This is a genomic window from Anaerophaga thermohalophila DSM 12881 (assembly GCF_000191885.1).
GTDB classification, from domain to species: domain Bacteria; phylum Bacteroidota; class Bacteroidia; order Bacteroidales; family Marinilabiliaceae; genus Anaerophaga; species Anaerophaga thermohalophila.
In genome coordinates this window covers 1-57,671 of sequence record NZ_AEWI01000014.1, presented here as the reverse complement: position 1 = coordinate 57,671, position 57,671 = coordinate 1, and the positions used below count along the sequence as shown (strand labels likewise).

Genomic DNA, 57,671 nt, shown 5'->3' with positions numbered 1-57,671 from the left:
TAACCTTTTATAAAACCCTCTTTGATTAAATAAGGCAATAACAGCAGGAAAAATAGATTAAAAAAAATGTTAACACTGATATTTACAAGCTTAACAGTGCCAAATTTAACAGCTCTGTTTTGTAAACGAAGTCGGGCAAAAGGCAATGCACAAAAAGAATCAAAACCTAAAATAAAAAAAACCAAAAGTATAGAAAGGCTATGCTCACCCTCATAAAAAATATCGCTAAGGCGTCCATGCAGAAACAAGCCAATTAAAACAAAAATACCGCTCGTTAATCCCAGTAAAGTAAGAAGCGTCTTAAAAACAGAATTTTCATTATAGGATTTACCTGAAAACCTGAAAAAACCGGTTTCCAAACCATAGGTAAGAACAACCAATAAAACAGCAATAATTCCATAAAAATTAACAACAACACCGTATTCATAAGTACTTAAAGTTCGTATATAAAACGGCATCAAAAGCCAGTTCAAGAGACGCCCGATCATGGTAGAAGCACCGTAAATAACGGTCTCCCCTGCTAACTTTTTTAAGCTTAATGACATTAACTAAATATCAAAATTTCTTAAATCAAAATAATGAAGATTGCGAAGCACCAGGTTGCCGTCCAAAGTGCCGATAAGCTAAGGGTGTTACAACTCTTCCGCGCGGGGTACGTTTTAGGAAACCCTCCTTAATAAGAAAAGGCTCATAAACCTCCTCTATAGTACCGCTATCTTCTCCAATCGCAGTGGCAATAGTAGAGATACCCACCGGGCCGCCCTCAAATTTTTCAATAAGCGTTAATAAAATCTTATGGTCCATCTGATCCAGCCCATGCTGGTCAATATTAAGAGCCTCGAGACTAATTTTAGTAATTTCCATATCAATTTTACCAAACCCCTTAACCAGCGCAAAATCTCTCACCCTCCTCAGCAAAGAATTGGCAATTCGTGGGGTACCTCTGCTTCGGCGTGATATTTCAGCAGCCGCATCATCCAAAATAGGAACATTCAATATTCGTGCAGATCTTTTTACAATTTTCATTAATACATCAGCATCGTAATACTCAAGATGACAATTAATTCCAAATCTTGCACGCAGTGGACCGGTAAGCAACCCACTTCTGGTAGTAGCCCCTATTAAAGTAAAAGGATTCAATTCAATCTGTATGCTTTTCGCCCCAGGTCCTTTGTCAATAACAATATCAATTCTGAAATCCTCCATCGCAGAATACAAATATTCCTCAACAATAGGACTTAATCGGTGAATTTCGTCAATAAACAAAACATCATTAGGTTCTAAAGAAGTAAGGATACCAGCCAAATCACCCGGCTTATCCAAAACAGGACCGCTGGTAAGCTTAAAACCGACACCAAGCTCGTGAGAAATAATATTGGAAAGAGTAGTTTTCCCAAGTCCCGGAGGACCATGAAGCAGGACGTGATCAAGCGAATCTCCACGCATCAAAGCGGCCTTAACAAAAATCTCAAGATTCTCAACAACCTTAAACTGACCACGAAAATCGGAAAAGGTTAACGGTCTGAGGTTCTTCTCTATATCAGGTTCTCTGGTCTGCTCTTCTCCTGTATTGCGTATATCAAAATCCATCCCGAATATTAAACAGTACTCATCTCGAAACCAAAATTATTAATAATTTCTCCAAAACGTTCAACATCGAAAGGCTTCGCCATATATTCATCCATACCCTCCTTAATGCATCTGTCCCGGTCAGAATCATAAGTATTAGCCGTTAAACCAATAATGATATTCCGATTGACACTCCCCGATTTCTTTTCATTCTTTCTGATCTGTCTTGTAGTCTCCAAACCATCCATTACAGGCATCATCAAATCCATTAAAATAATATCGTATTTTTTGTCCTCCAGTAATTTCAAAGCTTCCCGTCCATTGTTGGCAATATCAATTTTAAATCCGTACTTTGACAAGGTCAAATATATCAATTTCTGATTCAAAACATTATCCTCAACAAGTAATAACTTAATGCCCGCCATGGAAAAAGCTTTTCAAAAAGAAAACATCAATGGATTTTGTGAACCTAAAGTTAAAAATTTAAGCTGATTTTTTCATCTCTATAAAAATTATTTATTAAGGACAAATGGAACTTGTCGCGATTACGCGGTTTCCGTTTCATAAGCTTTCGTGATGTAATGTTTGAATATCAGGAAATACGCGAAACCGAAGATATTGCAATAGCCTTCATTTATTTATAAGTCCTTCAGACAATTCAAACATTCTCTCAATGGGTTTAATGGCTTTGCGCCGTACCGATTCGTCAACCTGAACCTCCGGAAACCCGTATTTTAAAGTTAAATAAATCTTCTGAAGCGAATTTAGACGCATATATTCACAATCGTTACATCCGCATGTGGAATCACTGGGCGGGGCAGCTATAAATGTTTTCTCAGGAGAAGCCTTCTGCATTTGATGCAATATTCCCCATTCAGTGGCAACAATAAACTTATTAGCATCCGACGCCTGTGTAAATTTCAATAAGCTGGCGGTACTACCTATAAAATCAGAAATTGTTAAAACAGGCTTCTTGCATTCGGGATGTGCAATAATTAAAGCATCCTCGTTCTGCTTTTTTAAATCAACAATCTTTTCAACAGAAAATCTTTCATGCACATGACAGGCACCATCCCATAATACCATTTCACGCCCTGAAATACTCTGCAGATAATGACCAAGATTCTTATCCGGACCGAAAATAATTTTCTGGTCTACGGGTATACTGTTAATGATCTTAACGGCATTGGTAGATGTAACGACAATATCTGATAATGCCTTAACGGCTGCCGTTGTATTAACGTACGTAACCACAAGATGTCCGGGATGTTGTTGAATAAATTCGCCAAAAGCATCTGCCGGACAGCTGTCAGCCAGAGAACATCCCGCATTTAAATCGGGAACCAGAACTTTTTTATCAGGAGATAATATTTTAGCCGTTTCTCCCATAAACAGAACGCCCGACAATAAAATTATATCAGCATTGGTTTTTGAAGCTTCCCATGCAAGCGCAAGACTATCTCCGACAAAATCAGCAATATCCTGAATTTCATTCTTCTGATAATAATGCGCCATTAACAGGGCATTCTTCTCTTTTTTCAGAGCTTTAATCTCCTCTACCAAATCCAAATCCTCCGGAATTGTTTCATCAACAAATCCCTTTTTCAACCAATCATTATACATACTTATAAATGTTTTATAAAATTATAGTGATGATATAACCCTGTTGAAAGTGTTTAAAAAATTTATGTCTTTTTGTTGGAATATATCGAAATAAACAAAATACCATCCCTTATCAACCAGTTATAACATTCCCTAAAAATATAAAGTTCAATTCTTTATTTAGTGTTTTCAACACCTGTTAATATGACACAAATTTAAGAAATAAATAGTGGCTACCGGTTAATTATGGCGGTTAAAACTGTCAATAATTAATTTGTAAAATGATGTTTTATTTTTTTGATATCAAAAGGTTGTATTGCTAATACATAAAATATTAAAATTGTCAAGATTTTTTTTTAAGAAGATGTTGCCAAAAAGGAACAACTTTTCAACAGGATATTAAAAGGGAAAAAAAAGCCCGAATATTTATTATATTTGAAAATAAAAAATATGCTATTCAAAAAGATAGGTATAGGAAGTGATCATGCAGGTTTCAGTCTTAAAACTTTCATTAAGGGAGAGCTTTTGAAAAGAGGCCTGGATGTTGTTGATTTTGGTACCGATTCGGATGACAGTACCGATTATCCCGATTATGCACATCCCCTGGCCGAAGCTGTTGAAAAAGGTGAATGTGAGATAGGTATTGCCATCTGTGGTAGTGGTAACGGCATGAGTATGACCCTTAACAAGCATCAGGGAATTCGTTCTGCAGTATGCTGGAATACGGAAATTGCTTATCTCGCAAGGCTTCATAACGATGCCAATATTTGTGCTCTGCCGGGCAGATTTATTAAGCAACAGGAAGCCATTAAGATAGTTAATGCTTTTTTAACTACCGGTTTCGAGGGGGGGCGTCATAAACGCAGAATTGATAAAATACCATATAAGAAACAGTGATTTATGCCTGGAAGAGCGGAAAAACAATTTTTGAAAGATGCTAAGCGGGTTGCTTTCGATTACAAGCACAGAGCTACCATAAGGTTCAATATTTCAAGGTATGATGCTGCCGTGGAAAAAGGGAAGAATCGGTATAAAGACCTTGAACTGGCCAAACAAAAGGCAGCTGTTTTGAAACGTAAGGTGTTGAAATATCTTCCCGATTATCTTGAAATGTTTGAAAAAAATGCCACTGCCAATGGTTGTGAGGTTAAATGGGCAGCCGACAGTGCCGAAGCTGTCGATATTATATCTTCTATTGTAAAAGAATGTGACACCCGGATGCTGGTGAAAAGTAAATCGATGACTACCGAAGAGGTAGATATCAATCATCACATGGAAAAAATGGGTGTTCAATCCATTGAAACCGATCTTGGCGAGTTTATTGTGCAGGTGGCGGGGGAAAAACCTTACCATATAGTAACGCCTGCTATGCACAAATCAAAAAATGATATTGCATCTCTTTTCCATGAGAAATTCAATATTCCAAAAGACTCTACACCAGAAGAAATAACACGGTTTGTCCGGAAAAAGCTAAGAGATGCATTTAAAAGTGCTAAGGTTGGTATCACCGGAGCCAATTTTCTTTTGGCAGAAGAAGGAGGCATTGCACTTACCGAAAATGAAGGAAACGGAATGCTTTCTTTTTCTTTTCCAAAGGTTCATATTGTTTTGGCCGGAATTGAAAAAGTGTTACCCTCCTTTAAAGATTTGGATGTGATGTGGCCTTTACTTGCTGTTCACGGAACCGGTCAAAAGGTTACTGTGTACAATTCGGTGGTTTTTGGACCGGCAAAGCAAGATGAAAACGACGGACCGGAGAGGATGATCGTTATATTGCTTGATAACGGAAGGACTAACCTGTATAATACACCTGAACAATCGGAAGCTTTGTCGTGTATTCGCTGCGGAGCCTGCCTCAATGCCTGTCCTATTTACAAAAATGTAGGCGGGTATACCTATAATTCTGTTTACAGTGGTCCCATAGGTTCTGTTATTACGCCACATTTGAAAGGCCTTAAAGAATATCAGCATCTTAGTTTTGCCAGCTCACTATGCGGAAAGTGTGGTGAAGTATGCCCGGTAAAAATACCATTGCCCGAATTGCTGTTGAAAAACCGGCGCGATGCAGTAAATAAGGGATTGAGGCCAATTTTTGAAAGTATAGTAATGAAGGGTATGGAAAGAGGATTGCAATCACGCAGTTTAATGGATATGGTAAACGGGCCTGTTAAAAATTTCTTTATCAGATTTACAGGTGCAGATTCCCTGGTAGGGAAGGAGCGTGCTTTCCCTGATTTTGCTAATTCGTCATTCAGTCGCCAGTGGAAGAAGAACAAAAAACACTAATTTATTTTAAAAGTTATGCTGTCAACAACTTGTAAATATGCTGTCAGAGCAATCATTTTCATAGGGATGAAAGGGAGTGAAGAAAACCGGGCCAACGCACGAATTATTGCATCTGAGCTGGGAATTCCCATGCAGTTTTTAAGTAAAATATTGCAAATATTCGTGCGAAAAGGTCTGCTGAAAAGTTTTAAAGGTCCCACAGGGGGGTTTTATCTGGCTAAAGATTCAAATGATATTACCATGTTCGATATTGTTGAAATTATAGACGGACCTGGTTTTTTTGAGACTTGCCTTATTGGTACCGGCCCGTGCCAGAGTTCAACACACAAAAAAGAACGTTGTCCCGTTCACGACCGGTACAGTGCTGTCAGAAGCGAAGTGGTGAAATATTTTAAAAGTGAAACCATAGGAGGAATTATTGAACGTATGGACAACGATGAAAATATTTTACTGAAGCTGTAGATTATAGAGCATAGGGCATGATGTTTAACCTTTCCAGTGGTACTTAATGTACCGTCGAATTAGCAAAAACACCAGGTAAGCAGTAATAATCCCTGCGGTATTAGCCAGAAAGTCCCATATATCTTTCTGCCGTTCGGCCAGTAAAGGTTGCAGCAATTCTATAATGCCTCCGGTAATAAATATCCAGAGAACAAAGTACCATCGGGTTTGTTTGGTTTTGATTTTTATTCTTAAAAACCGGGTACGTTCCATTAAATAGATGAGGGTAAGAAAGCCATACATACCAAAATGAACGAGCTTGTCGGAATTTTCAAATTTCAAAAACCAGGGTTTGTTAATATTTTCTCCCGATGAAACACTTAAAAACAAAATAGTAAGTAAAGTGATTATTGTAAACTTATAATTTACAATGTGTTTCAATGTTTTGTGCATGTTAATAAAGTTGTTGACAACCGGTTAATAATTGTTGATAACTTACTGTTTCAAAATGTTTCACGTGGAACATTTTAAGAGTTGAAGGGGCTTTCGCTATTTTTTATTAGTAATTTCGTTTTCAATCATGTCCGGAATTTATATTCATATTCCATTTTGTAAAACCCGTTGTTATTATTGTGATTTTTTCAAAAGTACAAAGCTTATTTTTAGGGAACAATACCTTGAAAAGCTTTTGGAAGAATTAATAGACAGAAGGCATTTTTTAGGGAATAGAAAGAATGATTTGCAAACCATCTATTTTGGCGGTGGAACACCAAGTCTTTTTTCAGAAAAAAGCATTGATGATATCTTAAATACCATATCGAAATATTATCGTGTAGACGATGATGCCGAGATTACTTTAGAGGTTAATCCCGATGATTTGAGTCCGGAATACCTGGAAGCTCTTCGTAAAACAGGTATAAACCGGCTGAGTATCGGTGTTCAGAGTTTTTACGATGTTGATCTGCAGAAAATGGGGCGAAGACATGATGCAATGCAAAGCCGCCGTTCGCTTGAATGGGCTTTTCAGAGCGGTTTTGAAAATGTAGGCGTTGATTTAATTTATGGTCTTCCCTGGTCGGATGGCCCGACATTTTTATCTAACCTGGATGTTTTGAACAACTATCCGGTTCAACATCTTTCGGCTTATCATCTTACCATTGAGCCAGGAACACAATTTGGTAAACTTAAGCGTCAAAACAGACTTACGGAACCCGACGATTCGGAAAGTGAAAATATATTCTGGTCTCTTCATGACAAGGCTGCGGAAATGGGATTCGAGCACTATGAAATTTCCAATTTTTGCAGAAACGGACTTTACTCAAGACACAATACTGCCTATTGGGATAATGTACCTTACCTTGGAGTCGGTCCGGCAGCTCATTCGTTTGACGGCACAAAAAGATACTGGAACAAATCTGATTTACATCAGTATATAAAGCAAGGCTTTTCGGCAGGAATATCTGGCGAAACTTTAAACCTTAAAGACCGTTTTAATGAATACCTGATGCTGCGCCTGAGAACCAGTAAAGGAATCAATGTTGATGAAGCTAAAAGAAATTTTGAAAGCTACTGGAACAAAATTGAACCCTATATTAATAATTGGATTCAAAAGGAATTTCTTAAAAAAAGCAACGGATATATTTACGGAACCCGTAAAGGTTGGTTTGTTATTGATGGAATAATTGAAGACCTTTTTATTTTGGAGTGATGAAACGAGCTTTGTTTTTGATATTGTTGATTCGTATCGGTTGTGTACCTTTGTTTTCTCAACAAAACGTATCATCCGGCGAATTTTTTTCCATACTGGATACGTGCAGCAATGCTGTTGTGCTGGATGTGAGAATTTATGAAGAGTTTGTTAAAGACCGGATTCCGGGAGCTGTTTATGCCGGCGAAAAAGAAGTGCTTCTTGATTTGGTTAAAGATTTTGAGAAAGATATTCCGCTACTGATATATTGCGGGTATGGTGAACGTTCCGAAACGGTCATGAAAATTCTTAAAAAGAGAGGCTTTACTAATTTATTTCATTTAAAGAATGGGTATGAAGAGTGGAGGAAAGAAGGTTTTCCTGTTGATTACAGTCCGATAGAAGATGAGAGTAATTAGTGACTGCCCGGAAAGTGCTATTTACTGTGTTATGCCTGTTATAATGGAATAAGAAATGAGCCAGGTATAAAAAGCATCTTTGTTACCAAACTCGTTGTTGTTTTAAATTTTTGCATACTCATTAACAACAAGTTAACTCCGATACAAAAATTTAAAACGCCTTGATTTTGACAAAAATATGCTTTTTATACTACACTCATAAATGTATAAATTGTTGTACGGCGGTTCTTCCTGTCAGTCCGGCTGTTTTGGGAAGGATCGGGAACCAATAATTTTGATATATTTTTAAAATGATGAAGAGTAAGATAGGGATCATTGCTACCTGGACATCCATTTTTTTAAATATTGCTTTGTTTGCCTTGAAATACTGGGCAGGTGTTGTTTCTAACTCTGTTGCACTATTGGCCGATGCCTGGCATACGCTTTTCGATTCTGTTTCTTCGCTGGCAGTTCTTCTGGGTTTAAAGGTTTCCAACATACCGGCCGACAAAAAGCATCCTTTTGGTCATGGCCGTGCCGAACTTATCGCATCTCTTGTTGTCGGCATTTTATTGGTGGTTGTAGGGTTTAATTTTTTGTCCGAATCGGTGATGAAATTCAAGGAACGGGCTGTTTTTAATTACGGGCCGATAGCCATTTGGGTAACTGTTGCTTCGGTGGTGATAAAAGAAATAATGGCCCGTTATTCGATAATCATCGGGAAGAAATTAAAGTCCAATTCGCTTAAAGCCGATGGCTGGCATCACAGATCGGATGCTATATCCAGTATCGTAATATTGACAGGGATATTCCTGGGCGGCAAGTTTTGGTGGGTGGACAGTGTCTTAGGTATTTTCGTTTCATTAATGATTTTTTATACCACCTATAGGATAATGAAAGAGACGATAAGTGTTTTGTTGGGAGAAAATATTGAACCGGATATGAGGCATGAAATTGAATCCATTGGTCACGATATTAATGGCAATTTATTCCTCGACCCGCACGATTTTAAGATGCATCACTACGGGAACCATTCCGAGCTGGTTTTTCATATTCGTTTGCCCGGTAATTACAGTTTGTCAAAAGCGCACAATATTGCGAGCAAATATGAAGCACGTGTGGAGGAAAAATATGCGATTGGCGTAACCATCCACGTGGATGCTATCGACGGCGGTGAAGTCGAGTAATAATGATATTAAATTCATTGCTTCAACGGGATTTTTATAGCAGACTCATTTTTTTAAGGCTTTCCGTATTTCAGGAACAACTTTGGTTCCAAATAATTCTATTGCTTTCATCAGTTGTTTATGAGTCGGCCCGCCCACATCGATATGAGCTATAAACCTTGTGAGGCCAAACATTTCAATGGTTTTGAGAATTTTATCGGTAACTTCAGTCGCATCGCCCATGTATAATGCACCCTCAGGACTGAGTCCGTCAATAAACTGACGTTTGGTATACGGCATCCAGCCGCGGGAACTGCCGATGCGGGTCATTTGCGCGGCATAACCGGGGAAATAATTATCCAGTAAATCGTCCAGGGAGTCTGCAACAAAAGTGTGGGAATGAACTCCAACCTGCATCTTTTCAGGATCGTGCCCGTGTTTTTTGTATTCATCTTTGTAGAATTCAATAAGACGCTTGAATTGCACAGGTCTGCCCCCGATAATGGCAAACATTATGGGCAGTCCCAAACGTGCGGCTCTTAATACCGACTCTGGAGTACCACCAACGGCAATCCATACGGGCAGCTGTCTTTCGGGTCTTGGGTAAACGGTTTGCTGTTCGAGTGAAGGTCTGAATTTACCTTTCCATGATACGGTTTCTTCCCGGTTCAATTTGAGCAGCAAATCCAGTTTTTCTTCAAACAGTTCATTATAGTCTTGTAAATTATATCCAAAGAGAGGAAATGATTCCGTAAAACTGCCACGGCCGGCCATGATTTCTGCCCGGCCGTCAGAAAGCAAATCGAGCGTAACATAATCCTGGAAAACTTTAACCGGATCGGCAGAGCTTAGCACCGTCACACCACTGGTAAGCTTAATTTTTTTAGTCACGGAAGATAAGGCCGATAAAACTAATTCGGTTGAAGATACCGCATAATCGGGACGATGATGCTCTCCCAGAACAAAACTGTCGAGACCCGCTTCGTCGGCCAGCTTTACCTGTTCCACCATCTCTTTCAGGCGTTTTCCGGCCGGTTGAAATTTTTTTTGCTTTTCGTTGTAGGTGAGATCACCAAACATTCCGATACCTAATTCCATATTTTTCCCTTTTTATCAGGTTGTTTTCTCTTTTAACCTGAAATGAAGGGTAAATGTTTAATAAATGTATGTTCCTAACGTGCTTTATGACGTAGTGAGATTGCTTCTTAAACAGAGACTGCTGAAAAAGTCTGCAGTCCTGGTTTTTCACCTGTTTCTCCATCCTCTTCTCTGACCTCTTTTCCCCCGGCCTTGTCCCGGGCCATTTCCGAAGCCCCGTCCCCGGCGGTAACGATCAAGGTCGGAGATGATCTGCATGAACCGTTTCTGTTGCTCAGGTGTGCATAAATCTCTGACTTGAAGAAAATGTTCGCCGGTAGCTTTTTTCAGGGCATATTGTATTTCACCGGCGCGGGCAGCCAGAGAATCGAGTTTTTTCCTGTCGGGTTTTTCTTTTTTCACTTCTTCAAGAATGGCAAGATCAATACTGTCAATTTGAGCCATATATTCTGCCATTTGTTGGCGATACAGGGCTTCAATCCGGGAAAAAGTGCGTGCTTGTTCTTCCGAAAAGTCCAGAATATTTACCATTTGCCGAAATCCGGGGCCAGGCGTTATATTGTTTACAGAAGAAGTATCGGTATAAGTTACATCCTGCGCGGAAATAGTTTCTTCCTGCCCGGATATCGGGTTGACCCATTTGTAAATACCCCATCCGGCAGCAAAAGCTGTAACAAGAATGAGAAAGGTTGCTATGGTTGTTTTTTTACTCATACACGTACGAATTAAGCCATATTTCTTCTAATTGAGAACCCGGATTATCAGAAAAATAATATTCCGAAGCAATAATCTCAGTCGAATCGGATACTACCTGATTTTGGTTGGTGAAAATTCCGGCGGTGAAAAAGCCTAAAACCATAATCATTACTGACATTACCGGCACAATTACCGGTCTTGCCTGCCATACTTTTTTCTCCTGTTTTTCAATTTGTGCTAAAATGCGGGTATTGATAAACGGAGATGCTTTTCCGGCTTTTTCTTCAGCTATAACATCAAACAGAGACTGCACCCTGACGTACATCTCGCGACATGAAGAACAGGTCTCCATGTGTTGTATCATTTCCGGGGCAGGTTGGCTAATATCCCCCATTGATGCCAGTTGGTTATGGAATTCGTTGCACTTCATTATCTTTTTTTATTTTTAACTAAGTAGTACCCGTCTATAAAGTCGGGAAAGTTTCTTACTTATGTATGTGTCTGTTCAGAAAGTGTCAGTTGTAATAATTGCGAAGCTGGCAAAACGTTGACGGCAAGCGTAACACTGTAAATGGCACTTTGAGGACAGACACTAAAAGTAGTCTGTTATATTTATGTCTAACCATCTAAAAATCTAACTTCTAACGATCTGCTTCTAACGATCTGCTTTTGACAATGCTTTTTGTAAATTTTTTCTGGCCCTGAAAACGAGGCTCTCGGTTGCTTTCTGAGACAAGTCCATTACTTCGGCTACTTCTTTTATACTTAACTCCTGATAATAGAACAGAACAAATGCCTTTTTTTGATTGCTCTTCAATTTGTCAATGGCCTGCCATATCTGTTTTTTTTGTTCCTTTCTTTCCAGGGTTTCTTCAGCATTGTCGTCGCTATATTGCGACTCGTGAATCTCGCTGTTGATTCCGACAAACGATCTTAATTTGTTTTTTCTTACCCGGTTGATGGCCTGATTAACAGCAATTCGGTAAAGCCATGTGCTGAATGTGGAACGGCCATCGAATGATTTCAATGAGTACCAGACTTTAACAAAAATATCCTGGGTCAGGTCTTCGGCATCATCTGCATTATGCAAAAAGCCCATGCTGGTTTGAAATACCTTTTGACGGTATTTCTCTACCAACCGGGAAAAGGCTTCGGTTTGACCCTCTTTCGCCTGATTTACCAATTCGTTTTCATTGGACGATAGCTGCTGCATGCAGATTACTAAAGGATTTTGAATTTAAGTATTGAGCCCGGTCTAAAAAGCATCTTTGTTGCCAAACTCGTTGTTGTTTTAAATTTTTGCTTCCTCATTAACAACAAGTTAACTCCGGCACAAAAATTTAAAACGCCTTGATTTTGACTAAAATATGCTTTTTATACTGCACTCAGTATTAATTGTGGAAACGTTCTTTCTGTGAACGTTTCCACAAATTTAGAACAGTATAACAATAGTCCGTTAAATTTTTTCAAACACTTTACAATAAACTGTTTACAAGGCAAATAGCAAAGCCTCCAAGTCAGACATAATAAACACTTTTCGTCATAGCGTCTCTGCGTTTAAGCTGTTTCAACGAACTGCTGTTACAATAAAATTACATTAATTTTTGTTTCGGCCTGTTCCGCCGCCACTGCCATCACGCAGACGCTGCCGTGCTGTACCGTTTTCGAGGTTGTCGCAGGTACCATTGTTGTTGGTGTCAACATATCCTGCACCGCCGCCTTGTCCGTTGCGAATTGCCCCTGGTCCGGAACCATCTCTGCGGCCATTGCCACGTCCATCTCTGTTTCCGTTAACACGTCCCTGTCCGTTTCCATTGCCCGGTCCTAATCCTTTACCCGGCCGGTTACCGTTGTAGTTGTCGCAGACACCGTCGCCATTATTGTCAACAAATCCCGGACGTACATTCCGGGTGGTTTCTTGCTTTTGATCGTTATCGACATTGTTTTGTGCCTGAACGTTGTTGGCTGCAAATGCAAATCCTGCAACCATTGCCAATGTTAATACTAACTTTTTCATAACGCTTTATTTTTTATTGTTTTGATCCTTTTGACAATGGCCGTGATAAAATCATTCGGGTAATGGTGAAAAAATTTTTTAAAAAAATATTTGTATTTTGGATAAAGTTATCCATATTTGCAAACAGATAATACAAAGAATGAAGAATAACGCTTCACATATTATCCATCCGGTTGCCGCAACAAACAATATTTGCGGAACTTCCTTCACTACCACAACAGGTATGATGATGGGACGAATGTTTATGGCATAAGTCTCGTTGACGCATCATATCTGTATCTTAGCAACAAAATTCCGATAAATTTTAATTTCAAATTGAATCAGATACCGGTGCGTCAGCGCAACCGGGAAGAATTGATTTTTTAGTAATTAACCTATAAATTTTAAAACTATGTCTGATTTTAAATTTGAAACGCTACAACTTCATGCCGGACAGGAAGTTGACCCCGTAACCAATTCGAGGGCCGTTCCCATTTACCAAACCACGTCTTATGTTTTTAACGATTCGGAACATGCTGCCAATCTTTTTGGGTTAAAAGAATTCGGTAACATCTATACCCGTATGATGAATCCCACTACCGATGTGTTCGAAAAGCGCATTGCGGCACTCGAAGGGGGAGTGGCTGCTGTGGCAGTCGGTTCGGGGTTGGCTGCTCAGTTTATTGCCATCAACAATTTTCTGCAAGCGGGGGATAATTTTATCTCCACATCCAATCTTTACGGGGGCACATTCAATCAGTTCAAAGTTCAGTTTAAACGACTCGGGATTCAGGTAAAATTTGTTGAAACCGATGATCCGGCCGATTACGAAGCAAGAATTGACGAAAATACCAGGGCCATTTATGTTGAAACTATTGGTAATCCCCGATTCAACATTCCGGATTTTGAGAAACTGGGACAGATTGCTGCCAAACACGGTATTCCGCTGATTGTTGACAACACATTTGGTGCCGGAGGATACTTGTTCAGGCCGCTGGAGCATGGTGCCAATGTTGTTGTGGAATCTGCCACCAAATGGATTGGGGGTCATGGAACATCCATTGGCGGCGTTATTGTAGATGGTGGTAACTTTAACTGGGGCAATGGTAAATTTCCTGCCTTTACAGAACCTTCCGAAAGTTATCACGGACTTAAATTCTGGGAGGTTTTTGGTGCTGATAGTCCTTTTGGCAATATCGCTTTCGCCATTCGTGCCCGCGTGGAAGGACTTCGTGATTTCGGGCCTGCCTTGAGCCCCTTCAATGCATTTTTGCTTTTACAAGGGCTGGAGACTCTCTCTTTGAGGGTTGAGCGGACGGTTCAGAATGCTCTGGAACTGGCAAAGTGGCTCGAAAAACAACCACAGGTTGAGTATGTTAATTATCCGGGACTGCCGTCGAGCCCGTACCACGAACTGGCTAAGAAATATCTGAAACGCGGTTTCGGAGGTGTTTTTAGTTTCAAAATTAAAGGGCCGCAAGGAACAGGTGATAAGTTTATCAACAACTTGTCGCTGGTTAGTCATCTGGCCAACGTGGGCGATGCCAAAACGTTGATTATTCATCCCAGTTCGACTACGCACGAACAGCTTTCTCCTGAAGAACAGAAAGCCGCGGGCGTGGAACCCGGATTGTTGCGCGTTTCGGTAGGTATTGAACACATTGACGACCTCAAAGCCGATTTTTCGGCAGCTTTTGAAAAGGCAGGAAAGTAAACCGCCTTTGTTGTTTATATTTGTGCCTCCTGAATTTCCGGCTTCCCGGAACTTCAGGGGGCACTCGTTCACTTCCGCTAAACTTAAAGAAATGTCACGACAAAAATTAAACATAGGACTATTTGGATTTGGTGTTGTGGGACAGGGGCTTTACGACGTTTTGGAAAAAAGTCCGGCACTTGATTCCAGGGTAAGCAAAATTTGCGTGAAGAGAAGAATTAACCGGTCGCTGCCCGATGATATGTTTTGTTACGACCCCGATGAAATTCTTGAAGATGAAAGCATCAACACCATCGTTGAGGTGATCGACAATGCGGAGGATGCTTGTTTTATTGTGAAAAAGGCGCTGCAAAAGGGGAAAAACGTGGTTTCGGCCAATAAAAAAATGCTGGCTGAGCATCTCTCGGAAATGGTAGCTCTGGCAAAAGAGAAAAATGTTTCGTTACTCTATGAAGCCTCGGCTTGCGGCAGCATCCCGGTCATACGAAATCTCGAGGAGTACTATGACAACGATCTGTTGCTATCGGTTACAGGAATTCTTAACGGCTCATCAAACTATATTCTCTCTAAGATTTTTGACAACCATGAAAGCTATTCCGTTGCTTTGAAAGAGGCTCAGGAATTGGGCTTTGCCGAATCTAACCCCTCTTTCGACGTGGATGGATTCGATTCTCTATACAAGCTGATAATTTTGACATTGCACAGCTTTGGTGTTATTGTTTCTCCGGGTGAGGTTCTCAATTACGGGATTTCCAATATTACGGAATTTGATATCAATTACGCCCGCGAAAAGGGTTACAAAATAAAACTGGTAGCTCAGGTAGAACGCCTGCGCGACAAGAAGATCGCGCTTTTTGTTCTGCCCCGGTTCGTAACCCGCGATAAGTACATCTACAGTGTGGAAGATGAATTTAACGGTGTGGTCATCAAAGGGGTCGCCTACGATAAACAATTCATGTTTGGTAAAGGCGCCGGCGGACACCCTACCGGGTCGGCCGTGCTTTCGGATATTACCGCTCTGGGACACCATTATCGCTACGAATATAAAAAAGCCAGCTACTTTGGCGGTTTCAAGTACTTTAAGGAAGCGGCGATTGAGCTATATCTCCGATACAGCAACCCGCAAGTGCTGAGAAATTTTGAATTCAAATCGGTCTCGGAAGAATATCACGGACCTAAATATCACTATAAGATCGGTTTCATCAGGCTGGATAAACTGATTGCCATTAAAGATAAGCTGCGCGACCTGGATATATTCCTGGCTGCTACGGGAAAAGCATTGAATTACTGAGTCCTATCCGGCGGCATACCCTATGGTTAATACCGACATTTTGCTGCCTGCAACTTCCTCCAGTGCATGGGAAAAGGCTTCAAGGGTAGAACCCGTGGTGACAACATCGTCGAGAACAAGAATGTGTTTGTCAATGAGCGGTTGAGGATCTATAACTTTGAAGATGCCTTCCACATTTTGCCATCTTTCGAATCGTCCGCGTCGTGTCTGGCTTTGAGAATGTACGGTACGAATAACAGCCTGGCTGACAACAGGAATTTTAGTGACTTCATGAATACCCTGTGCCAGAAGTTCTGACTGGTTATAGCCCCGTATCTTTTGTTTGCGATAATGCAGGGGTACGGGAACCAAAACATCGGCCTGCCGGAGTATGTTGGTTTCAGCTAATAATTTGCCCGCAATATTGCCGAGGTAAATCCCTGTTTCTTTTCCACCTTTGTACTTAAGCTGATGGATGAGTTTTTGCAATAGTTCTCCTTTTCGGTAGTAAAAAACAGAGGTGGCATTTTCCACCGCAGCCCGGCCCCAAAATATCTGTGCCACCGGATTGTCAGGGTCTTCAATAAAATTTGTTTTGGGCAATCCTAACTCGCAGGCTCGACAAATTACTCTTCGCGAACCGCCCAGTATCTCCCCGCATCCTTTACAAATGGAAGGAAACAGAAGGGCTGACAAGCCTGAAAAATATCTGGAAAAAGGGAAGGTCATTCTTTATGCTTCGGTGATTACTTCTTTCTCAGGAGAGAAACGATCCAAAGCAAAATAATGGCTCCGGCTGTTGCCGAAATGAGTTGCCATATTAAACCATGCGTGGTAAGTCCCAAAAACTCAAAAACTGCCCCGCCAATGATTCCACCGATCAAACCTACAACCAGGTTCCAGAATAACCCGAGGCCGGAACCTTTAAAAATTAAACTTCCCAGGTAGCCTGCCAGAAGTCCGATTAGAATAGAAAGTAAGAGTCCCATTGTAATTTATTTAGGTAAATATAAAACGTTTATTAGCGGTAAGTTAATGAAAATTTCGCGACATAATGTAATTTTGTTGTTCATTTTTTATTTTATGTTTTTTCTGTTAATCAAAAAACAGACAATGAAGATAAAGGAGTATGATATTTTGATATCTTTGTTAAGGTGGTAAAGACCTGTATGCTTTACAGAAACAGTGTTTTTGACCAAAAGGAGGGAATACAATAAGGTTGTTAAATCAGGAGCTCATGCCATTATATTTTTTGTGGTTTGAGGGGTATGGTTTCTTTGTCATTGCACTCAAAAGAGCTATTTTTGATAATACTTCAATGAAACAGATATTTTTTTAATGGATATAGAAAAGAAATATACGGATTTAACCTTCTTTACAAACGATTCGGAAGACTCATTACTCGATAGGTTTAAAGCTGTTTTAAAATCGGTTGAATTCTTCGACATTCTTGTTGGCTATTTTAGAATAAGTGGATTTCATCAACTATACAAATCATTTGAGAAAATTGAAAAGATAAGAATTCTGGTAGGTCTGGATATTGACAAAAAGACTTTTCAAATAATCGAGACAAGTAAAACCCAGGGAATGCTTGACTTTGAAACACATACCAGGACAAAAGAAATTATCGGAGAAAAATTAATTGATGAAATTGAAAAAAGCGAAGATACTCAGGAAGTAGAGGAAGGAATTCATAAATTCATTGAATACATAAAATCAGGAAAAATTGAAATTAAAGCACACCCAAGCCATAACTTACACGCCAAAGTTTATATAAGCCGCTATTTTAAGGATGACAGGGATTTTGGTAATGTAATTACCGGTTCGAGTAATTTTTCTGAATCCGGGCTGGTTGCCAATTATGAATTTAATGTTCAGCTAAAAAATAGTCAGGATGTAAAATTTGCCCTGGAAAAATTTGAATTACTTTGGGAACAAGCTGTTGATATTTCAGATTATTATGTCGATACGGTGCAAACCAAAACCCATTTAAACGAGAATATCACACCATATCAGATTTACCTGAAACTTCTATATGAATACTTCAAAACAGATTTAAGTCTCGACCCGAATTTGTTTTACCAAAACATTCCTGAAGGATTTATGAAGCTGAAATATCAGGAACAAGCTGTAACAAATGCAAAAAAAATTCTTGATGAATATGGTGGTGTGTTCCTGGCAGACGTTGTTGGTTTGGGCAAAACTTATATGGCAACATTATTAGCCAACCAATTACCCGGCAGAAATTTGGTGATTGCTTCTCCTGCATTGCTGACAAAAGATAATCCGAATTCATGGCCAAATGTATTTCATGACTTTAAAATAGCTGCTGAATTTGAATCCATCGGAAAACTTGAAAAAATAATAGAGCGAGGAACCGAACGTTATGACAATGTTTTCATTGATGAAGCGCACAAATTCAGAAATGAAAACAATGTGAGCTACGAAAATCTTTCTGCCATTTGTAGAGGTAAAAAAGTCATTTTGATAACAGCAACTCCTTTAAATAATTCTCCGTTAGATATTCTTTCACAAATAAAGTTGTTCCAAAAAGCTAAGAATAGTACAATTCCCGGAATCAAAAATCTTGAAAGCTTTTTTGGTTCACTTCAACGAAGATTGAAAGACCTGGACAGAAAAGACGATTACGATGCTTACATGGACATTGTGAAAGATAATGCTGTTCAAATTCGGGATAAAGTCCTAAAACATATTATGGTTCGCAGAACCAGAAAAGAAATTGATACTTATTTTAAAGATGACCTGAAGAATCAGGGATTGAAATTCCCGGTTGTAAATCCTCCGGAATCTATTTTTTATAAACTTGACGCAACATTAAATAATATCTTCATCAAAACAATTGCTTTAATCACAGATGAAAAGCAATTCAAATACTCAAGATATACCCCGCTGCTTTATTTAAAAGAAGAGCTAACAGATTTTGAGAAAACCAGTCAGCGCAACTTGGGTGGTTTTATGAAAGTATTGCTTATCAAACGATTGGAAAGCAGCTTTTTTGCTTTTAAAAAAACACTTGTACGTTTTATCAAATCGTACGAGGATTTTCTCACGGCTTACAGCAAAGGGAAAGTTTATGTTAGTAAAAAACACTGGCAGAAAATAATGGATTTCTTTTTGGCAGAAAATTACGATGCTATTCAAAAACTCATTGACGATGAAAAAGCCGAAGAGTATAGTAAAAATGATTTTACTCCTCAATTAAAAACGGATGTTGAATCCGATTTAAAAACGTTGAAAGTAATTGAAGGGCTCTGGGAAAATATCAACTACGACCCTAAACTTGATAGTTTCATTGAAAAAATCAAAGAACAAAAAGTTTTACAAAAAAGTAAACTCATCATATTCACAGAATCAAAAGAAACAGCCAAATACCTTTCCGAAAATCTGAAAATCAGGCTTAACGACAAAGTGTTGATTTATCATGGGGGTTCTTCTGAAAAAGAACTAAAAACAGTTATCTCGAATTTTGATGCTAAAGCAAGAAACCCAAAAGATAATTATAGAATCATTGTAACAACTGAAGTTCTTTCGGAGGGAATTAACCTGCACCGTTCTAATGTGGTTATCAATTACGATATTCCATGAAATCCAACCCGGATGATTCAACGTGTGGGCAGGATTAACCGGGTGGACACACCGTTCAACAAAATTTATACATACAACTTTTTCCCAACTGAAGAAGCCAACGACATTATAAAATTGAAAGAAGCAGCCATTGCCAAAATCAATTATTTTATTGAAATGCTCGGGAATGATGCAAAATTGCTTACAGACGGAGAGGAAGTAAAGTCGTTTGAACTCTTCAATAAATTGACTTCTAAGGAGTTTATTATCGGAGACGAAGACGGAGAGGAAAGCGAATTGAAATATCTACGGGTTATTGAAGATATTAGAGATAACAACAGGGAATTATTTGCTCTGATTAAAAATTTGCCCCGTAAGGCCAGGGTTGCCCGAAAAGCTAATGTTGCTTTTAAACTGGATGAAAATGCATTGATAACCTATTTCCGAAAAGGGAAACTGGAAAAATTTTATCTGGCAAGCGAATCACAAAATACCGAACTCGATTTTTTGACTACTGCAAAACTTTTTGAGGCTTCTGAAAAAACACCGGGACAAAAAATTCATAAAGATTTTCACGAACTTCTCAAGAGTAATAAATCCCAGATTGAAATTGATTTGTTTGAAAAAGAAGAAGTAGAAGATACTTCTAAAAAAGGTGGAAGGGATAATGCCACAAGAATCCGGAAAATCCTGAATGCAAAAGAAATAAAACGCTACAATGGTTTCACCGATACCGATGATGAATACCTGACAAAAGTGAGAGATATGCTTGATGAAGGTGCAATGCCAAAAACAGTGGCAAAAAGAATTTTTTCAGAAATAAAGGATGAAACCAATCCTATGAAAATTCTCGCTGCCATTAAACGAAACCTGCCCGGGCAGTTTTTCAATCACACTGCATCGGCAAAAGATGTTTCAATGAGTATTCCGAAAGAAGTAATTTTATCAGAATATCTTATTAAATAGCCACATGGACAATTTTAACAAACTTGTTTCGACCATTCAGCAACTGCATCAGCAATTACAGCAATCGGCTGTAAACGCAGTAAACCAAATGCTGACTATCCGTAACTGGTTAATTGGTTACTACATTGTGGAGTTTGAACAAAACGGAAAAGACAGGGCGGAATATGGGAAATCACTATTGAAGTCAATTGCCGGTAATTTGACACACATCAAAGGACTTGATGAAAGAAGTCTTCGCCGGTTTAGGCTTTTTTATCTTTATTATCCACAAATTGCAGATACAATTCGGGGGTCGGTGAACCCCGTTTTTGAACAAATTGAGATTCGGGGGGCACTGACCCCCATTTTGTCCGATACTGAGAAAGTGGGGCCAGCGTCCCCACAATTAAAAACCGGATTATTTGTGCCGGGTGAAAAAATCCTTACCAAACTTTCTTATACACATATCGAACAACTGCTTAGCATTGACGAACCACTCAAACGCACCTTCTACGAAATTGAATGCATCAAAGGCGCCTGGAGCGTGCGGGAACTGAAAAAGGCAAATCAACAGCCTGTATTTCGAACGCAGCAGCCTATCCAAAAACCCGGAAAAACTGGCAAAACTGGTTAAAAAGAAAACAAAGCCTCAGGCAGGTACCGATATTGTAAAAAACATTTATGCCTTTGAATTCCTCGACTTACCAATTAAAGAAATCGTGGAAGAATCGGATTTGGAAAAAGCCCTGCTCGACAAGCTGCAACAGTTTATTGTTGAACTGGGTTATGGATTTTGTTTCGAAGCCCGCCAAAGACGCATACTGATTGGTGAAAAATATTATTTCATCGATTTGGTTTTTTACCACCGTATATTAAAATGCCATGTTTTAATCGACCTTAAAATCGGCGAATTTGAACATGGCGATATTGGGCAGCTAAATACCTATTTGAATTTCTATAAAGAAGAGATAAGTGAACAAGGCGATAATCAACCGGTAGGTATTTTGTTGGTTGCCGAAAAAGACCACGCCCTTGTAAAATACGCTACTGCCGGAATGGACCAAAATCTGTTCGTGAAAAAATACATGCTGAAACTGCCCGATGCCAAAATTTTGCAACAACACATTGAAAAGGAATTAAAGGAAATGTAATATGAAACTATACGAAGCCAAAAATATCATCACCGACGTTTTTGAAAATCCTTTCGATAAAGATAAATTCAGTTATTTTATACGCAACCTGCTTAAAAATCTTCATCCTGCTGAATTTGGCATAAGAAGCGGAAATATAATTCCTCCCGAATTTCGCGATTTTATTGCTTCATACGAGCGAATTGGTAAATACAAAGACGAAGAAGGTTATGAAATTGATGTATTGATTGTAAACCTTAAACGCGACCATTCTTTAGATTATGCGAGAAGTACTCAAAGAAATTTTATTCGTTGGTACTTAAAACGAAAAAATAGAGATGCAGCATTGGTGGCATTTCATACCGAAAAATCAAGCGAGTGGCGGTTTTCATTTATTAAAATGCAATACAGCCTCGAAAAGAAAGCAGATGAACTCACACCCGCCAAACGTTCCTCTTTTATGGTGGGCGAATCAGGTAAAAGCCACACTGCGCAACGCCAGTTGATTGACTTGCTGAAAAACGACCATGCGCCTTATCTTTCCGATATTGAAGATGCTTTTAGCATTGAAGCCGTTTCAGACGAATTTTACGAAAAATACAAAGCCCTGTTGTTTAACCTGGTGGATGAGATTGAAAAAATTGTAAAGAAAGATAATACAGTCAAAGAAGAATTTGAAAGTAAAAACATCAGCATCCTGAATTTCTCTAAAAAACTGCTCGGGCAAATTGTATTTTTGTATTTCCTGCAGAAAAAAGGCTGGCTGGGCCTTGGCGAAAAAGAAAAATACGGTGAAGGTGATAAGAACTTCCTGCGCAGCCTGTTTAATAAAACAAAACCGGGCGAAAACTTTTTTAATGATTATCTCGAATACCTGTTTTACGATGCCCTTAGCAAAAAACGCGTAACCGATTATTACGAGCGTTTTAATACACGAATCCCGTTTTTAAATGGTGGATTGTTCGACCCCATTGAATTTTACGATTGGCAAAAAACAGATATCGTTATCCCGAATGAAATATTTTCCACCATAGTACCCCAAGCTTCCAGCTTGGGAGAAACATTGGCTTCCAGCCTGGGAGAAAATGAGGAAGCTTATGGAATACTTGATGTATTCGATTTGTACAATTTTACGGTAAAAGAAGATGAACCTCTGGAAACCGAAGTTGCTATTGACCCCGAAATGCTTGGAAAAGTTTTTGAAAGGATGCTCGATGTAACCGAGCGAAAAAGCAAAGGCGCATTTTACACCCCCCGTGAAATTGTGCACTACATGGCACAGCAAAGTTTGCTTTATTATTTAGAGACCATAGTGACTCAAGCTTCCAGCTTGAGTAAACAAAACGTGAGTAAACAAAACGATTGGCACACTGATTTGGAAACCTTCATCCATTACGGCGAACATATTATTGACAAAGATATTGCTGTACAAGAAGGTAAACTAAAACATGCAGACAAAAAAGAAAAAATACCCGATAGCATAAAACTGTATGCTGATATCATTGATAAAGCATTAGAAAACATAAAAATCTGTGACCCGGCAGTGGGTTCCGGTGCCTTTCCTGTGGGTATTATGAACGAAATTGTAAAACTGCGCAAATTGTTGACTCCCTTCATAGTGTCTCAAGCTTCCAGCTTGAGCGAAAACCCGCCCGGCTCCAGCTTGAGCGAAAACTCATCCACTTCCAGCTTGAGCGAAAACTCATCCACTTCCAGCTTGAGCGAAAACCCGCCCACTTCCAGCTTGAGCGAAAACCCACCCACCTTGAGAGATGATGATTTCGACATTATCTATTTCGACAAAAATGCTGAAACTGAAATTCACGAAAGAGACCTCCCACATTGGTGTCAAAAAGGAGTAGCTTATTTTGTAACTTTCCGTTTGGGCGATTCTATCCCTGATAATGCAAAAAATAAAATCAAAAATGAACGCGAAAATTGGTTGAATAAATATAAAATAAGAGATACTTCAGAATTAAAAAAGCTCCCTAAGCATGCAAGAATTGAATATCATAAGCTTTTTTCAAAACGTTATGATGAATTACTTGACAGCGGCTATGGCTCCTGCATTTTAGCCAATCCTGAGATTAAAGAGATTGTTGAAAATGCGTTAAAATATTTCGATGGGAAACGGTACTTTCTTGATGAATTTATTGTTATGCCTAACCATGTGCATGTCATAGTTGTGCCCAAAGTAAATTGGACTTTGGATAAAATAACACACTCATGGAAGTCATTTACTGCAAATGAAATAAATAAATTTACCGGGAATTCAGGGCAGGTTTGGATGTACGAATCATTTGACCATATTATTCGAAGTGAAAAGCAATTACATAAAATACGGCAGTATATAAAAGATAATCCCAAATTTTCCAAAGTACCTCAAACTTCCAGTTTGAGAAATAATGTATCACCTCAAACTTCTCAAACTTCCAGTTTGAGGAATGGTTTAAGAAAAGATCATCAAACTTCCAACTTAAGTAAAACTCAAGCTGGAAGCTTGAGGAACTATGAACGCAGTGCCTATCGTTTTAAATTAAATGCCATACAAAACTCCATTTACGGTGTCGATATTGATGCCGGTGCAGTGGAAATTGCCAAGCTCCGTTTGTGGCTTTCGATGGTTGTTGACGAAGAACGAATAGATGCGATTGAGCCTTTGCCCAACCTGGAATATAAAATCGTGCAGGGAAATTCTTTGATTAATATTCCTGATGGTACTACAATTAACGATGCATTAGCCACAGAAATTGAAAAACTAACTACTCACTATTTTCATATTACCGATAAAGAAAAGAAACAGGAACAAAAGCAAATTATTGATAATAAAATTCAGGAGCAATTGCAGTTTGTCTCTGACATAGTCGGTTATAAAATTGATTTTGATTTTAAACTCTTTTTCCATGAGGTTTGGAAAGAAAAGGACGGTTTTGATGTGGTGATTGGGAATCCGCCTTATATCAATATTTATTCAATATGGAAAAAACGGTGGATATCCCCCAGTGAAAACGGCCATTTCCGTTCACTTTTTTCTAATTCAGCCATGAAAATATAAGAATATATTTATTATTTGATTTTCTCATTGTATCCGCCTTTAATTTAGAACGATATGCCTTCTTTTCAAAAAATTTTGGTAATAAGGCTGGAAAAACCTGCGAGAAAAAGATCACCCAAAGAAGTTCTTCAACGACTTTACCAGGTTAACCGAATAGAGGATCAGGTTGCGGGTTTCGCCCAGCAATTCCATATAGAGGATGTTAATGCGGGTTTTTCCCGAACCTTTTCTTATCTTCCGGATATGTTGCAGCCTGAAATTTTCGATGAGGTTGAAAACGGCTTCCTGTCGCTGCATGAGTTCATGGAACATCATAAATTTCTTGTCTTTTTCAACGTGTACCATGAAGTTGAAAAAAGCGGTGGTTTCATCGAGAAGGGTGTTCAGGTCTTCCTGCTGATAATCAATCAGACCTTTGTGGTGGTTTTTAATATGGTTATAGGCAGGCACGACCATCGCTGAGAGCGTGTTTCCCAGTTCGGTCAGATAATCGAGGGCCTGGATAAAAAACTGGCCTGAATCCTGTGCCTCTTCGGGCAAGCGGCCAAGGGCTGAGAAAAACTCTGTTTTCGCATTCTTTATTTGATTTTTCAGGTTTTCTGTTTTGCGGGTTATTTCGAACAATTCTGTTTCGTCCTCATCCAGAAGTCCCTGTACCATGAGCATGTATATTTTTGAGGATTCCAGCATAAGCCTGCGCACAGTATCGCTACCTGTGTTCTTTATCCATCCGATGTTCCGGGAAATTTCGTTGGAGAGTTCTTCTTTGAAAAGTTCGCGTTCTGTCTGTCTTTTCTTGTGATATTTTGTGCTCCTGGACAGAAACAGGATCATAAACAAGACAGATACGATAATGGTAATCCAGCTTCCCCACCACAGAAGAAGGGTCAGTATAAAAGCACCCAGGAACCCGAGGCATGCGGTAATGAACCATCCTCCCAAAATAGATAATACCCCTGAGATACGATAAACGGCACTTTCGCGTCCCCAGGCCTGGTCGGCCAGAGAGGTTCCCATTGCCACCATGAACACAACAATTGTTGTAGAAAGGGGAAATCTCCAATAGGTTCCGATACTGATCAGGATACTTGCAACAACGAGATTCACCATTGCCCTGAGGGAATCAAAGTAGATGACTTCGTCAACCTGTTTGAAATCGGAAATATTTTCATCTTTCTTGTACCGGCTTGAGATGAAACGATGCATCCTATCGGGCATGATATTTTCAATTTTTTTGAAAAGTGTCAGAAAGTGTCTGACCATGGTTCGTGAAAGCTGTGAAGGTTCAAAGTGCTCACGACCCGGTAGCTGGCGTCCCAGGTACATTTCCGTTTCTGTCACTGAACGGGCTTTTCGCGAATAGAAAAGCGTGAGCATCATAACGATACCCGACAGGAGGAAAAAACTCACATAAATACCATCCTCAAAACCATGATTGCGCAACCATTCATCGTTCAAAAAGTAAAGGCTGAAATTGTCGGGGCCGCCCCCATGACCCGAAATCAGGAAGGCTTTAAAACTTTCAATACCGGCCAGTGGAACACCGATAAAATTGACCAGATCGTTGGCAGCAAAAGAGAGTGCCAGTGCAAATGTCCCAAACAGGACAACGATGCGTGGGATGTCTATCTGGAAGAGAAGCCCAAGCAGGTATAAAACAAAAAAAGTAATGGCAAAAATTGTCGGGAACTGAAACACGGGATTTGTACTGAACCATTTCAATACCGGGGCGTCCCATACCGCTGGGGTTTCAACGCCTTTTTTAAAAATCAGGATCAGAATAATTGAAATAGCAAAAGCTCCAAAAAATGAAAAAAGTATCCTGAACCGCCCGTGATAACTGAAAGTGAACAATAATCTTGAGATAAACTGAACAATTGCACCCGTGAGGAATGCAAAGAGAATCGAGACCAGGATGCCTGAGAAGAGTAAAAACACCCTGCCCGTGTTTATGTAATCGGTAAGAACCATCTCGCCCGGAACCGTATGGTTTGTCCTAAGCACTGCAATGGCAAGTGCTGCACCAGTTAGCTCGAATACGACCGCGAGTGTCGTGGATGTAGGAAAACCCAGCGTATTGTATGTGTCAATCAAAATGACATCTACAATCATTACCGCCAGAAATAGGACCATCAGTTCGGTCAGATAAAAGTTTTGAGGATAAATGACGCCTTTCCGGGCCACTTCCATCATGCCGGTCGAGAAAAAGGTGCCCGCAATCAATCCCGCTCCGGCAATCCAGTAAATGGTGCGCCGGGAAGCAACACTGCTGCCGATGGCCGAATTCAAAAAGTTTACCGCATCATTGGATACGCCTACGACCAAATCGGCAATGGCCAGCAATGAAAGTAATATGGCAATGGTCCAGACAAATGTCATTTTCCTGTATGTTTTGGCAACAAAAATACTCGCATAAGGTGGGACTTTTCAGTCCGGTATATTAATTTTTTGTTAGATTTATCCGTTATTTTTTCCCAAATTTACTCTTAATTTAATTGTTTTTAGCGGTTTTCTTTACTTAACATTGGGTTAACAAACGGGTTATTTTGCATAAGTGTTTGCTTCAATATTTTTTCGTTTAAATTTGTGTGCCACGGAGTTGGGAATTTTCTAATAGATAAATATGAAGTCCATTGCCCCACAAAAAATTGTTGGTTTCATTACCGTTACTTTTCTTGTTCTTGCCGTGCTCTTTTTTTTGATTAATTATTTTAGCCCGAGCCTGGCCATCTCTCTGATTATTACTATTCCGCTGTTTACGGGAATTGCATTTTCGGCCGTCAACTATTTTATCAACCTGTTTATTTATGCTAAGATCAAACCCATCTATAAAACCATTCATAATTTTAAGTCTGCCGCCAGAGATTTGGATGAAAACGGGAGTGATATTTTTTCGCAGGTAAATCGTGAAGTGACCGAATGGATGAAGGGGAAGACCATGGAGATACAGCAGCTGAAGCAACTGGAAAAGTATCGAAAAGATTTTCTGGGTAATGTTTCGCATGAGTTGAAAACGCCGATTTTCAATATACAGGGATATATTCTGACACTGCTTGAAGGCGGTATCGATGATCCGGGAATCAATATGCTCTATCTGAAAAGAACAGAGCGCAGCATCGATCGCATGATATCGATTATTGAAGACCTTGAGTCCATATCTAAGCTGGAATCGGGCGAACTTGAACTGAACTTTACCCGATTTAACATTTACCAGCTGGTGGAAGAGGTTTTCGATTTACAGGAAGTACGTGCCGAAAAAAGGAAAATAAAACTGAGGTTTGGCCGGACTGTCGATCGAAACATTCACGTTCGGGCCGATAAACCACGAATTTTTCAGGTACTCAGTAACTTGATCGTTAACTCGATAAACTATGGTAAAGATGGTGGAACCACAACGGTCAGTTTTTACGATATGGACAACCTGGTTTTGGTGGAAGTACGCGACAATGGAATTGGTATTGCAGAACGAGATTTGCCACGTATTTTTGAGCGATTCTACCGTACCGACAAAAGCCGCTCACGTGAGCAGGGCGGAACCGGCCTTGGATTGGCAATTGTAAAACATATTATAGAAGCCCACAACCAAACCGTTAATGTGAACAGTACGTTGGGGAAGGGGACTTCTTTCACGTTTACTCTGGAAAAAGCCTGAAAGCAGATTTTTTAAATTAGTGCCCGTCTGTAAAGTCGGAAAAAGTTTTACCAAATCATGTGTCTGTTCAGAAATTGTTGTTTACAAGGCTTGCGAAGTTTGAAAATACGGAGTTTACTTATCGTAAATGAGTAATTTTCGGACAAACGTAACCACAGTAAATGGTAATTTATGGAGAGACACTAATTAGAAATTACGATAATGAGCGAATCAACAGATTACAAAATCCTTTTGGTAGATGATGAACCGGATATTCTGGAATTCATCGGTTACAACCTGAAAAAAGAGGGATTTCAGGTGGAGACAGCCACCAACGGCAAAGATGCACTGAAAACAGCTCAATCTCTCAATCCACACCTGATTGTTCTGGATGTTATGATGCCCGGGATGGATGGTATAGAAACCTGTGAGGAAATTCGAAAAATCCCTTCTTTAAAAGACACTCTTGTTGTCTTTCTGACTGCCAGAGGGGAGGACTATTCCCAAATAGCCGGGTTTGACGCAGGAGCAGATGATTATATTACCAAACCAATTAAACCACGGGTGCTGATATCCCGGGTTAAAGCACTTTTGAAACGGTTCAGATCGGGAATATATTCGGATACAGCAGGTGATGATACAAGAATTTCTGTTGGGGATCTGACAATCGATAAAGAAAAATATGTCGTTATTTCAGGAAATAACGAGCTTGTCCTTCCCAAAAAGGAATTTGAATTGCTCCTGCTGCTTGCCTCTAAACCCGATCGTGTATTTACGCGCGATGAGATATATTCTTCTGTGTGGGGAGATAATATAATTGTTGGCGACCGGACAATAGATGTTCACATACGAAAATTACGTGAGAAAATAGGGCAGAATCATATCAGGACAATAAAGGGAGTTGGCTACAAATTTGTGAACTGATTTTTTTGCAATATTGGTCAATATAGATCAATAGATCGATAGATTTTTAGATATAAGATATGAGATGTTTTGTATAGCCCTGATATTCTGCATTTTAACAAGCGGACGTCTTTGAATACAAACAAATGGTTTGCAGCTTATTGCAAAAGTTTAACGGAGTATCGGGTCAAATATTGACTTTATATGCAACTTATTTTTAAATTGCAATAATAAAGTAGCGTATTGACGTTATTGCAAATCTAATTTTACAATTATGAAGAAGATTTTTTTGGTAGCCATTACCCTTGCATTTGTTTGTGTGGCTTGCAAAGATAAAAAAGAAAAGAAAGAACCGGAGCCGGTTAAAAAAGAAGTGACAACATCAGCCGGGGCGGATACACTTCTACAGCCGGTTCAACAACCCAAACCTGAACCCGAACCGGAGCCGGAACCTGACAAGTACTTCCTGATTGCCGGAAGTTTTGTTAATCCTTCCAACGCTGAGTCGTTTCAAAAACAGCTCTCCGAAAAGGGTTTTAACGCGCAGGTGATTACCCGAAACTGGGGTGTCAACAGCGAATTTTACAAGGTTTCGTACATGGGCTTTCAAGATAAAGGTGAGGCCATATCTAAAATGAAGGAGGAGCGTCAGCAGCCAGGCAAGGAAGATGTCTGGGTTCTGGTCAAGAAATAATGGCTGAGCCGATGGGGACAAGAGTCTATAACCCTGAAAACCATTTTGGCAGGTCAACATCGGGTGTAACATGCAGCGTTTGAATGCCAAGCTTGCCGGCTGCTTCAATGTTTTCCGGCAGGTCGTCGACAAATAGTGTTTCCTGAGGGGCGAGTTTGTTTTGCTCCAGAATAACTTTGTATATTTCGGGTTGTGGCTTTCGCAATCCTTCTATGTTCGAATAATATACTTTTTCGAAAAGCTCCCCGATGTGATTGACGCCGGGGACTTTTTTTTCGAAATATTTAACGTGACTTTCGTTGGTGTTACTGAGCAAATACAGGTTGTAACGTTTTCGCAAATTCTTCAACATTTCAACATGTTCCGGCGGGAAATCCCCGATAATCCGGTTCCATGCGTGAAAAAAATCCTCTTGTGTTATATCTGACCGAAAATAGGGTTTCAGGCAGTTGAAAAATCCGGAAGAGGATATTTGCCCGATTTCGTACTGTGTAAAACATTCGAGAGATACAAGTGAAAAAGGATCTTTAAACCGGCTGTCTTCGGGCATTAATTTCCTGAAGTCAGTGCGTGCTCTTTCTGTTTCGAGTGGAACCAGCACATTGCCAAGATCGAAGATAATGTTTTTTAAGCCGTTATTTTGTGATTTCATCTGTATAAAATTAGTCTAAGTTATTGGTCTGATGGAACTCGCATGAATGAGTTTTATACATGTTCTTTTGTGACAAACTTTGCCATGCTCGTTTCATCAGTATAAAATTTATCTAAGTTATTGGTCTGATGCAAATTATTATGCTTTAATTGATTTTAGATTCTTCGCTCCGCTCAGAATGACAGACTGTCTAATGTCATTCTGAGGAGGTAACGACGAAGAATCTGTTCCCTGTTTTTGGTTTCTTAGATGATTAGAAGTTAATTATACATGTTCGTTTGTGGCAAAACGTTGCCATGCTCGTTTCATCTTACATTTAATAAATTGTTAGGGCCGTTAGAATTGTTAAAGTTGTTAATATTGTTAATGTGTTAGTTATTTGAATGTTATGAGTTTCATTACATTAGCTAACAATCCTAACAATCTAACAATTTTAACAATCTAACAATCTAACAATCTAACAGTCCTAACAATTTTTGCCACGCTCGTTTCATAAAAACAAATTATCTGAAAATACAGTACAAAAGTAACAATTGATGGCTAAATATTATTATTTTGAGGTGCTATGAGTGCGGCCTAAAAAGCATCTTTGTTGTGAAAATCAAGGCAGCTTAAATTTTCGTACCGGAATTAATTCGTTGTTAATGGGGGTTTAAGAATTTAAAACGACAATGCGTATGGCAACAAAGATGCTTTTTAAGCCGGGTTCATAAATATTTTGACCGGCTTTTCGGGATTCTATCGTTTTTCTTGAGTAGAACGGAGTCTGATGGGCTCTTGTATATAGTTTGTTTGAGATATAAAGAAAATTGACGCTGAATGTGTCGTACATTTCTTTTTTGAACATGTAAATTTGAAAATTGCGGTGCTTTTTGTAATTTTGCATTCGCTTCGGCAAGAGGCATAAAATATTGTCGGGCCCATAGCTCAGTTGGTTAGAGCACCTGACTCATAATCAGGGAGTCGCAGGTTCAAGCCCTGCTGGGCCCACTTAAAAAAAAGCCACTTACAGAGGTTTTCTGTGAGTGGCTTTTTTGTTTGCTATTGATAGTGAAACATCAAAATCAGTGTTACAGTTCCCGAATAATCAGTACTTATGTAGCTGCCGCTGGTGCCCCCGGTGACTTCTCCCTGATCGTCGTAATCGGTTGTAGTGAAAGTACGGTTAAGTTGCACAATGGTGTTTTGTGTTTCTTCGCTTGATGAGGTTGTAAACACCATGGTTTTGCCAGTCAGCGGGTCATAATCTGACGGATTAAAGGCGAAAACATTTTTCAATTTCATTGTATGAGTTTCGTCCGTTATGGAGTGAATGTAACCGCCTTTGAAATCCTGTGTAACCGGATTTGTATATTCGCCGTAGCGGCTGACTTCGTGAGTTTGCTGTGTAATGGTCATCTCCCCCGAGAGAAAATTGTAGTCGATGGTTTGGTGAATGTTTTTGGCATCGATTGACGGCGGGTTCAACGGCCCGTTGTCAAGCACCAGGGAGTCTCGGAATGAGACTTCCACTCTGTAAGTGCTGTCGTTGAGCGTGGTCTTTTTGCGGGAATAACTATCAGGGAAATCGAAAAACTGTGATCCGCCCAGATAACTCAAATTCATTCGTCCCGGTACGATAAAATAGCCTGTCTCCCCATTGGAATAGGAATGAATGGCATTGGTCGTCACATTGGCGTAAGCCAGGTCGTTGATGTTGAGGACAGGCATGGCCTGCAAATCAAACCCGGCGTTAAACGACCTGTCTGTGCTTAGCATTGCCGGGCAATTTTTGTTAACAAACAACAGCATCGCCGTATTTTGATACTCTCTCACCGCTTTTTCAGATTTTTCGCTTAACAACAGGGCGTATTTGGTTGAATCCGAGATGTCTTTAAAAATCATTTTCTGCTCGTCGAAATCATACCGGCCGTAATAAACTTTAATGTTTTCATCGGGCTCGTGATTGCGGGTATAATTGACGATGACCGGGCTATGCACCGTGTTGTTACTCAGCATCATTACTTTAGCCGCCAGGTAAGGAATATTTATGTTTACCGTTTGTTCCTGTGGGGTATTATCGTTTTCTTCGAAAGAATAAATGTGCTGTCGGGCAAAAGTTCCGTTATTATCCGAACCTGCGTTTTTTATAATGTTGGTAAACGGATTATCACCTTTCTGATTAAGAATGGTAAAGCCGGTATTGTTCCCTTCGAGCAGATAACGTACGTAATTGTCAAATTCATCACCAATGGTCGATTCCAGTTGTTCCTGAATCTGACTGTTCATGTAGGTTCGCCATGTTTGATTGGTAATGCCGGAAAGCGACCAGATATCTTTCAGTACTTTTAGCGGGTCGAGTTTGGTTCCGTCCCTGAGCGAACGCATGTAGTGAAGAAATGCGCCCGATGTATTGCTTTCTTCAGGTTTGGCTGTAAATTTTTCCAGTATGATGGTTGATGTGGCTGCATCCCACGAATTTCCCAGCAAATCATAAATGGTCTTCGTTTGTGTGGCATTCAATGCTTCTTTAAGATGACTGACGGGTTCTGCCTGCTTGAGTTGCGTGTCGTTCCAGACAATCCTGTCGGCCAATGGTGCATGAGCTTCGGCAAAGAAGTAATTGTCCAGCAAAACCGGCATGTATTTACTTTGGGCATAATGCATGTATTCATGAGCAAGTGTGGACATTACAACGGCGGGATCGGAGGCGTACTGAACATTCAGGTTGATATGTCCCAAGGCGTATCCGCCGACTCCGATATGCCCCAGAGCCGGCTTATCATTAAGGCTGAGATAAACTCTGAAATAGAAAAAGTTTGGCGCCGAAACCACTGCTTCTTCATCCAGTTTGGTGATGACCTGGTTCAGGTAGCCGGCAATATCCTGTACCAATACCGGGTTTCCGCCGGCTTCGGGATCGGTATTACTCGTTCGCCATGAAACAGCAGGATAGTCGCCGATGGTTTCTTCATAAAAATTGTAAAAGAAATCTTCGTTGCCTACACCGTACTTGTAAAGGACTTCCACATTACCACTTCTGAAACGATGCGTGTAGGCACCCTCTAATTCCCACCAGGCAATTTTTGTCAAATGCGTTGTATAAAATTCTACGGTTCCGTCCTGCATATTGATACCGCCGGTTTCGTAGGGCGTCCATTCCTGTCGTTTTTCATCAAACCACACGCCCTTGTAATCCGATAGTTTTGACAAATCAGGCGTGATGTTTTTGAGCTTGATGTACAGCGGATGTTCAAAGATGGTTCCCAGGCTCAAGGTTACATCATAAACCGAGCCCATCTTCACTCCGGCGGGTGCTTTCGGCGGATTATCCAATTTGGTAATGACCATTCTGAAGTCGCTTTCCGACAACCCGGCAGGAATGATAACTTCAATGCTGTCAACTTTCACAGTTTGTGAGTCGGTGGCTACATTCACCATTTCATCGAACAAGACTTCTCCCAAAGGATTTACTTTTATGGTATCGCTGATAATGGGGTCGCACGTGCCTTCGGTGAGCTTGCACCGGTAAAAGGCCGGTGTTCGTGGCGAAAGAACCAGCGCTTCGGACGAAACGGAATCGATGTTTGCCTTCAGGTCGTTTTGTTCCATCGAAGTTGAAAGGTCAACCCATGACTGGCCGTCGGCAGAACCCTGCCACGTAATGTTTCCTCTTACCTTGAAGGGAGAAACCAGCGTTACTTCATGATTGGTGGTTTCGCCGTTCTCTATGTCGCCGGATGAAATGATGCGTTTATCGGGATACTTTTCGTTTAAAACATCATCCTGTGTCAGCAGAGCAAAGGAGATGGTATCGGTATTCAGATATTTCAAAACGGGGTTGACGTATGTGCTTCCATCCCAATAGGATGTGTATTTCGGCGCATCGGGATTGAAAACTTTGCAATAGTATTTCTCTTTCAGGGTTTTTTCATTCAACACAACGGTGAGTAGAGGATTTTCTGTTTCTCCCGTCATTACTTCGTATTCCGATAAAATAGCATCGGGATATTCAAACCAGAAATATTCATTCCCGGCAGCGTTTAAGCCGGAAATTTCCCGAATGTCAATTTTGATTGTGTCGCCAATATTGCCTTTAAAAATATGTTTGGTAACCGGAACATTTTTCTGGGGTGTTAGTGTTTTGTTGAGCTTATCCGAAACAGGGATATCTGAGTAACTGAAAAAATTATGAGTCAGATTGAAAACATTGGATTCCCCGGAAAGACATTGTTCGGGAATTTTACTTTTTATTTGGTTATTGCTAAGGTTTACATAGGCCGAAGATCGCAATTGACTAATGGATGCAGGCAATTCCTGAATATTGTTGTTTCCAAAATTTACTTCCGACAAGCGGGTAAGGTAACTGAGTTCTTCGGGGAAAATTTCAATCCGGTTGTTTGACAAATCAATGGTCGCTAAGTCCGGCCAGCTGCCAAGGTGTTGCGGTATATAAGAAATCTGGTTGCTGTCGGCCCGGAATGTTTTTAGTGCCTTGAGGGTTATTATTGAGTCGGGCAGGGCTGTCAGATTATTTTTCCCTAAATCCAGTGAAATAAGGTTGGTCAGATTACCAACAGCATTGGGAAGTGAAGAGAACTGGTTGTTTCTGACGTTCAGGTAATTGAGCGTGGTCATGTTACCTATGCCGTCAGGTATATCACCCGAATATTGATTGTTATTCAGTCTCAGGTCTTTTATTTTGGTGCAGTTGCCAATGGTTGCGGGAAATTCTCCGGCAAAATCATTGTTGTTGAGATAGAGATATTCCAATTCAGCCATATTGCCAATGGATACGGGAATATCGCCACTCAGACTGTTGCCCGACAAATTGAGCGTTACCACCTTGGACAGATTACCAATATTCACGGGTAATGCTCCGGATATTTGATTATCGGACACATCAAAGTGTCGCAAATTGATGAGATTGCATATTTCCGGTGGAAGGCTTCCCGAAAGATTTCCTTTCGAAAGGTCAAGAAACTCCAGATTTGTCAGGTTTCCGATTTCTGAAGGAAGTGTGCCCTCTACAATTTCAGGAAGTGAAAGACGTTCAAGCTGTGTCAGGTCCCCGATTTCTGATGGAAGCGTGGTTGTCAGATTTCCGCTTCCCCTGTTAATATACAGTTCCTTAAGATTGGATAAGCTAAAAATCGCTTCGGGAATGTTGCCATCTATTTTTTCCCCATGAATAGAAAAAGTGGTTAATGCATCGAGATTTCCCAAATCTGCCGGAAGAGTCCCTTGCAGCGTGGGGATAAAAGGTGTAAGTCTGATCTCTTTGACGCGTCCGTTATAAACCACCACTCCGTCCCACAGGCAAACCGGCTCCGACAGGTTCCATCCGGTGATTCCGTTCAGACTGTTATAAAGAGCCACGAGTGCCAGGGAATCCTGCTCTGAAACATACATGGGGTCACGCGAAATATAATAACAAGATGAAATATTGGTGCCAAAAGTATATCCCGAGAATTCACTGCCTACATAAAATGTCTGTGATGTGTTGAGTAAAAAATATCCGTTGTAATAGCCACCCCACCCGAAGTTCAGGTGAAAATAGCCGTCGCTGTCGTATCCGTCAATAACCACGGCATGGCCCGGATTACCCGGAAGGGAGCAATAAACCGGGCGTTGGTTGTCCAGTTCGTTGGTAATGTAGTAACTGTCGGTAATAATCGGGAAAGCATACAAGCCGAAATGGTTCCACATAATGTCTTGATAATTGGACCGTCCCGGAGTGCTGCCATACCGGCTCCCACAAAAATTCATATCCAGAGCTACCGCAACCTGAAATGACAGATTTTTGTAATCCTCATCTGTCATGCTTCCCCAGTTGTATGTGGTATTTTCAAAATCGGCACAAAGCTGACCATATATGGGATGTGTATAACAATGCGAGCCTGTTCCCTGTGGCGGATATTCGTTGTACGCAATGAGCTGGGTAAATGCAGTTGCTACGCAACCGGTAGGACAGCCACCTGCTTCACTATGCGCATATTGATTGAGACCGATGCCTTTTTGATCGAGAAGGGGATCCACTATTACCGTGGCACTCTTCAGACTTTTCAGTTCGGACGAAGGCTGCAGACCGGCTTTTTCATAGGTGTCGATCATTGCAGTTAATCCTTCCGGCATCAGGCCGGGTTTGATATCTCCTTGGGGGGAATATCCTGCCACTACATAATCACCGGCATTCTCCACCAACACAACAAAACCTTCTTCGTCGCTTCGGAAGATATAAACCGGATGACCGGCAGAAGAAGTTGACTGATAAATCGGATAAACATCAATATCAGTGGCGCTTTTTAGCTGATCCTGTGCGGCAAAGAAGGCTTTGGCTTTTTCCCGGGGATTACTGCTGCTTGCTTTTTGAGCTTGCAGCGAAGACGACACAATCAACGCGGTTATTAACAGGAACATCCCGGGAAAACAGGAAAAACCGGTTTTATTTGGAAGTAAAGTTTTCATGGCATCGAGTATTTACCGGATAATAATTTTTTCTGTATGCTGAAAGTTGCTACTCTGAATGTTGAGAATATAGACACCTGTTTGCAGATTGACAGGAATGGATGTGGTTTCCGAAATAGAATTTTCCTGAAGTTTCACCCCTTTTAAATCAAAAATTTCGATTTTTACGGGAATGCTGATGGTTTTGTCAAGTTTGAGCGTTAAATAGTTGCCCTGGTCGGACGCAAATGCTATAACATGTGGTTGTGGTGAACCGCTTTTTAGTGTTTCATCTGAAATACTGATGGTCAGAGTTACAGAACAATTATTCCGGTCAGAGATTTTGACCGTATAGTTGTTTCCTGCAATGGGTGTAATGGTGACAATGTCGTAATTACTGATGTTGTTTTCACCTTCGAACCAATGAAAATTGTAGGGAGGAGTTCCCCCTTTTACATCGTAGCCCATAGGACCCAGAACGGTTGGAATATCCAGGGGCAGACTTTCGTCAAACAGGGTCTCAGCCATTACCGGCTCTTTCGACTGTGCAGGCATCTCCATTTTCACAACAGTTTGTGACAGGATGATGATTCCCGGCAGTAAAAGCAACAGCGTTGTAAAAGTTATCCTTTTCATCCGTATAAAATTAGTCTATGTTATTGGTCTGATGGAACTCGCATGCAAGAATTTATACTTGTCTTTATTGAGGTAAAGCCCGTTATTTTTTTTATCTTAAATCTAATATCTAAAAATCTGATAATCTATTAAAGCAACCTTTGTCATGCTCGTTTCATGACTTTGTTTTAAGTGTTCTGAGTTTCGGGTTCCGGGTTTCCTTGTTCCTTGTTCCTTGTTCCGGGTTTTGGGTTTTGAGTACTGAGTCTTGAGTTGTATTAAGTCATGGGCCCTCAACCTCAACCTCAGCCTTAACCTCAATCTCAGCCTCAATCTCAGCCTCACTCTAAATCCAGCACAAAACGGAAACCAATTGTTTGACAAAAGAAACAGACCGGTTCATCGGGATCGCCTGTATTTCCCCAACAGCCGTCGTAACAATCCGGAATTTGATAATCCCTGGCTTTTACATTGCAATTAATGCTATAAAGCGGGGTTGTAAAATTCCCGCCGCGAATTACTTTATATGTTCCTGTACCCGGGCCGACGGGGTTGGTTGCTTCTTCCTGCCAATCGTAGTCTGCATACCAGTCGTTACACCATTCGCTTACATTGCCACTCATATCGTAGAGTCCCAGTTCATTGGGATCTTTTTGGGCAACTTCGTGTTTTTGGTCGTCCGAGTTGGCTTCATGCCATGCGACATCATCCAGTTCATCGCTTCCGGCAAAATCGTATCCTTCGGAAAGAGTTCCCCCCATGGCTGCATATTCCCATTGTGCTTCGGTCGGTAACTTGAATTGAAGTCCTGTAAGAGCCTTAATTTCCGGGAGGAACGATACTGTTATGTCATACCACGAAACGGCGCTGACAGGTTTTTGTGGCAAATCATACCCTGTCCGGGATGAAAAGTATTCAAGGTCAGTATAGGGGAAAAATCCGGTGATGGTTTGCCACAGTTGATTGGTGACTTCCGTTTCACAGATATAATAATCTGTCAGGGTTACAGTGTGCACTGGTCCCTGACCCAGTAAATCATTGCTACCCATTTCAAAAGTTCCGCCATCTACTTTTACCATTCTGAAGGAAACACTATCATTAACTGAAAATGTGATTACCGGTGCGCCGCTTTGTTCAATATTGACTTTGTGGGATTTATCACCCGATGAAATGGTGATTTCACCTGTTCTGGGAATGCCCGTGTTGAGAGAAGCCCCGACAATAATACCTGTGGCTCCGGTATTGCCCGATGTGGCAGCCAACGCGAGCCAATCGTTTCCGGTTGATGCTGTCCACGAGTTGTTCGATTTAATAATCAGAAGAGCTGCATCTTTGTTGCTGTCAAAGATAAGTTGGGAGGATTCCGTGGAGGAAACCTCATCCAGGATGATGGTCAGCGAATCTGACACTTCCGGCTGTGTGGTATCATCATCGTTTTCATCATTAACGTTTTCATCAGGATTATCCTGTTCCGATTCGGGTGCAGGGTCATCTTCTTTACCGCAGCCAGGGGGTATTACGATGAGAAAAGCGGCAAAAAACAACAAGAGTAGATATCCCGATACTCTTTTAGCGACACCGGGACAAGTTGTAACAATCTTTGTCATGATCGTTTCATTTTATTGTGGTATTAGTTAGTGCCCGTCTATAAAGTCGGAAAAAGTTGTAATAAATCAAGTGTCTGCCCGGAAAGAGCCGGTTGCAGGACTTGCAAAGCCACCAAAAACGGAGTCCCGATGTTTTTTTGAAAAAACCTTACAAAGCTACTTCCGGATGAGTATTTTGGCAGCAATCGTAACACAGTAAATGGTACTTTATGGACAGGCACACTGATTTAAAGATTAAAGAATCAAAGCCTGGTCTGCTTTAAATATGTACTTAATATCGCACTTCATTGCCTAAATTACAAATAGGAATGATACAGGGTCGGAAATTCTTAAAGTCGGGCGGGCAGTATCTGTTGAATCTTTATAGTGAAGCAATGCGAAAATGGTTTCATTTTTTTGACAAATTCCGGGGTTTTATGAGTAAACATTCTTATTTTGGAAGATTAAATTATTTTGTGCCTGTTCATAAAATGCCATTTACTCTGTTACGCTTGGCCGAAAAGTACTTATTTACGATAAGTAAACTCCGTATTTTCGGACTTTGCAAACCTTGTAAAGGACACTTACTGAACAGACAAATGATTTAGTTAAAAACTTTCCAGACTTTATAGACCGGCACTGTTTACAGTACAAAAGGATTGGCAAAAAGAAACTTTAAGAAGCAGACTAAAACGTAGTTTTCAGGATATTTATGAGCAATAAGCAGACAACAACAGATAAAAGGAGATGGTTTGAAATTCTATCTGTAGTTCTTACCGGCCTATTGAAATATGTTTTAATGGACTGGCTGGAGCTTCGTGTATTTTATATTTTCAGTGTCTGTTTATTCTGGACATTGTATATCTTAAAGCGGTATCAGGTCAACCGGGACATTTTACGGGACTGGGGTTTTCGCAAACCGGGGTTTAAGAGAACCCTTCGTTTTTGTTTACCTTTTACGGTTGTTACCCTTATCGGCATTTTCGGGTATGAAATATTTTATAATAATGGATTTCTGAAATGGAATCTCGTTCCTGTTTTGGCTTTATATCCGCTTTGGGGAATCATCCAGCAATTTTTGATGATAAGTGTTATTGCAGGGAATATGCGGGCTGTTTCCTCATTGAATATGAGCGATAATCATGTAATTCTGGTGGTTTCCCTGTTGTTTAGCATCGTCCATTATCCGGATTTGATTCTGATGGCATTTACATTTGTGATGGAGCTGTTTTTTATATCTGCCTATTTTAGGTGGCGAAATCTTTGGGCGCTTGGAATATTACACGGATGGTTGGGCGGTTTGTTCCTGTATCTTGTTGTGCACAGGGACTTGTGGCGCGAATTGTGGATGATATTTTAAATATGAAAAAAGCGTTTCAGGTCGGTCACTTTTTTTAGTTTGTAGTGAATATACAACAGTAGTATGGCGATAATTGCTGCAGCAACCATTACAATGGGGCTCCAGCCAAATAATTGGGAATCATTATGATAACCTGAAACGATGCCATCCACACAGAGGCTGAGAACACCTGCGGCCAGGATGGAATAGGCAATGATATTCAATCCCTTTTGCCGCGTGTTGTGAATTAGTTTAAAAAGAACAAAAACAGTAATATAGGCGGCCAGCAGTAGAGGAATCCCCAATTTCATTCCCCAGCCCGAGTCCCCGGAATAGATATCCAAAAGTATCAGAAGGCCTGAAACTGACAGGAAACTTAATGTTGTCCAAAGATAGTATCTTTTGAACCAGAGCGTGGCCATTGTGATATTGATGAAAAGGATCAGGCTCACTGATGCAGGATATTTTGACCAGCTTATTGTGTTGTTTGTCACAAAATCAATAACCAAAGTTATAAGTATTCCCGAAAGAAGGATAATGCCGGAAATCTTGTGGAAGATTTTTCTTTTTTGGGAGGCTGAAAGTTTCTGAAAATCGGTCATTGGCTTTTCTTTCCGGCTGTTTTTCCGGTTTTCTAAACGGGCAGGATTGTCCTTGCTCATTTTCGGCAATGGTTCGCCGCATAAAGAGCAAAAGTTGGCATTTTCATCCAGTTCCACACCGCAATAGGGACATTTTATCATAGATCGTTACTGTTTTTTTTGATTCAACTGAAAAGAGCATGGCAAAGATAGCCTTAATAGATTATCAGATTTTTAGATATCAGATTTAAGATGAAGTGAACATAGTACCTTATCTCTAATTTTGTTGTATTTTTTGGCAAAATATTTTAAAAATGGCTGCGCCATTTGTTGTTTGGATCACCGAATTTGCGCGAATTAACGCGAATTTAGTCGCATCTTTGATGCGACAGTCATTTGTGTCATTGACAACATCATAATTGATTTTTTAAGGTGTTCTCGAACTCCTTCCAGACGTGTCGATGACGACAAAAAATAATTGCGTAGCAATTAGCTAATCCGACAAATTATGACTATAGCTTTTTAGTTATTTTTGGCTCTGGCTTGTCCAGGTTAGGTTTTTCCACAATATGATATATAAATCTTATATGCAATTTCCATCCGGCCAATAACTTAGGCTTATTTTATACTGATGAAACGAGCATGACAAAAATTGTCACAAAAGAACATGTATAAATCTCAATCATGCGAGTTCCATCCGGCCAATAACTTAGACTTATTTTATACGGATGAAATATTCTGTTCTTTTAAAAAATGCAGGAATTTTTCTTCAAATTCCCAGGTGTTTGTAATATTTCCAAAATTCAATGTCAATTTATCTCCAAAACCTATCGCCGCGCAACTAATTTTTAACAACCTGTTTGGCGGAGGAGCTGTTAATATAAAGTAATTAATCATATCACCGGTTTCAGGAGGTAATTCAACTTTCCCCAAATTGGTAACAACGCCGCTGTATTGACTTGTTCCCAGAGAATTAAATTTCATTTTCAGAATCAGGCTTTTAATAAACAGCGGGATACTTCGGACATAAATATTTTTCTCACTGCCAACGTTTCGGGATATGTTTTTGTTGATTAATTTTTCATCGGTTTCAAGGTGCATCTGATGAAAAACCGTTTTCAGGATTTCCTCAAATGTATAATGACCAAGCCGCAAGTCTATTTCGGGAAGAACAAACAATGAGAAGTTCCGCATTGTATTGGAAGGCAGAATCGTTCTTAAATTAATGGGCACCTGTGCGCGGATGATTTTATTTACCTTGTGGCGGTTAAGCGGACTCAGGTTTTCAAAAATGTCCTGAAGCACATAGAGATAAACAGCAACCAGGTAAATGGTGATGCTTACGCCTTTTTCTTTCGAAACCCGTTTTATATCCGGCATGGAAACGACAGCATTCATTCTCCTGAAGCGTGGTGAAGGCCTGACTGAAAAGGGAAGGTGAAATGCTTTGGAACGTTTCACTATTGGCGGTATGTCTTCTTTGAAGTAACGTTTGTAGGCGTCTTCATATTCTTCTTCTTCATATTCTTCGTCAGGGTTTTTAAATGGGTAATCCGAAGGAATGGTAGCTCCACACTCTTGTGAGTAAAGTATCAGGACTGTTTTTAAAAATTCAAACGCTCCACCACCATCGGTCAGAATATGCGAAACTTCAAGACTTACAGAATTGTTCCAAACCAGGAAGCGCATTAACAATCCGCCTTTACCGAATTTTTCACAAACCTGATTATCATCAGGGACGATGGGAATATGACGGGGCAGATGTTCCAGATAATACCAGAAAAAACCTCTGCGAAGCTGCACGAGAAAATAGGGAAAGCGTTTTTCAGCTTTTAAAACGGCTCGTCTGAAAGCATTAATTTTTACAGGCTCTTTAAAGATTGCGGAAATGCGGATTACGGCCGTTACCTCCCTGGTGATAATGGCCGGGAAAATTTTTGCTGCATTATCAAGGCCAAACCAGAATCTACTGTTTGCATGATGGATTTGTTGGGTTTTATGCCCCATAAAAATTCGTTTTACCGATTAAAATGATGAGCCTGGTCTAAAAAGCATCTTTATTGCCAAACTCGGTGTGGTTTTAAATTTTTGTATCCTCATTAACAATAGGTTAACTCCGGTATAAAAATTTAAAACGCCTGGATTTTGACAAAAATATGCTTTTTATACTGCACTCAATGATGAATAATTTCATCCGTCTAAAATTAGTCTAAGTTATTGGAATGATGCAACTTATTATGCTTTAATTGATATGAGATTCTTTGCTCCGCTCAGAATGACAGACTGTCTAATGTCATTCTGAGGAGGTAACGACGAAGAATCTTGTTCCATGTCTCTGGTTTCTTTGATGATTACAGGTTAGATGATATTTATACATATTCTTGTTGTGACAAACTTTGTCATGCTCGTTTCTTCCGTATAAAATTTATTTATATAGGTTGTATGGAACTCGCATGTAAGAACTTATACATATTTTTATTGTAGTAATCTTTGCTCTGCTCGTTTCATATTCTTCAAATTTATGAATATTTCAGGAAATAAAAGGTATTCGGGCGGATTAAGCTTGCAGGTACAAGAGACTTCTGGCAGAGTTTTTCCGGTAACGGGCACTTTACTTCATCTCATTTATTTGAACAAATTCTGAATTTGCCCCATTCCTCATTCCAAACCAATTAAGTTTTATTATTTTTGATTGTCAACAAATTTCGTGAATTGTAATAAAACTTATAACATTCTAACTAATAACACATTAACAACTTTAACAATTCTAACAGCCGTAACAATTTATTAAATGTAATATGAAACGGGCATGACAAGGTTTGCCTTAACCGATTATCAGATTTTTAGATATAAGTAATTTAGTCAGTAGTTTTTAGTCAATAGCCAGTAGTGTGAATTATAAACACAACATACGTCTTTGCGTTTAAGCTTTTTTTTCTAATCCCATGCAACACTACAGTTTGCCCGTATAAAGAAAAAATATTTATATTGATGAAACGAGCATGGCATGATTTGTCACAAAAGAACATGTATAATTAACCTCTAATCATCAAAGAAACCAAAAACAGGTAACAGATTCTTCGTCGTTACCTCCTCAGAATGACATTAGACAGTTTGTCATTCTGAGCGGAGCGAAGAATCTACCATCAATTAAAGTATGATAAATTGCATCAGACCAATGACTTAGACTTGTTTGATACTGATGAAATGAACATAGATAGGTTTTCTACAATAAGAATATGTATAAATTTTTCATGCGAGTTCCATCAGAGATTAAATAAATAAATTTTTATACTGATGAAAATAATTGGAAGTTAATGGTGGATTAGAAATCCACTACGAAGGGGTGCGGATTTTTAATCCGCACCAGCAGGAGCAACGAGCATGGCAAGGTTTGTCACAAAAGAACATGTATAAAACTCAATCATGCGAGTTCCATCAGACGAATAACTTAGACTAATTTTATACTGATGAAAATATAAAAAGCAATGGAAAAATTGAAAATCGGAATTCTTGGTACTTCCAATCATTATCTTAAACGAATTGTGTTGCCTTTGAAAGATACACAATTCTGTGAATCGTATGCCATCGGATCACGAAACATTGAAAAAGCGGCAGATGTGGCTCGTGAGTTTGATATCCCTCTATGGTACGGGTCGTATAATGCTGTGCTGGAAGATGCGAATGTGGATATGGTTTACATTCCGCTTCCCAATCATTTGCACAAAGAATGGGTTGAGAAAACCATTGAAGCCGGGAAACCGGTGCTTTGCGAAAAACCTATCGGGATGAATGCCGATGAAGCTGAAGCGATGATAAAAATGGCGCAGGATGCCGGCGTGCCCCTGATGGAGGGGTTCATGTATATGTTTCATCCCATGTGGCAACACGCCCGGAATATTGTCCGTACCAAACAAATTGGTGATATTCAGTATATTCACACATCATTTTCGTACAATAATCCTTCGCCTTCCAACATCCGGAATATTCCTGAATATGGAGGTGGCGCTTTGATGGACATCGGTTGTTATGCCATTTCTGTTCCACGCTTTATTTTTGGCAGAGAACCTATGAGGGTCATGGCACTTCAAACCAGCCATCCCGGGTTTGGTACCGACATGCATTCTTCTGCACTTATCGATTTTGACGGGCCGCGTGCCACATTTACTGTTTCCACAACTTCGCAGGCTTTTCAAAAGGTGGATATTGTGGGTACGTCGGGCAGTATTACTGTTCATATTCCCTTTAATACTTATGTGGACGTTCCGGCAAAGCTGACTGTCGTAGATGGTATCGGAATCCGGGATGTTGAGTTTCCCGTATCGAATGCGTACGGGTTGATGTTCGATGCTTTTGCAAAGGCTGTTCTGGATGGTTCAGCTATTCCGGTTTCCGGGATTGATGCCATCAACAATATGAAAGTAATTGATGCCGTCCGAAAGTCTGCTGAAACGGATGAATGGATAAAAATTTGAAAGATGAAACGAGCATGACAAAGTTTGGTTTAATAGATTTTTAGATTTAAGATGGTAAGATGTAAGATGAAACGAGCATGGCAAAGTTTGCCACAAAAGAACATGCATAAGTTCTTGCATGCGAGTTTCATTCGGCCTTAATAAATAAATTTTATACGGATGAAAAGTCTTGGTTGGACTAGTGCAAAATGATTGGAAGTTAAAAGTGGATTTGAAATCCACTAGCAAAGGAGGTGCTGATTATAAATCCGCACCAGCGGGGAGTTCCATCCGGCCTTAATAATTAAATTTTATACGGATGAAAATCCTCCTTACATCGATGATGCATGTCTTTTTTCTGTTCAGGAGAGTAAATCAGTAAATATTTCGCCCCTTTGGGGCTTGAAGAGCTGCCCCCGTTAAGGGGCAGACAAAGGGCGAAGCCCTTCGTTCATTATTTCGCCCCTTTGGGGCTGTTGTCTCTTATATTGGTTAATAATAAAGCCCCAAAGGGGTGAAATAGATGATGCGCGGGTCGTTAGGCCCGGGCATTATAACCAAACTAACCAATAGCCCCAACAGGGTGTAATAGTAAAGATTATGCCAAAATCATTAGTTAAGAATTACGTGCACATTACATTTAGCACTAAGGGACGTTATCCGTTCATTGATAAAGCCATTGCCCGGGAGTTGTTCTCCTATTTAGCAGGTATTTGCAAAAACAATGAATCCTGGCCCGTTGAAATAGGAGGATATTTAGATCATGTTCATATTTTATGCGTTCTTTCAAAGAAGGTTGCTCTTATGAAATTGGTTGAGGAATTAAAGTCACATTCTTCTAAATGGATAAAAACCAAGGGGCAAAGCTATCGGAATTTTTATTGGCAAAATGGTTATGGGGCATTTTCGGTAAATCCGAAAGGAATAGAAGTCGTTAGGGAATATATCTTAAATCAGGAAGTGCATCATACGTCCGGGACTTTTAAGGATGAATACCGTGCTTTTTTGAAAAAGTATAGTATTGAGTTTGATGAACGGTATGTTTGGGATTGAAGTATTTATTCTCACCCCTGGGGCCGGGGCAAAAAAGGAGAGGCCCCAGGATTACTCCGACAGGCCTCTCCCGGCTTCAACAAACGGATGGTTGTATATTTTGTAACAATGAGTTTGGCAACAAAGCAACAAAGATGCTTTTTATACCGGGCTCAACAATTAAAACGCATAGCTTAACCCAAGACTAAAGGTGCGGCCTGGATTAAATATATTATAAACCTGATTCTCTGCTTTATACGACTGATAATAACTCTCTTTGCTCTCATCAAGAATATTGGAAACCTTCAACTCTACTTTCGTATTTTGTTCTTCCCCGAATTTTTTATTTAAACTAAAGTTGAGGCTGTGAAAGGATTCTATGTAGATATCAGGAAAGAGCCCGGCGCCGACAATGGAAAGCGTCTCTCCCTTCACATTGTAAAAGAGCCCGGCTGCCAATCCTGATTCATAATTATTGTACGTTAGTCCGGCATTTACTACCCAGGGAGACTGACCAGCCATTTCGCGTGTATCATCTACCGTTTCACCAGTTTTCTCATACGTCTTACGGGAATTATACTCTGCATCTGTCATCTCAATTTCCGACTTTACCAATGTCAGGTTACCGTTAACATTGAAATGCCTGAGCAGCGGAGATGCAAAGTCAAGGTTTTTGCTAAACTCAAATTCAAATCCATACAATTGCCCGTCTCCCACATTTCGCGGTTGATACTCCGTACTGGTTTGCTGTTCGGGAATCCGTACCAATTCAATGGGCTTGTCAAACTGTTTGTAAAATACACTTGCGGATATGTTCTGAGCACGGTCGCCAAACAATTCCCATCGCACATCCATATTATTGATATGTGTCTCCTCGAGGTTGCCATCCCAATCGGAATAAGGGAATAAACTACCATTGAAGATACGGTTACTGATGGGATCAAGAATCTGGGCAAACGACAACTCCTTAAAAGAAGGACGCGCGATTGTCTGGGACCAGGAAGCTCTGAGGTTCTGTTGCTCCGAGAGCGCGTAAATCAGATTTACGGATGGAAAGAAGTCGAGTGATTCCAACACCTTATCATTGTCCAGATTACGTCCGTTTTGAGTATCACCACTGGCATAACGCTGATCGCGACCCGTGTGTCGTTGTACATAGTTTTCCATGCGCACCCCCAGAATGGTTTTGAAATTACTGAAAGGTGAGAACTCATTCGACAGATAGACTGCCGTATTGTTAACATTCGATTTATAAGCATTGGGGTTGGGGTTGTTGTTTCCCGACTGGTAATAGATTGAATTGGGTTTGTTGGGGTAAAGATTCTCAGGATTTAATACCTGAGAAGCATCCGGTTCATCCCACGACTGTCCTCCAAAAAACTGGATATCGAAAAGCAGAATTTCATAATCCCGCTGCTTATAATTGTAGTTGAAACCAAATTTCAGCGTTGCATCTTCACCTCCCAACTGATATTCTTTTGTAGCATCCACCTTTGCAGAAGCATTCGTTTCGCTCAATTCTCTCCAGATGCGTGTTGGATTTCCTCCGGCGCCTGCGTTAAACATGACATCATTATTGGATCGGAAGGTAAATGCTGTTTTACGGATGTCCGGGTCATCCGAAGTCGAAAAAGTGGGCGATAAGCGCCAGTCTATTTCCCACCCTGATGCCTGAAAAACATGTGTCCCGTGCAGCAGTAAGTTGGTCAGGGAGCGCTGATTGTATTCAAGGTTATCTGATTCGGCGTAGAAACCTGACTGTCCTACTGCCGAGGCATCATTGTCAATACTGAATTTGCCTGCACGGCTTACGCCGTTTTGCAGGTGCATTGCGGTAAAACGAATCTTGTTGAAGTTGGTTTTGTAGGCAATACCTCCCAACAGTCCCACTAGAACATTGCGTTCACCCATTTCCCCGTTCTGCAAAGTGGCATATCGCATTTCATAGGTATCCGGATCAATAGACTTCTGATATTCGCCATATTGAACAGCGTCATCAAAACCATATTCCGATTTGTACGAGAGCGAAAAAATATAACCAAGCTTAGGGGCTTTTGCTGAGCCTGCATCCAGGTTTATCTGGTTTCCAACGGACAATCCCAGGCTGTAATCCAAAAGACTGGTTTGTCTTTTGGCTGCCAGCTGCGGATTGAAGCTGCGGATAAAATCCACTACTTCATCTAAGGGGGCACCACTCACCGGGGTAGGGATGTTTGGTTGGCGTGCACGATCGGGAAGGTCCCGCGTACCATCATCAAAACCCAGGAAGTCGGTATCGCCTCCATCATAGGTCAGGAAGTCATCATTAAAATGCACATCAGGATTAAAAGCCGTTCCGGCCGAGACATTGAATATTTTTTTCTCGGGGAAATCCTTGGTCGTAACATTCAGAAGTCCCCCTGTAAAATCGGCCGGCATATCTGCGGTGAAGTTCTTGCTCACCATCATATTATCGATAAGGTTGGTAGGGAAAATATCCATCTGTAAACTATTGCGATCGGGGTCCAGCCCGGGAATATCAACATTATTAAGAGTGGTTTTGGAATAGCGATCGCCTAACCCGCGAACGTAAATATATTTCCCGTCCTCCACGGTGACACCAGTTACTCTTTTAGCAGCTTCAACAGCGTTTCCATCGCCAATTAGTTCCATTTTTGCAGCGGAAATTCCGTCAAGCATTACGGTTGATTTTCGTTTCATGGTCTGCAGCGCTGCCTCTGTATTACGAATGGCTTTGGCTGTAACTACTACATCTTCGAGTTCTACAGTGCTTTCATTTAGTTGAAGATTGTTTAGCAAAGTTACTTCATTGGGTTTTACTTCTACGCCTTCAATGGTAAGGGGCTGGAAAGAGATAAATGACAATTGAAGGTCATAAGTTCCGGGTTCTGTCTCTATAGAAAACTGCCCATCCAGGTCGGTTGCCGCACCAATATATGTGCCTTTTATGACTACACTGACACCTACCAGCGTTTCGCCTGTTGATCCGTCATATACGGTGCCTCTTATGGTTCCTTTTTGCGCGTAAGCAATAGTTGAGATCAGGGTTAATATAACAATCGCTATTTGTTTCATTGTTCATCCGTTTGTTTATCATGGTTTCTTTTTCAAAAGAAAAAGAGACAGACTTGCAAAACCTAAGAATCTGCAAGCCTGTCTTTTTTACTTTACTCAATCCTGTTTTTTATTGAAGTTTTTTAGAAATTGGTTGCACCACTTTGAGCAGCCCATGTCCATCCGAAGAGTGATGTATCAATGGGTGATGCAGGAGCATTGCCTGCAGTGATTCCTTCGGGTACAATATCACCTTTAATATGATTTGGAAGTTCGGCTTCTTCAACGTCCAGAACGATGTTGGCAAATACTACATCTCCAACTTCATGCACAACTCTGTTTATTTGCTGACCTTCTGCAATGGCAGTAATAAAGATATTGTCGAAATGAACACTTGTATTGTCGTCGGTATTTATCAAGTCCGAAGAACTCTTGTTTTCACTATTGGCAATAACGACTCCGTTTTTAATAGTATAGGGTCCGAAATCCTGGGAACCTTCCGGGCCGTCAAGCTCGAAGTTATGATCGGAAGGACTAATGACTATAAAGTTATCAAGAGTTCCTGTCCATGACTGGTCGGCATCTATCGCATCGTCACCTACATTCCATACAACAGCATTCTTAACATTTACGGTTCCACCAAACCATTCGATACCGTCATCCTGATTCGATACAATCTCAACATTTTCGATAACGGTACCGGATCCTACACCACCAAGCGTCAGCCCGTTAATTTCGTTACCTGATCCAATATTACTTCCACCATGACGGATAGAAATGTATTTCAGTACCCCTGAGTTGTCCTCATCATCATCTCCTCCATAAAGGCCGTTAGTATCAGAGGTAGGAATGCCTTCAATCTGTACTTCAGAAATATCTCCTGCTTCATTGGATGCTGAGATACGGGCATTTCCCAAAACAAGAACACCTCCCCAAAGGCCATTGATGTCTGGTTCAAGGTTAGGACTCCTAAAGTTTCCTTCAGCGACCTGTTCCGGGCTGATCTCATCGGCAACAGAAGTGAAAATAATGGGTGCATCAGCGGTACCTTCAGCCATAATTTTGGCACCACGCGCAATTAATAGTGCGGTAGCATTAGCACCCGTTCCGGCCTCACCTTTAATAATGGTTCCGGGCTCAATGGTGAGAGTAGCCCCTGCTTCTACGGTAATTCTACCACCCAATTGATATACTTTGTCGCTGGTCCAGGTGGTATTTTCGGTAATGTTTTCCGTTACAATAACATTTCCTGTAATAACATTTCCTGTGTCATCTCCTGTGTTATTGTTGTCATCATCATCATCGCTGCAAGAGCTGAATGATACAGCCATTCCTATTGCAAGGAGAAGGCTCATTAGTTTAAAACGATTTTTCATTGTCTACTTGTTTTTTTGGTTTGTCATCTGTTTTTTGACACTACAAAAGAACAAGGCCAAGATTGCGTGTAGTTTAAGGCGGGTTTAATTAACCGTTAAAAAGAGAGGGAAGGAGTTAATATTGAATTAATATAGGAGAGCTATAGCGGAATTAAAAAGGGTTTAAACGCAAAGACGCGATGACGCTGAGGGGCCAGGGTTGTTCAAAAAAACTGTGTCATCTCCTTTTTCAATGCTTTATGACCGGAAGGTGGGGGTTGTATTTATAATGGTTTTTGAAATTCGTAAATAAAAGAATGGACATTTTCTCATAATAAATATGGTTCAAAAGTTCTTGCTCTTGTGCCAGTTGCTACTAATACAGCTCATTGGAAACAAAGTGTTTTCGGTCAAGCGAGAGCAATATGTTTTTTATATGACACAAGATTAAAGTTTCTTGAAAAGGGGTTAGATGTGGGGAAAGGAGCACCAATGTCTTGTGCGATGATTTATTGGGGAAAAAACTTTGAAAAATTTTATAATGTATTTATAGAGTTTGGTGCGGTAGTGGATATTGGACCGTTAAAAAATGAAACGAGCATGACAAAGTTTGTCCCAAAAGAACATGTATAAAACTCAATCATGCGAGTTCCATCAGACCAATGACTTAGACTTATTTTATACTGATGAAACGAGCATGGCAAGGTTTGCCACAATCAGAATATGTATAAGTTCTTGCATGCGAGTTCCATCCGACCTTAATAAATAAATTTTATACGGATGAAAGGATTGGAGAAAGAAGAAAAATGCTTTCGCTTGAGTTTTAAAAAATAAACCATTCAAGCTCTTAACTTATATTAAGATTGAGCTAATTTAGAACAGATTGTTAGAGATTTCGATACCTTCCTGCCGAAAGGCACAGACAGATAAGTAAATCCACAATAGTAACGACGCCTGAAAGGCTTCTGTGGTTATGGTTGTTTGCTTTAAGTCCCCATTAAATCCTTCAGCTTCTCTTCGTACTCGTTCCGGTCAATTTCTCCTTTTACATACCGTTCTTTCAGAATTGTCAGCGGCGAGGGATGTTCTTCTTCAATAACATCTTTGATGCCTTTCCTGGTGGCCCATGACAAAAATGCCAGTGCGGGTACTACAACAAACCAGCCCCAACCAATGGTCCAGGCGCCTGATGACTTCTTCCTGTCTTTCTTTGTATTTTTTTCTTCTTTTTGCATGACTTGGTGGTTTTTTAATTTATTCTTAACGACAAGTTAGTAATTTTAAGTCACAAGATAAAGAGGTTTGTTTCTAAATTATTTTTGTCTGTCCATAAAGAGCCTTTTTATGCCGCGCTCATAAAAACATAGTATTATGGGCTCTTTGCGTTTAGACTTTTTTTGACATCCATTTATACAACTTATCCGACCGTCTGATTTTAACGTCCACAGGCATTGAAAAGCGGTCCCCTTTTTGGGCTTCATTCACCCGTTTCAGGTCGACTCTGATCTCCGGAACTTTCATTTCCACCACGCCGGTGGTTGGGCCGGTAATAAGTATCTCATCGCCTGTCTTCAGACTTTTTGTTTCCAGAAGAAATTCGGCGACACCAATTTTAGGGAAATAGTTGGTTCCTTTTCCGATATAAACTTTTTTACGGGTGGCAAGCGATCCATAATCTGCGGTCCACTCTCCGAGTTTTTGTCCCAGGTAATAACCATCCCAAAAACCACGATTGAAAACGGATGCCAGGCTCTCTTCCCAGTGGTTGATTTTATCCTGCGAATATGTGTCGTCAAGTACCGAGTTGATGGCTTCGCGGTAGCAGGAGACGACCGTTTTTACATATTCAGGGCCACGGGCGCGGCCTTCAATTTTAAAGACCCGCACGCCGGCATCTATCATTTTATTCAGGAAGTGAATGGTCTTAAGGTCTTTGGGAGACATGATGTGTTCATTGTCTACTTCAAGTTCCTGACCGGTATTTTTTTCGGTGACAATATAGCTTCTGCGACAGGGCTGCAGGCATCCACCCCGGTTAGCAGATGAATTCAACTGATGTAAACTCAGGTAACATTTGCCCGATATGGCCATACACAATGCGCCGTGCGAAAACATCTCTATACGCATGAGTTTCCCTGATGGCCCTTTAATTTGTTCCTCTTCTATGGCCTTGTGAATAGCGCTAACCTGATCGAGGTTTAATTCACGGGCCAATACCACCACATCGGCAAAACGGCTGTAAAATTTAAGTGCTTCTACATTTGAAATGTTGACCTGGGTGGATATGTGAACTTCTACGCCAATGTTGTTGGCATAGTTGATGGCAGCCTGGTCGGAAGCAATAATTGCCGAGATGCCGCTTTCTCTGGCTGCATCAATAAGTGACCGCATAACAGGCAGGTCGGTGTCGTAAAGAACAGTGTTAACTGTAAGATAAGTTTTTACGTTGTGTCGCGAGGCAATGTCAACAATTTTCCGCAAATCGTCGGTGGAAAAATTGCTGGACGATCGCGAACGCATATTGAGTTTTTCTGCCCCAAAATAGACCGAATCGGCTCCTCCCTGAATGGCTGCCATGAGTGACTCATAGGAACCCACCGGTGCCATGACTTCAAAATCGCTCCGTTTTAATTTTTTTCGGTCCATTACTCTGTTAATATTTTAAATTCTAATGATCTAACGATCTATTATTGCTCAATCTCTCTTTAAAATCCTTCGCCACCATTTGCAAAAAAACTTTGGCTTTCAGGCTGTCTTCAAGCGTTTCAGCCCCTTTCATCTCCAGCGGTCTCAGGTTGGCTTTGTCGTACATCTGGAAAATTTTCTCATCAATATAGCCAAATCCGTCGGAATAATGAAGAAATGAGAAACCGTTGACTTCATTATCAAGAATATTTTTACTGAATTTAAAACCGGAAGCATCAATCTGCAACTGATTTAGAAGCGTTGAGGCCAGATCGATTTGTGACGCATAAGTGTTGACGCTGGTATCTTTTACCGTCAAGGGACCGCCCGTCCATACCATGGGAATATGATAACGTCGCGATTTTGTATAACCCAGTTTTTCGGGGCCAACGACCCCGTGGTCGGCTACAAGTATAAAAAGCGTGTTGTCCCAGATGCCTGAAGTTTTCATTTCTTCAAAAAAATTACCTAAGCATCTGTCGGTATAATGAACCGAATTGTAATAATCGTCTTCATAAACGCGTTCCATCGGCACATCGAAGGGCTCGTGACTGCTCAGGGTGAAGAAAAAATTGAAGGAAGGGCTTTCCGAATTCTGTATCATGGTAACAAACCGGTCAAAAGTGTATTCATCGTGAACGCCCCACTTCTTCCCCTGATTTTCCTTTGGAAAGTCATCAATATCCACTACATCATCAAAACCGGCAAGTGTAATTAGCGATTTCATGTTTTTAAATTTCATATCGCCACCATACAAGAAATTGAAATCTTTATAGCCTGCCTCTTTTAATTTTTGAGGGATGAAATTCAGGTGTCTCGATTTGTCGGGATATTGCATAATAGAATAGCCGGGAATGCCGGGATACCCTGTAAGAACGCCAACGATACCGTGATCGGAACGGAAGCTGGTTGAATAGGTGTTAGAGAAGAAGATGCCTTCTTCCATTAGTCTATTCAGGTTTGGCGTTACATCTTCTCCACCCATTGCAGCTATAGCCTGTGCAGAAAAACTTTCAAGAAGGATAACCACGATATTCGGTTTTTCGCTGTTCAGGATTTTCGGGAAATGCCCCGATTGATGCATCATTTCGTCGAACATTTCACGGGCTTTTTCATCCTTAATGAAATGGTATTGGTTATCTTCAAAAGCACTTCGTTTTAGTGAATATGCAAAATTCCACAGGGGGTTAACGGCAGCATTGTTGGCAAACAGATGGTTGGAGAAGTAGGCAACTCCGGTATTAATGGGTGCAACACTGAAGCTTCCGCGGATGGGTACTATCAACAGCGCACCCAGAAAAAGAGTAATTCCCCAGTTGATGATTGTCTTCCTCATGTTAAAACTTTCATTAAATGAAGTCCGCAACACGAGCCTGTTGAAAAGAAATATCAACAGAACAGAAATGGCTGCCCAGATAATGAAGAACAAAACAACTTCCATCCAATGAAGGGAATTAAAAATGATGTCAGGCGTTTTAAGGAATGAGATGGCTTCCCTGTTAAGATGGGCGCCCCAGTAACGGAACAGATCAATGTCGCCCAGTTGGAGGCCGGTAAAAACAGGAATCAGAAAATAATGCAGCCGGCGAATGCATCTTGCACAAAAACGTTTTCCGATTGGAAGAGCGACCAGTTGAATAACGATGATGAGTAACATCAGGTAGCCCGAAAAGGAGAGGTCCATGCGCAATCCCGGTCCGAAAGATGCCAATATTGTACCCACGGGGGTATCATTGGAAAAACTGTAATTTGCAACGATAAATAGTGCTCTGAAGAATGCAAAAAACAGCAACCAGAACAGGTAAACCCGCAGGAATGTATGAAAAAACTGCTTCATTTTGTGTTAATAATCTGTTAATATTGAGTGTGCAAAAATAATGAAAATGCCGGAAAGGCAGAGCAGCAAGATTTTTTTATGTATCTTAAAACTCTTATGGATTGCGCAGGCTCATCAAACTAAATAATTATATTTGCATATATAATTATCTCAGAATCGTAATTTATGGCAAGGCGGGCATCAGTTATTTTCACAACATATAATCAACCTGAATGGCTCAGAAAAGTTTTGTGGGGATATGAGTGTCAGACAGAGAAAGACTTTGAGATCGTGATAGCCGATGACGGCTCGGGAGAAGAGACGAAAAGAGTTATTGATGAATTTAAAACGAACAGTCAATTAAATATTAAACATGTATGGCATCCGGATGAAGGCTACCAGAAGTGTCCGATTCTTAATAAAGCGGTTATTGCATCAGAGTCTGATTATCTGATTTTTAGCGATGGCGATTGTATTCCACGTAAAGATTTTGTTGAGGTTCATTTAAAATATGCAGAACCGGGTTATTTTTTATCGGGAGGGACATTGCGTTTGCCTTTGGATTTGAGCCGAAAAATTTTACGGGAAGATGTGGAGGAGGAAAGGGCTTTTGATTTAAGATGGTTATACGATAATGGTTTGCCCCGGACATTTAAAAGCACAAAACTGCTTCAGAGTAAATGGTATCCAAAGTTCATGAATAGGTTAACTCCTACGAAAGCTTCCTGGAACGGTCACAACTCTTCAGGCTGGAAGAAGGATATTATCGCTGTGAACGGGTTTAATGAGAATATGCATTACGGAGGTCAGGACAGAGAGTTGGGCGAAAGACTTCAGAATTATGGAATAAAATCCCGGCAGATCCGTTATTCTGCAGTCTGTATCCATTTGGAGCATGAGAGGCCTTACAAAACTAAAGAGTCTATTCGTCGCAATAAAGCTATCAGAAGTGAGGTAAAAAAAAAACATACATGGTGGGTTGAGAATGGCATTGATAAATATATGTGAGAAACTTTCCCGACTTGATAAACAGGCATTATTTTACCTGTCATTTTGAAATATAATTGAGTGCAGTATGAAAAGCATATTTTTGTCAAAATCCAGGCGTTTTAAATTTTTGTACCGGAGTTAACTTGTTGTTAATGAGGATGCAATAATTTAAAACAACAACGAGTTTGGCAACAAAGATGCTTTTTAGACCGCACTCATAATTAGAAACATTAATGTTTAAGCACTATCTGATAACACGCTTCAATCTCAGAAATAAAGAGTGGAAAACAACAAAAAACAGAGAACCTTTAGTTGACACTAATTGGTTGGATCATCGAATCCGGCTTTTCAAAAATTTTTGTTTGCCGAGCGTCTTGAACCAAACAAATCAGTCATTTACGTGGTTGATTTATTTTGATGCAAAAACGCCTTTGAAATACAGAAAAATAATTCAGTCCCTACTTGGTGAGCAGGAAAATATTGAGTTCTTTTTCATTGATGGCATGAAGGCTTTTTATCCTGCGCTTACAAAAAAGATACAGCACGAAACTCAGGATGTGTCACATGTAATAACTTCAAGAATCGATAATGATGATTGCCTGAGTAAATACTATATTGATACTATTCAAAGTTTTTTTGATAATCAGAATTTTACTGTTATTGACTCAATATCAGGATATACGCTTCAAATTTCACCAACGTTTAGGCTTGGTAAGAAGGAACATATATTTAATCCTTTTTTGTCGTTAATAGAAAAAAATGAGAATCCTAAAACCATTTGGGCCAGAAATCATGCCTCATGGAAAAAAGAAAAAGATATTTTGCAAATAAAAGGTAAGCGGTTATGGATGTCGATCATACATGATAAAAATGTTGCCAATAGATTTGATGGGTATGGGAAAGTACGTTGGGAGGATATTTCGGATGATTTCATTGTTTCAGAGGGAATGAATATAACAATAAAGGAAGAGTTAGTTACCGATCGCAGATATGGCTTCCAAAGCATTTTCAATTTTATCGATACCTATTTTACTATTTATACCAAAACATTGAAGAGAAAATTGGGGTTTTACAATAGGTAAACCGATGACATTATCTAAAGAGTGTAGAGACTGTTGTTAAAAAATAAAGTTATTAACCCAACTTGTGAAAAATGCCACCCAAAAAAACAAAAAAAATGCACAAATTTCGATTATTTTATTTTGCAACTATCTGATAAT

General features: G+C 40.2%; 47 protein-coding genes and 1 tRNA gene (1 of these 48 running past the window's edge). 24 read left to right on the top strand and 24 right to left on the bottom strand.

All coding sequences use genetic code 11. The features are described from left to right. From ATH1_RS0106245 to nadA, 4 genes are all read right to left on the bottom strand, one after another. Positions 1–545, bottom strand: the start of a protein-coding gene (locus ATH1_RS0106245; RefSeq protein WP_010419043.1) for a lipopolysaccharide biosynthesis protein. It extends 916 nt beyond the left edge of the window; the window shows 545 of its 1,461 coding nt (coding positions 1–545); its start codon is at positions 543–545; its stop codon lies off the left edge, out of view. 25 nt (positions 546–570) lie between these two features. Further along, entirely contained in the window at positions 571–1,590 is a 1,020-nt protein-coding gene (gene ruvB, locus ATH1_RS0106240) for a Holliday junction branch migration DNA helicase RuvB (RefSeq protein WP_010419039.1), read from the bottom strand. 8 nt (positions 1,591–1,598) lie between these two features. Further along, complete coding sequence (locus ATH1_RS0106235; protein WP_010419036.1) at positions 1,599–1,994, bottom strand: response regulator; 396 nt, start codon at positions 1,992–1,994, stop codon at positions 1,599–1,601. Positions 1,995–2,199: 205 nt separating this feature from the next. Further along, entirely contained in the window at positions 2,200–3,192 is a 993-nt protein-coding gene (gene nadA / locus ATH1_RS0106230; protein ID WP_010419034.1) for a quinolinate synthase NadA, read from the bottom strand. Positions 3,193–3,621: 429 nt separating this feature from the next. Between nadA and rpiB the strand changes: the two genes are divergently transcribed. Genes rpiB through ATH1_RS0106215 form a run of 3 tightly spaced genes read left to right on the top strand, consistent with a single transcriptional unit; the run spans position 3,622 to position 5,919 of the window. After that, positions 3,622–4,068: a ribose 5-phosphate isomerase B gene (rpiB, locus tag ATH1_RS0106225; RefSeq protein WP_010419030.1), complete on the top strand. Its 447-nt coding sequence runs from the start codon at positions 3,622–3,624 to the stop codon at positions 4,066–4,068. Between the two features lie 3 nt (positions 4,069–4,071). Further along, entirely contained in the window at positions 4,072–5,457 is a 1,386-nt protein-coding gene (locus ATH1_RS0106220; protein WP_010419028.1) for a LutB/LldF family L-lactate oxidation iron-sulfur protein, read from the top strand. Positions 5,458–5,472: 15 nt separating this feature from the next. Then, a complete protein-coding gene (locus ATH1_RS0106215; protein WP_010419027.1) occupies positions 5,473–5,919 on the top strand; it encodes an RrF2 family transcriptional regulator in 447 nt (148 codons plus the stop codon). A 24-nt stretch (positions 5,920–5,943) separates the two neighbouring features. On the opposite strand, the gene ATH1_RS0106210 is transcribed toward ATH1_RS0106215, so the two are convergent. Further along, complete coding sequence (locus ATH1_RS0106210) at positions 5,944–6,351, bottom strand: VanZ family protein (RefSeq protein WP_010419025.1); 408 nt, start codon at positions 6,349–6,351, stop codon at positions 5,944–5,946. Positions 6,352–6,478: 127 nt separating this feature from the next. Here ATH1_RS0106210 and hemW point away from each other — a divergent pair, with 127 nt between their 5' ends. The 3 genes from hemW to ATH1_RS0106195 all read left to right on the top strand — a co-directional run bounded on the left by hemW (position 6,479) and on the right by ATH1_RS0106195 (position 9,170). Next, positions 6,479–7,606 (top strand): radical SAM family heme chaperone HemW, encoded by a 1,128-nt coding sequence (gene hemW, locus ATH1_RS0106205; RefSeq protein ID WP_010419024.1) that lies wholly within the window; start codon positions 6,479–6,481, stop codon positions 7,604–7,606. Next, the gene (locus ATH1_RS0106200; protein WP_010419022.1) at positions 7,606–8,004 is read left to right on the top strand and encodes a rhodanese-like domain-containing protein; all 399 of its coding nucleotides are present in this window, start codon (positions 7,606–7,608) and stop codon (positions 8,002–8,004) included. The genes hemW and ATH1_RS0106200 overlap by 1 nt, the downstream gene beginning before the upstream one ends. A 293-nt stretch (positions 8,005–8,297) precedes the next feature. Next, complete coding sequence (locus ATH1_RS0106195) at positions 8,298–9,170, top strand: cation diffusion facilitator family transporter (RefSeq protein WP_010419020.1); 873 nt, start codon at positions 8,298–8,300, stop codon at positions 9,168–9,170. 45 nt (positions 9,171–9,215) lie between these two features. Here ATH1_RS0106195 and ATH1_RS0106190 read toward each other — a convergent pair whose 3' ends face one another. From ATH1_RS0106190 to ATH1_RS0106170, 5 genes are all read right to left on the bottom strand, one after another. After that, on the bottom strand, positions 9,216–10,247 hold the full coding sequence (locus ATH1_RS0106190; protein ID WP_010419018.1) for an Atu2307/SP_0267 family LLM class monooxygenase: 1,032 nt from the start codon (positions 10,245–10,247) through the stop codon (positions 9,216–9,218). A gap of 147 nt (positions 10,248–10,394) precedes the next feature. Next, positions 10,395–10,961 (bottom strand): Spy/CpxP family protein refolding chaperone, encoded by a 567-nt coding sequence (locus ATH1_RS0106185; protein WP_010419014.1) that lies wholly within the window; start codon positions 10,959–10,961, stop codon positions 10,395–10,397. Beyond that, positions 10,954–11,373 carry a hypothetical protein gene (locus tag ATH1_RS0106180; RefSeq protein ID WP_010419012.1) on the bottom strand — a complete coding sequence of 140 codons (420 nt, stop codon included), beginning with the start codon at positions 11,371–11,373 and terminating at the stop codon, positions 10,954–10,956. Before ATH1_RS0106180 ends, ATH1_RS0106185 begins: the two co-directional genes overlap by 8 nt. Before the next feature lie 225 nt (positions 11,374–11,598). Further along, complete coding sequence (locus ATH1_RS0106175; protein WP_010419010.1) at positions 11,599–12,156, bottom strand: RNA polymerase sigma factor; 558 nt, start codon at positions 12,154–12,156, stop codon at positions 11,599–11,601. A gap of 384 nt (positions 12,157–12,540) precedes the next feature. Further along, positions 12,541–12,960 carry a hypothetical protein gene (locus tag ATH1_RS0106170; RefSeq protein WP_010419008.1) on the bottom strand — a complete coding sequence of 140 codons (420 nt, stop codon included), beginning with the start codon at positions 12,958–12,960 and terminating at the stop codon, positions 12,541–12,543. A 97-nt stretch (positions 12,961–13,057) separates the two neighbouring features. Here ATH1_RS0106170 and ATH1_RS21605 point away from each other — a divergent pair, with 97 nt between their 5' ends. The 3 genes from ATH1_RS21605 (at position 13,058) to ATH1_RS0106160 (ending at position 15,944) form a co-directional block, all read left to right on the top strand. Then, positions 13,058–13,213, top strand: coding sequence for a hypothetical protein (locus ATH1_RS21605; protein ID WP_162096777.1), 156 nt, complete (start codon positions 13,058–13,060; stop codon positions 13,211–13,213). A gap of 138 nt (positions 13,214–13,351) precedes the next feature. Then, entirely contained in the window at positions 13,352–14,653 is a 1,302-nt protein-coding gene (locus tag ATH1_RS0106165) for an O-acetylhomoserine aminocarboxypropyltransferase/cysteine synthase family protein (protein WP_010419006.1), read from the top strand. A gap of 91 nt (positions 14,654–14,744) precedes the next feature. Continuing rightward, positions 14,745–15,944 (top strand): homoserine dehydrogenase, encoded by a 1,200-nt coding sequence (locus ATH1_RS0106160; RefSeq protein WP_029163985.1) that lies wholly within the window; start codon positions 14,745–14,747, stop codon positions 15,942–15,944. 3 nt (positions 15,945–15,947) lie between these two features. On the opposite strand, the gene ATH1_RS0106155 is transcribed toward ATH1_RS0106160, so the two are convergent. Further along, positions 15,948–16,652: a ComF family protein gene (locus ATH1_RS0106155; protein ID WP_010419001.1), complete on the bottom strand. Its 705-nt coding sequence runs from the start codon at positions 16,650–16,652 to the stop codon at positions 15,948–15,950. Between the two features lie 17 nt (positions 16,653–16,669). Then, positions 16,670–16,912: a GlsB/YeaQ/YmgE family stress response membrane protein gene (locus ATH1_RS0106150; protein WP_010418998.1), complete on the bottom strand. Its 243-nt coding sequence runs from the start codon at positions 16,910–16,912 to the stop codon at positions 16,670–16,672. A gap of 349 nt (positions 16,913–17,261) precedes the next feature. Between ATH1_RS0106150 and ATH1_RS19070 the strand changes: the two genes are divergently transcribed. The 5 genes from ATH1_RS19070 to ATH1_RS19060 are packed head-to-tail and all read left to right on the top strand — an operon-like array spanning position 17,262 to position 24,638. Beyond that, positions 17,262–19,529: a helicase-related protein gene (locus ATH1_RS19070; protein WP_211208074.1), complete on the top strand. Its 2,268-nt coding sequence runs from the start codon at positions 17,262–17,264 to the stop codon at positions 19,527–19,529. Positions 19,530–19,541: 12 nt separating this feature from the next. Then, the gene (locus ATH1_RS21935) at positions 19,542–20,474 is read left to right on the top strand and encodes a hypothetical protein (protein ID WP_211208073.1); all 933 of its coding nucleotides are present in this window, start codon (positions 19,542–19,544) and stop codon (positions 20,472–20,474) included. 4 nt (positions 20,475–20,478) lie between these two features. After that, positions 20,479–21,087, top strand: coding sequence for a DUF1016 N-terminal domain-containing protein (locus ATH1_RS21930; RefSeq protein ID WP_211208072.1), 609 nt, complete (start codon positions 20,479–20,481; stop codon positions 21,085–21,087). Next, on the top strand, positions 21,020–21,604 hold the full coding sequence (locus tag ATH1_RS21925; RefSeq protein ID WP_211208076.1) for a PDDEXK nuclease domain-containing protein: 585 nt from the start codon (positions 21,020–21,022) through the stop codon (positions 21,602–21,604). Before ATH1_RS21930 ends, ATH1_RS21925 begins: the two co-directional genes overlap by 68 nt. A 1-nt stretch (position 21,605) precedes the next feature. Next, entirely contained in the window at positions 21,606–24,638 is a 3,033-nt protein-coding gene (locus ATH1_RS19060) for an Eco57I restriction-modification methylase domain-containing protein (RefSeq protein ID WP_010418996.1), read from the top strand. Positions 24,639–24,749: 111 nt separating this feature from the next. On the opposite strand, the gene ATH1_RS0106130 is transcribed toward ATH1_RS19060, so the two are convergent. After that, positions 24,750–27,017: an inorganic phosphate transporter gene (locus ATH1_RS0106130; RefSeq protein ID WP_010418993.1), complete on the bottom strand. Its 2,268-nt coding sequence runs from the start codon at positions 27,015–27,017 to the stop codon at positions 24,750–24,752. Between the two features lie 244 nt (positions 27,018–27,261). Here ATH1_RS0106130 and ATH1_RS0106125 point away from each other — a divergent pair, with 244 nt between their 5' ends. From ATH1_RS0106125 to ATH1_RS0106115, 3 genes are all read left to right on the top strand, one after another. After that, positions 27,262–28,290: a sensor histidine kinase gene (locus tag ATH1_RS0106125; RefSeq protein ID WP_010418990.1), complete on the top strand. Its 1,029-nt coding sequence runs from the start codon at positions 27,262–27,264 to the stop codon at positions 28,288–28,290. A gap of 201 nt (positions 28,291–28,491) precedes the next feature. Then, complete coding sequence (locus tag ATH1_RS0106120; RefSeq protein ID WP_010418988.1) at positions 28,492–29,193, top strand: response regulator transcription factor; 702 nt, start codon at positions 28,492–28,494, stop codon at positions 29,191–29,193. 253 nt (positions 29,194–29,446) lie between these two features. Next, a complete protein-coding gene (locus ATH1_RS0106115; RefSeq protein WP_010418986.1) occupies positions 29,447–29,866 on the top strand; it encodes an SPOR domain-containing protein in 420 nt (139 codons plus the stop codon). Positions 29,867–29,891: 25 nt separating this feature from the next. On the opposite strand, the gene ATH1_RS0106110 is transcribed toward ATH1_RS0106115, so the two are convergent. Further along, positions 29,892–30,518 carry an HAD family hydrolase gene (locus ATH1_RS0106110; protein WP_010418984.1) on the bottom strand — a complete coding sequence of 209 codons (627 nt, stop codon included), beginning with the start codon at positions 30,516–30,518 and terminating at the stop codon, positions 29,892–29,894. 916 nt (positions 30,519–31,434) lie between these two features. Between ATH1_RS0106110 and ATH1_RS0106100 the strand changes: the two genes are divergently transcribed. Further along, positions 31,435–31,508: transfer RNA gene (locus ATH1_RS0106100), tRNA-Ile, on the top strand. A 51-nt stretch (positions 31,509–31,559) separates the two neighbouring features. Here the strand turns inward: ATH1_RS0106100 and ATH1_RS20060 are convergent. The 3 genes from ATH1_RS20060 to ATH1_RS20055 form a co-directional block, all read right to left on the bottom strand. Beyond that, positions 31,560–36,965, bottom strand: coding sequence for a leucine-rich repeat domain-containing protein (locus tag ATH1_RS20060; RefSeq protein ID WP_010418980.1), 5,406 nt, complete (start codon positions 36,963–36,965; stop codon positions 31,560–31,562). A gap of 12 nt (positions 36,966–36,977) precedes the next feature. Then, entirely contained in the window at positions 36,978–37,580 is a 603-nt protein-coding gene (locus tag ATH1_RS0106090; RefSeq protein WP_010418978.1) for a T9SS type A sorting domain-containing protein, read from the bottom strand. A 320-nt stretch (positions 37,581–37,900) separates the two neighbouring features. Beyond that, positions 37,901–39,166 carry an SUMF1/EgtB/PvdO family nonheme iron enzyme gene (locus tag ATH1_RS20055; protein WP_010418976.1) on the bottom strand — a complete coding sequence of 422 codons (1,266 nt, stop codon included), beginning with the start codon at positions 39,164–39,166 and terminating at the stop codon, positions 37,901–37,903. A 778-nt stretch (positions 39,167–39,944) separates the two neighbouring features. Between ATH1_RS20055 and ATH1_RS0106075 the strand changes: the two genes are divergently transcribed. After that, positions 39,945–40,505 carry a CPBP family glutamic-type intramembrane protease gene (locus ATH1_RS0106075; protein WP_245531723.1) on the top strand — a complete coding sequence of 187 codons (561 nt, stop codon included), beginning with the start codon at positions 39,945–39,947 and terminating at the stop codon, positions 40,503–40,505. Here the strand turns inward: ATH1_RS0106075 and ATH1_RS0106070 are convergent. Both ATH1_RS0106070 and ATH1_RS0106065 read right to left on the bottom strand, forming a co-directional pair. Beyond that, the gene (locus tag ATH1_RS0106070; RefSeq protein ID WP_010418970.1) at positions 40,502–41,227 is read right to left on the bottom strand and encodes a DUF6320 domain-containing protein; all 726 of its coding nucleotides are present in this window, start codon (positions 41,225–41,227) and stop codon (positions 40,502–40,504) included. The two genes, ATH1_RS0106075 and ATH1_RS0106070, sit on opposite strands and share 4 nt — an antisense overlap. Before the next feature lie 558 nt (positions 41,228–41,785). Next, positions 41,786–43,072, bottom strand: coding sequence for a hypothetical protein (locus ATH1_RS0106065; RefSeq protein WP_010418968.1), 1,287 nt, complete (start codon positions 43,070–43,072; stop codon positions 41,786–41,788). A gap of 1,481 nt (positions 43,073–44,553) precedes the next feature. Here ATH1_RS0106065 and ATH1_RS0106060 point away from each other — a divergent pair. Both ATH1_RS0106060 and tnpA read left to right on the top strand, forming a co-directional pair. Continuing rightward, positions 44,554–45,540, top strand: coding sequence for a Gfo/Idh/MocA family protein (locus ATH1_RS0106060; RefSeq protein WP_010418966.1), 987 nt, complete (start codon positions 44,554–44,556; stop codon positions 45,538–45,540). Between the two features lie 579 nt (positions 45,541–46,119). After that, complete coding sequence (gene tnpA, locus ATH1_RS0106055) at positions 46,120–46,572, top strand: IS200/IS605 family transposase (RefSeq protein WP_010418964.1); 453 nt, start codon at positions 46,120–46,122, stop codon at positions 46,570–46,572. Between the two features lie 159 nt (positions 46,573–46,731). Here tnpA and ATH1_RS0106045 read toward each other — a convergent pair whose 3' ends face one another. Then, the gene (locus ATH1_RS0106045) at positions 46,732–49,626 is read right to left on the bottom strand and encodes a TonB-dependent receptor (RefSeq protein WP_010418960.1); all 2,895 of its coding nucleotides are present in this window, start codon (positions 49,624–49,626) and stop codon (positions 46,732–46,734) included. Between the two features lie 122 nt (positions 49,627–49,748). Beyond that, complete coding sequence (locus ATH1_RS0106040) at positions 49,749–50,981, bottom strand: hypothetical protein (protein WP_010418958.1); 1,233 nt, start codon at positions 50,979–50,981, stop codon at positions 49,749–49,751. 342 nt (positions 50,982–51,323) lie between these two features. On the opposite strand from ATH1_RS0106040, the gene ATH1_RS19045 reads away from it, so the two are divergent. Beyond that, entirely contained in the window at positions 51,324–51,593 is a 270-nt protein-coding gene (locus tag ATH1_RS19045; protein ID WP_010418957.1) for a hypothetical protein, read from the top strand. A 353-nt stretch (positions 51,594–51,946) separates the two neighbouring features. On the opposite strand, the gene ATH1_RS0106030 is transcribed toward ATH1_RS19045, so the two are convergent. From ATH1_RS0106030 to ATH1_RS0106020, 3 genes are all read right to left on the bottom strand, one after another. Continuing rightward, positions 51,947–52,195 carry an SHOCT domain-containing protein gene (locus ATH1_RS0106030; protein ID WP_010418955.1) on the bottom strand — a complete coding sequence of 83 codons (249 nt, stop codon included), beginning with the start codon at positions 52,193–52,195 and terminating at the stop codon, positions 51,947–51,949. A gap of 151 nt (positions 52,196–52,346) precedes the next feature. Next, positions 52,347–53,606 (bottom strand): peptidase U32 family protein, encoded by a 1,260-nt coding sequence (locus ATH1_RS0106025; RefSeq protein ID WP_010418954.1) that lies wholly within the window; start codon positions 53,604–53,606, stop codon positions 52,347–52,349. A 22-nt stretch (positions 53,607–53,628) separates the two neighbouring features. Continuing rightward, positions 53,629–55,482 carry an LTA synthase family protein gene (locus ATH1_RS0106020; protein WP_010418951.1) on the bottom strand — a complete coding sequence of 618 codons (1,854 nt, stop codon included), beginning with the start codon at positions 55,480–55,482 and terminating at the stop codon, positions 53,629–53,631. Between the two features lie 165 nt (positions 55,483–55,647). On the opposite strand from ATH1_RS0106020, the gene ATH1_RS0106015 reads away from it, so the two are divergent. Beyond that, a complete protein-coding gene (locus ATH1_RS0106015; protein WP_010418949.1) occupies positions 55,648–56,469 on the top strand; it encodes a glycosyltransferase family 2 protein in 822 nt (273 codons plus the stop codon). Between the two features lie 215 nt (positions 56,470–56,684). Continuing rightward, complete coding sequence (locus tag ATH1_RS19040) at positions 56,685–57,533, top strand: glycosyltransferase (RefSeq protein ID WP_010418947.1); 849 nt, start codon at positions 56,685–56,687, stop codon at positions 57,531–57,533. Positions 57,534–57,671 lie beyond the last annotated feature (138 nt).

Bases quoted from the DNA above. Each gene is read 5' to 3' on its own strand.
- ATH1_RS0106190 (WP_010419018.1), bottom strand. From the start codon at position 10,247: ATGGAATTAGGTATCGGAATGTTTGGTGATCTCACCTACAACGAAAAG.
- ATH1_RS0106175 (WP_010419010.1), bottom strand. From the start codon at position 12,156: ATGCAGCAGCTATCGTCCAATGAAAACGAATTGGTAAATCAGGCGAAA.
- ATH1_RS0106065 (WP_010418968.1), bottom strand. From the start codon at position 43,072: ATGGGGCATAAAACCCAACAAATCCATCATGCAAACAGTAGATTCTGG.
- ATH1_RS21935 (WP_211208073.1), top strand. From the start codon at position 19,542: ATGATTCAACGTGTGGGCAGGATTAACCGGGTGGACACACCGTTCAAC.
- ATH1_RS0106210 (WP_010419025.1), bottom strand. From the start codon at position 6,351: ATGCACAAAACATTGAAACACATTGTAAATTATAAGTTTACAATAATC.
- ATH1_RS21930 (WP_211208072.1), top strand. From the start codon at position 20,479: ATGGACAATTTTAACAAACTTGTTTCGACCATTCAGCAACTGCATCAG.
- ATH1_RS0106180 (WP_010419012.1), bottom strand. From the start codon at position 11,373: ATGAAGTGCAACGAATTCCATAACCAACTGGCATCAATGGGGGATATT.
- ATH1_RS0106185 (WP_010419014.1), bottom strand. From the start codon at position 10,961: ATGAGTAAAAAAACAACCATAGCAACCTTTCTCATTCTTGTTACAGCT.
- ATH1_RS0106025 (WP_010418954.1), bottom strand. From the start codon at position 53,606: ATGGACCGAAAAAAATTAAAACGGAGCGATTTTGAAGTCATGGCACCG.
- ATH1_RS0106220 (WP_010419028.1), top strand. From the start codon at position 4,072: ATGCCTGGAAGAGCGGAAAAACAATTTTTGAAAGATGCTAAGCGGGTT.
- ATH1_RS0106195 (WP_010419020.1), top strand. From the start codon at position 8,298: ATGAAGAGTAAGATAGGGATCATTGCTACCTGGACATCCATTTTTTTA.
- ruvB (WP_010419039.1), bottom strand. From the start codon at position 1,590: ATGGATTTTGATATACGCAATACAGGAGAAGAGCAGACCAGAGAACCT.
- ATH1_RS0106045 (WP_010418960.1), bottom strand. From the start codon at position 49,626: ATGAAACAAATAGCGATTGTTATATTAACCCTGATCTCAACTATTGCT.
- ATH1_RS0106130 (WP_010418993.1), bottom strand. From the start codon at position 27,017: ATGACATTTGTCTGGACCATTGCCATATTACTTTCATTGCTGGCCATT.
- ATH1_RS0106170 (WP_010419008.1), bottom strand. From the start codon at position 12,960: ATGAAAAAGTTAGTATTAACATTGGCAATGGTTGCAGGATTTGCATTT.
- ATH1_RS0106030 (WP_010418955.1), bottom strand. From the start codon at position 52,195: ATGCAAAAAGAAGAAAAAAATACAAAGAAAGACAGGAAGAAGTCATCA.
- ATH1_RS0106070 (WP_010418970.1), bottom strand. From the start codon at position 41,227: ATGATAAAATGTCCCTATTGCGGTGTGGAACTGGATGAAAATGCCAAC.
- ATH1_RS0106090 (WP_010418978.1), bottom strand. From the start codon at position 37,580: ATGAAAAGGATAACTTTTACAACGCTGTTGCTTTTACTGCCGGGAATC.
- ATH1_RS0106120 (WP_010418988.1), top strand. From the start codon at position 28,492: ATGAGCGAATCAACAGATTACAAAATCCTTTTGGTAGATGATGAACCG.
- ATH1_RS0106115 (WP_010418986.1), top strand. From the start codon at position 29,447: ATGAAGAAGATTTTTTTGGTAGCCATTACCCTTGCATTTGTTTGTGTG.
- tnpA (WP_010418964.1), top strand. From the start codon at position 46,120: ATGCCAAAATCATTAGTTAAGAATTACGTGCACATTACATTTAGCACT.
- hemW (WP_010419024.1), top strand. From the start codon at position 6,479: ATGTCCGGAATTTATATTCATATTCCATTTTGTAAAACCCGTTGTTAT.
- ATH1_RS0106150 (WP_010418998.1), bottom strand. From the start codon at position 16,912: ATGGGACTCTTACTTTCTATTCTAATCGGACTTCTGGCAGGCTACCTG.
- ATH1_RS0106125 (WP_010418990.1), top strand. From the start codon at position 27,262: ATGAAGTCCATTGCCCCACAAAAAATTGTTGGTTTCATTACCGTTACT.
- ATH1_RS0106075 (WP_245531723.1), top strand. From the start codon at position 39,945: ATGGACTGGCTGGAGCTTCGTGTATTTTATATTTTCAGTGTCTGTTTA.
- ATH1_RS0106215 (WP_010419027.1), top strand. From the start codon at position 5,473: ATGCTGTCAACAACTTGTAAATATGCTGTCAGAGCAATCATTTTCATA.
- rpiB (WP_010419030.1), top strand. From the start codon at position 3,622: ATGCTATTCAAAAAGATAGGTATAGGAAGTGATCATGCAGGTTTCAGT.
- ATH1_RS0106235 (WP_010419036.1), bottom strand. From the start codon at position 1,994: ATGGCGGGCATTAAGTTATTACTTGTTGAGGATAATGTTTTGAATCAG.
- ATH1_RS0106060 (WP_010418966.1), top strand. From the start codon at position 44,554: ATGGAAAAATTGAAAATCGGAATTCTTGGTACTTCCAATCATTATCTT.
- ATH1_RS0106040 (WP_010418958.1), bottom strand. From the start codon at position 50,981: ATGAAAAATCGTTTTAAACTAATGAGCCTTCTCCTTGCAATAGGAATG.
- ATH1_RS0106155 (WP_010419001.1), bottom strand. From the start codon at position 16,652: ATGACCTTCCCTTTTTCCAGATATTTTTCAGGCTTGTCAGCCCTTCTG.
- ATH1_RS0106020 (WP_010418951.1), bottom strand. From the start codon at position 55,482: ATGAAGCAGTTTTTTCATACATTCCTGCGGGTTTACCTGTTCTGGTTG.
- ATH1_RS19060 (WP_010418996.1), top strand. From the start codon at position 21,606: ATGAAACTATACGAAGCCAAAAATATCATCACCGACGTTTTTGAAAAT.
- ATH1_RS0106165 (WP_010419006.1), top strand. From the start codon at position 13,352: ATGTCTGATTTTAAATTTGAAACGCTACAACTTCATGCCGGACAGGAA.
- ATH1_RS0106015 (WP_010418949.1), top strand. From the start codon at position 55,648: ATGGCAAGGCGGGCATCAGTTATTTTCACAACATATAATCAACCTGAA.
- ATH1_RS19070 (WP_211208074.1), top strand. From the start codon at position 17,262: ATGGATATAGAAAAGAAATATACGGATTTAACCTTCTTTACAAACGAT.
- ATH1_RS20060 (WP_010418980.1), bottom strand. From the start codon at position 36,965: ATGAAAACTTTACTTCCAAATAAAACCGGTTTTTCCTGTTTTCCCGGG.
- ATH1_RS0106110 (WP_010418984.1), bottom strand. From the start codon at position 30,518: ATGAAATCACAAAATAACGGCTTAAAAAACATTATCTTCGATCTTGGC.
- ATH1_RS0106160 (WP_029163985.1), top strand. From the start codon at position 14,745: ATGTCACGACAAAAATTAAACATAGGACTATTTGGATTTGGTGTTGTG.
- ATH1_RS19040 (WP_010418947.1), top strand. From the start codon at position 56,685: ATGTTTAAGCACTATCTGATAACACGCTTCAATCTCAGAAATAAAGAG.
- nadA (WP_010419034.1), bottom strand. From the start codon at position 3,192: ATGTATAATGATTGGTTGAAAAAGGGATTTGTTGATGAAACAATTCCG.
- ATH1_RS20055 (WP_010418976.1), bottom strand. From the start codon at position 39,166: ATGACAAAGATTGTTACAACTTGTCCCGGTGTCGCTAAAAGAGTATCG.
- ATH1_RS0106200 (WP_010419022.1), top strand. From the start codon at position 7,606: ATGAAACGAGCTTTGTTTTTGATATTGTTGATTCGTATCGGTTGTGTA.